We start from the raw sequence: 46258 nt of genomic DNA on the forward strand, positions 1-46258 counted from the left end.
CGTGTTTAAAAGCTTACCAAATCGCTTTGCAAGCTCTGGTAATTCTTTTTCACTTAATGGGGTTTCTAGCTTATGCAAATAATTAATACTGTGCGGAGTTACACCTAATAAATGCTGTGCGTTATCTATCTCAACAACCATTAAGCGCTCACGAGAGCCCAGTGGTAAGCTTCGCACTACTTTAAACTCATCACTATTTGCTAAATTAGGGTTAAGCTTTTTAACAAAAAATGCCAGTACTATAATCAGCACTAGCACCATTATTAACGACAACACCATAGAGAGAATATCTCCGGTAGGTGTTACCGCATCTGCTTTTGTAAAAACCGAATTAGTTAAAGCTACTAGCGTGTTCATCGTAGCTTTTTGATCCGCTCTACTTGGCTAATAACATCAGTTAAGCGAATACCAAACTTATCGTTTACTACAACGACTTCACCATGCGCAATGAGCGTACCATTAACTAATACATCTAACGGCTCACCAGCAACACGGTCAAGCTCTACAACAGAGCCTTGGTTTAGCTGAAGTAAATTACGAATATTAATTTTAGAGCGCCCGACTTCCATAGAAATAGTGACAGGTATATCTAATATAGTATCGAGTTTGCGTTTTTCTTCGCCACTCATTTCGTGTTTAGAATCACTTAATTCATCAAGTTCGGCTACTTGCGCTTCGCCACCTTCATCAGTACCCTCAGCCTCAGCTAGTGCTGCTGCCCATTCGTCCATTGTATCTTGATCATCGCTCATACTTTTAACCTTTTAAATCAATTACCAGTCTAAGTCTACACCGTCAGAAAGGTGTAAATCATCTTCTAGTTCTGCTAATTCTGCATCTGAGTCAATTTTCTTGCCGCCTTTGGTAAATACATGCAGCTCAGATTTAACTGAATCAGGTCGTTTAATTTTTTCACTAATTTGTAGCGCAACATTATCGCGAGAGCGGCCCATTTTGGCCCTAAAGGTAGGAAGCTCTTCAACAAATACCGTAATATGCTCCGGCATTTCTACCGGTATAATGTCACCCGCTTTAAGCTCCATAATTTGCTTAAGAGAAAGATCGACTTCAAGAAGCTGAGTCGACATATCAACTTCAACATCCATAATCTCATCGCGAAGCGCTTTACTCCAACGTAGGTCGGTGTCTTCAGTATCTGATTGCACACCGGCGTCAAGTAATTCTCTAATAGGCTCAAGCATTGAATAAGGAAGTGCAATATGAAAGTCGCCACCGCCGCCATCAAGCTCAATATGAAAAGAGCTAATAACCACAACTTCTGTTGGGCTTACAATATTGGCCATTGCAGGGTTTACCTCTGAGTCGAGGTATTCAAACGACACGTCCATAACCGGTGCCCAAGCTTCTTTATAATCTTCAAAAATTATTTTAAGCAGCATTTGCACTATTCTGCGCTCGGTTGGAGTAAATTCTCGACCTTCTATTTTTGCATGATAACGTCCATCACCACCAAAAAAGTTATCTACCAAAATAAACACAAGTCGTGCTTCCATGGTAATAAGGCCTGTGCCTTTTAATGGTCTAAAACGCACCATGTTTAAGCTAGTTGGAACAAATAGAGTATGGATATATTCGCCAAACTTAATCATTTGAACGCCGTTAATCGACACCTCAGCGGTGCGGCGCATCATGTTAAATAGGCTAATTCGCATGTGACGAGCAAAACGCTCATTAACAATTTCCAGTGTCGGCATGCGACCACGCACGATCCGATCTTGCGAAGAAAAGTCGTACTGAAGCGTACTTCCTCCGCCGTCTTCACCTTCGTGTATATCTTCCTCTTCAACGTCATCAACACCATGTAATAGCGCATCAATTTCGTCTTGGGATAATAAATCGCTCACACTAACCCCTTATTGCATCACAAAGCCGGTAAATAATACCCGCTCAATTACTTTACTGCCTTCAACATCATTTAAAGCTGTTTGTACTTTTTCAAGCGCTGAAAAACGAAGTGTTTCTTTGCCTGCACTAGTGCTTAGCTCATCTGCAGTTGTAGTAGAAAACACGCTTAACAAGGTACCTTCAATAAGTGGAATATGCTTTTTGGCTGTCTCTTCGTTTACTTCACCACGGACCAATAACTGCACTTTAATTTGAACAATTCTATCGCGGCTTGAACCTGGTACGTTAAATACAAAAGGTCTCGGCATGGCAACGTACAAAGCACTCCCCATTTGAGCTGACGAACCAGAAGCCTCTGGAGCCTCTTCAGACATAGCCGTTTCTTCATCGAGTGTTTCAACAGGCGCATCAGAACCCGACATAAAAAAGTAACCACCAACGCCACCCGCAATCAATAAAACAGCCACTATTATGATTATTAGCTTCTTTTTACTTTTACCGGTTTCTTCTATTTCTAAACTTGCTTCTTCAGCCATTATGATTCCTTTATTTGTAAAGGTACTTGCTTGTTTTAGTTATTATAATAGCAGTACTTAGGCATAGTAATCTATTGATGATGAACTTTGTTGTCGAGAACTTTGTGAAGCACTGTTTGCTTGCTCTTCATTTTCACCATTTACCGATTCGTTATTAGCTAAACCCGCTTGAGTATCGCCATCACTTTGCTCTGGGTTTTCACTGCCCGATTGCCCATAAGAAATTGTACTTTCGCCAAGCTCTAATCCCTGCTGAGCTAACATCTCACGTAGGCGTGGCATTGACTGCTCAAGCGCTTCTTTGGCTTGTTGGTTTTGCACTACAAAGTTAATTTGAGCTTGTTCTGCATCACTTCTAATCCGTATTTGCATACTGCCCATTTCAGATGGATCTAGGCGTATTTCAGCCTCTTTATTATTAATGCTGAGCATAGAGCTTACTCGCTCTTGCAAAAGTTTAGCCGCATCACTTTTTACAATGTTTATTGCCTGCATGACCTCTGGGTCAATACTTACTTGCTTTACTTGTGCCGCGCTTTGTAATTGTTGGCTTTGCAAAAGCTGTGTATCTGCAAGCCCTTGCTCATAGTTAAGCCCTTCATATAAGCCGGTACTATTAGCTTGCACGGTATTAAACGCAGCTGTAAGTTGAGTAAATATTTGTGCTACACGGGGTGAGCTTTGCTCCGCTGTTGTACTTTTAAGCCCTTCTTTGGAAAGTGGCTCCAATTGCTTAGCTAAATCATCATCGTTTGACACTGTAATTTTACTTATTTCGGCATCCGCTTTATTCACAGATTTTGAGCTGGCTTGAGCAACTGTATTTACCGTATTTGGGGTTTCACCGGCAACAATTGTGCTTGGCTTGGTTTTAGCACTATCAACTAACTTTATTTCAATTGACGCTTCAAGTTCACTAACCGTTTGCTTAAGGGCTTTTAACTGCTCGCCTTGGGGTTGCTCCGTTTTAATGTATGCGTTTAATTTTGTTAACAATGTTTGTTTTTCGCTTGTATTAAGCGTATTTATTTCTGAGCTTATACTTTGCTTTACGGTTGTATTTTGAGTTTGTTCATTATCTGTAATAAATTGCGCAAGCATCTGTTTTAAACTTGAAGTATTACTTACATTACCCGTATCAGAACTTGTAATTGCTTGAGCTTGCGTATTAAGTTGCAAGCGCTGCTCAGGGGTTAAACTAGCAATCACTTTATCAGCAGTAGTTGATCCCATCTCTTTAGTTAAAAAGTTAGTTAACGCTGTACTTTGTCCATTCTCAGAAGCTAATTTAGTTGATTGGTTTACCGCTGATTCTGATGTTGTTGCTTTTGTTGAATCTACTGGCATTTGCGACTGTGAAACAGAAACTGAATTTGTTACTAGTGAAGGAGACGCTATATTTTTATCGCTTTGAGCCACAGCCTTATCTTGCACTATTTGCTTCTCAGCAGCCATCGGTGTTAATTCAGGCTTATTTATAATTGGGCCTACGCTATCCTCAGGCTTTTTATTATCTAAAAACTGTCCTTCTATAGCTTGCGCTACAGAACTTTTTAAATGCTTATTATCATTGAGTAACAAAGAGTTTTCGTTATCATTTTTTGAGTCAGTTGATTGAGCCGTTTTAGTATCGGTATTAGCAGAAATTGTATTTTGTATTGAAGATGACTCATCACCTTCTTTAGCAACCAGTAAAGCTGCTTTAACGTCTTCACTAAGCACTTTAGCGCCTGTATTAGCAGAAAACTGTGAAGGATTTTTTAACTCGGTATTGCTTAACGTATCAGCAGGTTTGGTAACGGATGTACTCATACTTTGTGCAGAGCTAATCTGCGCAAGCATGCTATCTCCAGATACAAATACTGTATCAGTGTCTTCCTCACCCAACTCTATGTTTTGCTCTTCATTTTGAGCTTCACTTTCTTGTGGCTGTTTGTGTTTAGGAACGGCAATAGAGTTTTCAGCGTCAGTCGGAGTTTTAGCATTGCCTTTTTTTTCAGGCTCAATAGAATTGTTAGCGTTATGGAGTTGGCTTAAAAATTCAGCACCTGAGTCTTTGTCACTTTTTGCCAAGTTACTGTCTTTAAAAGCTAATAAAGCGTCTTGTTCAGTAGTAGCCAAAAAAGAAATATCATTCATCGCCATAAATCACCTAATACTATTACGGCAATACACCACCGCATATTGCCAAAAGTTAAATACCACTAAGTAATAAAGCAATTAACGTGCCTAACTTATAAAACTTTACGACGTTGAAAAAATTGGTTAGCTGAAAACTCATCTAACATCTTTTGCTCATTTTTTGCTATTAAAGCACTGGCTTTAAGCTTTTGCTTTTCGATTAATTTAGCCACTGCTTTTGCCTTAATTTGTTGCTTTAACCACAGTGCTTTTCGCTGGGTAACAACTTGCTTTGCTGTATTTACTGTACTTGCTTGCTGACGAATAGCCTCTTCAATTTTAGCTATAAACGCATGATACTGACCAAATCCGGCACTCGATAAACCCGATTTTCCTTTTAAGTGTAATTGCTGTGAATACTCCAACCTAAAGTTGTTTAGCCCTTGAAGCTTTTGTTGGTTTGCTTGCAAGTTTTGATTTGCTTGTAAGTAATTCATTCGCAAACTTTCTTCTTTGTCATTTTCTAGTTTTAGCAATAAATCGAGTTTATTTTTAGCCATTATGCTTGTCCTAATAACTGCGCAAGGCCCTGTAAGCCATCGTCGTAACTAATTACATCTCGCATGCCTTGTTGTAAAAATGCATTTACTCTTGGCATCATATTTATAGCTTGATCAAGCATTTGGTCGGTCCCTTTTTGGTAGGCGCCAAGAGTGATCATATCTTTGTTTTGCTGATACATTGAATACACTTGCTTTAACACGCGAGCTTGCTGCATATGAGGTTCAGATACAACTTGCGGCATAACACGCGAAATCGACTTTTCGATATCTATTGCGGGGTAATGTCCGCTGTCGGCTAAATCCCGAGAAAGCACAATATGTCCATCTAAAATAGCACGGGCAGCATCGGCAATTGGGTCTTGCATATCATCGCCTTCACTCAGTACAGTAAAAAAGGCGGTAATAGAGCCTTGTCCTTCCCCCCCATTTCCAGCACGCTCAACCAATGCAGGAAGCTTTGCAAATACAGAAGGCGGATAACCCTTCGTTGCAGGTGGCTCACCTACAGCAAGCGCTATTTCGCGTTGCGCCATGGCATAACGCGTTACCGAATCAAGTAACAACAATACGTTTAACCCTTGATCCCTAAAGTATTCAGCAATGGTAACCGCACTTTCACAGCCTTTTAAGCGCATAAGGGGTGAAGCATCAGCAGGGGCTGCAACAACAACTGAGCGTTTACGTCCTTCAACACCTAGTATTTCTTCAATAAATTCTTTTACTTCTCGGCCACGTTCACCTACTAAACCAACAACAATTACATCGGCTTCGCTGCCTCGGGTCATCATTCCTAATAGTACCGACTTACCAACACCTGAGCCTGCAAACAAGCCCATACGCTGTCCTTGCCCTACTGTAATTACGGAGTTAATAGCACGCACACCTACATCCATAGGTTTACTGATTGGTCTTCTTGAGAGGGGGTTTATTGTGTTTTGAGCAAACTTTAAGTGATGTTCGGCATTTATTTTACCCAGCCCATCAAGAGGACGGCCTAAACCATCAACTACGCGACCAAGTAAACTCATTCCCACCGGTAAACCAGTGTCGTTTACTTGAGGAATGACCCTTGCGCCAGGTAACACGCCCGAAATATGATCATTTGGCATTAAATAAAGTGTTTGATCATTAAAACCAACAATTTCAGCATCAACAAAGCCGTGCATTGTTTCAATTTTGCATTGGCTACCAACAGGTGCACGCAAGCCTTTAGCTTCTAAAGTAAGGCCTACCACTCGCGTTAAAATACCGGCCACAGCCGGCGCTGGGGTTTTAATATGTTGTTGGTATTGAAATAAGCGTTCGCTTAAAGGTACACGTTGCTGTGACATAACACGCCAAAAATGAAATTAGATACCACTGTTATGCAAAAAACTATCCAACGTTTCTTTGACACGCGTTTTTAGGGTCATGTCGAGTGACGATTGTGCTGTTTTTACCTCACAGCCACCGCGTTCAAGTGTTGGCTCTGCAACTAGCTGCCAATTATTATCAGCAATAGTTTGCTCGCCGTAGCTCTCTTTTATAAGAGCTAGGTCGTCTGGGTGTAAATGTATGCGTACTTTTTCTTGCTCAGCATTAAGTGAATCAATGCTTTGCTTTAAGGTATGTAAAATAACATCGGGCGATGTTTTTACTTCTTGATAAATAACAGCTTCGGCTAACATACTCGCTAACTGTACTAATTGTTTTTCTGCTTGTTCATCTACTTTATTGAGTGGTGTTGTTAAGCTCTCTAAAATACTTTTTAAACTCGTTAATTGCTCTTCAACTAGCGGTTTAACTTCTTCATGGCCTTGTGTTTTGCCAAGCTCAACGCCTTCTTTGTAGCCAGCTTCTTTGCCTTCACCCACACCTTTTTCAAAGCCATCTATGTAACCTTGCTCATGACCTTGTTTAAGTCCTTCCTCATAAGCGTCTTGTCTAATACGCTCAAGCTCAACCATAGTTAATGAAGGTAGTTCTGGTTCTTGGGGTTCATCAGCGGGCATTTCCTCTTCAAGCTCTTTTTTATAAAGCTCACTAAGCGGTGTGCCATAAGCAGTAGAGCGGTTGCCAAAACTACTTTCATCGGGGGCTACATCAGGAATAGCCCAGTTTTTTAATAATTCATCGGCTTCATCAGCGCGAAGTGTACGGCCTTTGAGTTTGCTCATGGTTTACAAGAACTCCTCACCACCACCGCCACCAAGCTGAATTTCACCTGAGTCAGATAACCTGCGCGCAGTTGATAAAATCTCTTTTTGTGCAGCTTCTACTTCACTTATACGCACAGGTGCCATTGCCTCTAAATCATCAGCAAGCATTTCGGCTGCACGCTTAGACATATTGCCAAGTATTTTATCTTTCAGTGCATCATCTGTGCCCTTAATGGCTTTCATTAATACATCTTGCTGAACTTCACGTAATATTGCTTGAATACCGCGGTCTTCAACGTCCATTAAGTTTTCGAACACAAACATAAGATCTTGAATTTGTTGCGACATTTCTTCGTCATGCTCACGAATAGAGTCCATTAACTGCCCTTCTACGTTTGTATCTAGGTAGTTCATAATATCTGCCGCAGCCTTCAAGCCACCCATTTTAGCTGCTTGCGCACCTGCTTGGCCGGCAAATTGTTTTTCCATAATTTCGTTAAGCTCTTGTAGAGCAGCAGGCTGTACTTCTTCAAGGTTGGCAATACGCATAGTTAAATCAAGACGCACTTTTTCAGGAAATTGCGCAATAATTTCAGCGGACTGCTCAGGCTCTAAGTACGACAGTACAATAGTTTGAATTTGCGGATGCTCATTACGAATAATGTTAGCTACCTGTTTAGAGTCCATCCATTTTAATGAATCTAAACCTTTAGCCCCTGAGCCCATAACAATTTGGTCAATAAGACTCGCGGCTTTATCTTCACCAAGAGCGGCTGTAAGCGCTTTTTTAATAAAGTCTTCAGACTGAAAACCTATAGTACTAAAGCTTTGAATTTGTTCAATAAACAAATTATGTACGGCACTTATTTTAGCCTGCGATAAATCATCTAACGCAGCCATGGCCATACCCACTTTTTGCACTTGCTTTGGCTCTAAGTGTTTAAGTATTTGCGCGGCATCTTCTTCTGATAAACTCAAAAGTAATATGGCGGCTTTATCTACACCGTCTAGCTTATCAACATCAAACGCTGGCGGGAGTTGTTTTTGTTCTTGATCAGTCATCTTCTGTTAACCACGCTTTCACTACTTGTGATGATAGTTCTGGTTCGTTAGCGACAAGGGCACGAATTGCTTTAAGTAAGTCTTCATCGCCATGTAAATCTGGTAACTGCAGTGTACCATCACTTGAGAAACCAACCGAAGCAGAATCAAAGTCTTTATTTAGCATATCTAGCGTACTGTCGCCAATATCTACACCAGAACTTAATGCATCTTCGTCGTACTCTTCTAGGGTATCGTCTGGGTAAATTAAGCGTTTAAGCATAGGTTTAACTACAGCCATTATTAATACAATAATAACTAAGGCACCAAGTACAAGGCGGGCTATTTTCATAAACCAGTCTTGCTCCCAAAGCGGTACTTCAATATCTAAATCTGTTGCTTCTCTTACAAACGGTACGGTGACTACTTCAAGCGCATCACCTCGTTGCATATCAAAGCCAACACCGCCTTGTAGTAAACGACGAATATTTGATAATGCCTCAACCGAGCGAGGAGCCATTGTTGTCTCGCCGTTTTCACCTACTTTAGGTAAATAATCAACAGCAACTGACACACTAATTCTACGTATTACACCGGTTTGTTGGCGTTTGTGCGAAATAGTTGTATCGAGTTCGTAGTTACGCGTTGCCTCTTTATGGCTACGTGTTGGAGAAGTGGCAGTACCTGCTCCGCCTTGCCCTGCGACCTCAGGAATATTTGAATTAACCGGAGGCTGATTAGTCAGCGCACCAGGAATACCCACAGCTAAACCACCTATGTTACTTTCTTCAAATGTGGTTTCGCTACGTACAGCGGGTAAGTCGGGGTTATAACGTTTTTGAGTTTCTTCTACAGCGCTAAAGTCCATACTTAAATCAACTTGAGCGGTGTAATTACCTAAACCGACAACCGGAATAAGTATGCTATCTATTTTTTCTAAGTATTCTTGTTCGCGCTTACGCTCAAGGTCGTACTCTTTACGAGAACGCGCTGCTAATGAACTTTGAGAGCCTGAATTTAATAAGCGGCCATTTTGATCGGTTACAGTTACACGAGCAGGCTCTAAGCCTTGAACGGCTGAGGCTATCATATCTACAACTGAGTCAATTTCTTCACCATCGAGCATTCTGCCGCGTTTTAGAGTAAGTACCACTGTGGCTGATGGCTTTTTTTCTCTACGTGCAAAAACGTTTTCTTTTGGTATAGCTAGTAATACTTTAGCGCGAGTTACATTGTTAAGCTCTTCAATAGTGCGGGCAAGTTGTTGCTCTCGGCCATGCTTTAAACGTTCACGCTCTAAGCGTTGGCTTACACCAAAGCCCATATCTTGCATAATAATATCGCTACCCGATGTAGGCCCTTGCTCTAGCCCTTCGCGTGCCATTAGTAGTTTAATATTTTGGTATTCGCTTTCATCAACGGATACGACATTTCCGTCTAGTTGGTATTCAATTTTTTGTGCATCTAAAAAATCAAGCGTTTGAATAAGCTCTTCTGTAGGCATTTTACCTAACGGACGCATATCTGGCTGGCGAGCCCATATAATCACAAAAATAGCGATAGCTAAACAAATCGCTAATGCAATAACAAGCGTAACTTGGCGTAATACATCAACACCATTTAACGCACTTAAATAGCCCGATTTTTGCTCTTGTTGACTATCGCCATCGCTTTGCTCGAGTGTGCCACCAGCAAGTGCAAGGTCTGTAGATTGATTAGATTGCGCCACAATAATTCTCCACTACCTAGTTAAACAGGCATGTTCATGATTTCTTTGTAAGCTTCTACAAGTTTATTACGAACCTGTACTGTTGCTTCAAATGCTACTGATGATTTTTGCGAAGCAATCATTGCATCGGCAAGCGATACACTGCGATCGCCCATTTCAACTGCTTTTACTTTTTGGCCTGTGTCTTGTTGTAGCTCATGCACTGTATTTAATGCATTACTTAACATATCGCCAAACTGTGCGCTTGAAGGTGATTGAACCTGAGTAGGCAGCTTATTTGCTTGATTACTGCGGCCAGCTTCTAAGGCCATTGATTGCATTTCTTGAAATACAGCGCTGTTTTGAATTTTCATAATTTTTCTCTGACGGTGCAGTTAACTCTTAAAGGTAATAAAGCACAAAGTATGCCAAATAAATAAACCTTTAAATACATATGGTTAACACTTTATTTGGTGAGTCAGAGTTTTGACAACCCTAAATTCGCAGTACGAATTTAGGGTTTATAGGAAGCTATGCAGGAAGTGAAATACCTAAGTCGCGCATTTGCGCTAATTTATAACGTAAAGTACGCGGACTAATACCGAGTGTTTCGGCTACATCTTTTCGCTTACCTTGGCAACGCGCTAACGTTTCTAAAATTATTCGATGCTCTTTATCTTTTAGTTCGTCTTTGTAGCTGCCGGTATCTGGTGTTGGCAAATCTTGTTGAGGAATTACATCAGCACTTTGCTGATCGTAATAAGCAGTACTGAGTGACTTTTTCTCTACCAATTCACTTTTTTCAGGCTGTGGAATAACAAAGTTGCTCGGTGCTAAATTTTCAATAAAAATTGCATGCTCATTTATTGTATCGCCACTTCGCAGTATAAGTGCACGTTGGATCACGTTATCAAGTTCGCGCACATTGCCAGGCCACGCATGCGCAAGTAACTTTTGCTCGGCCACGCTATCTAAATACGCCATTGGCTCTTTGCTTTTAGCTATGTGGCGCTCTATTAAGTGTTTAGCTAGCACAATTATATCACCAGGGCGCTCGCACAAAGGTCGCCACATAAGCGGAAATACATTTAGTCTGTAATATAAATCTTCTCGGAATTGATTATCAGCCACTGCTTCTTTTAAATCGCGGTTACTTGTTGCAAGTACACGTACATTTAACTGAATTGTTTTACGGCCACCTAAACGCTCTACTTCGCGCTCTTGTAAAACGCGTAATAATTTAGCCTGTAGGCCTAAATCCATTTCGGTTATTTCATCAAGTAAAATAGTGCCGCCTTGTGCTTGTTCAAATTTACCAGGACACGCTTGAATAGCCCCTGTAAAGGCGCCTTTTTCATAGCCAAACAAGGTTGCTTCAAGCATATTTTCAGGTATTGCTGCACAATTAATTGCTACAAAAGGCTCATTGCAGCGGCTTGATTTATCATGAATATAGCGTGCTAATACTTCTTTACCTGAGCCACTAGGGCCAAGCACCATAACACTTGCATCAGAGCGCGCAACTTTACTTGCCAGCTCTAGGAGCTGAATACTCGTTGGATCGGCAACAATGGGGCCATCGGTGTCTTTAGGTTTTTCAGGTAAGTAACGGCTCACCATGTTTAATAGTACTTCAGGGGCAAATGGTTTTGCCATGTAATCAATAGCCCCTAAGCGCATTGCCTCTACTGCATCATCAATTGTTGCATAAGCGGTCATCATCAATACGGGTAAATCAGGGTGATTTAATTTAATACTACGCAGTAAATCAAGGCCACTCATTGCGCCCATTTGAACGTCGCTTACCACTAACGAAAATGGCTCTTTTTTAAGTAATAGCATTGCCTGCTCTGCACTATTTGCAGCAACACATTCAATACCCGACATTTCAAGCGTATCAATTAAGGCTTCGCGTAAGCCCGCATCATCCTCGACAACTAAAATAGTGTTACTCATGATGATTCCTCTAATTTAGATGTTGTTTTAATGGGAAGTAACAAACTAAAGCAGGCTCCCCCGTGTTCATTATTAGCCACGTCAACACGACCTTGATGCGCATTAGCCACCGAACTTACAACCGCAAGCCCTAAACCTGTACCTTGGCTTTTTGTAGTAAAAAATGGCTCAAATATCTTATCGCCTTGGCTTAAATCAACGCCTGGGCCATTATCACTAACACTAATTCGTACCATATTTGGGTCGTGTGAATCTGTTTGCGCCGTTATTTTTACCGCTGCGCCATTACCAATAACTTGAATACTGTTATGCACTAAATTTTGAATCGCGCTCGCAAGTGCAGTTTTATTACCCACAATTTGTATATCGGGCTCAGGTAGGCTTACATCTAGCTCACTGTTATTTAGGGCTACCATAGCGTCAGCGCCCGTTTTAACCTCTGTTAATAACTGCTGCATAGAAACTTGCTCAACAACCTGCTGATCACCACTTTTTGCAAATAGCAGCATGTCGTTAACTTGGGTTTCTAAGTCTTTTAATCGCGACATTAATTTAGTTTGAAAGTTATCACGAGAGGCTTCTGGTAAGCGTTTTGAGCCTAAATTAGCAGCGTATAACATAGCCGCAGAAAGTGGCGTACGGACCTGATGCGCCAATGAAGCAACCATTTTACCCAGCGCACTTAAACGCTGCATATGAGCAACCCTTTTCTGCAATCGGCGGGTTTCTGTTAAATCGGTCATTAATATAAGCTGGCCAGGCTCTGGAGCGAGTGCGGTTATATCAAGCTTTATTAAACGACCATCTTTAAGCGACACTTCGTGCCCATCATCTTGATGCGGGCGAAAAGAGCGCTGAATCACATTAAACCACTTCTCACCCTCTAGTGGCTCACCAAGCATATCTATCGCTATTTGATTCGCTTTCGCTATCATACCTTTGCCATCTAGTACCACCACACCTGCGGGCATAGTGTCTACTAAATGCGAAAGCCAGCTTGCTTGCTTACGCAGATCGCTTAACTCACCAATGTACTCCTCTTGAAGTAAACATGGGTTATACTGATTTGCAGAAATAAACTGTGGTTTTAACACGCTTGCAAGAGCCATAATCAAATCTCGAATTGATGTAGATACAGGGCTAAATGCACAATTTATACCAAATTTTATTTATATATTTTTCATTAAGTTAGACACTAATTTAAGCGACATAAAAATGACGCACACTAAAAGGGATCATAATGAGTGAGCAAAAAAAGTGCCGTTGTCCGTGGCTCGACACCACTAAACCAGACTACGTTATTTATCACGATGAAGAATGGGGCGTGCCACTTTATGATGATACAAAACTATTTGAATTTATTACGCTAGAGTCGGCGCAAGCGGGTTTAAGTTGGTACACCATTTTAAAAAAGCGTGAAGGCTACAAAAAAGCATTTGCTAATTTTGATGTGCACAAAGTAGCTAAATTTACAGCTGATGACATTGAGCGACTCATGCTTGATGAAGGTATTGTGCGTAACCGCTTAAAAATTGCAGCAACTGTAAATAACGCTAAACGATTTATAGAAATTCAAAAAGAGTTTGGTAGCTTTAGTCATTACCAATGGCAGTTTGTAGGCAATAAGCCAATTATTAGTAATTTAAATAACATTGATGACTACCCTGCAATTTCAGAGGTATCTACCGCGTTTGCAAAAGATTTAAAAAAGCGTGGTTTTAAGTTTTTAGGCCCTACAACGGTATACGCACATATGCAGGCATGCGGTATGGTTAACGACCATAGTAATGATTGTTTTAGAAAAGAAGAAATTATTAAGGCTTTTGGTGAATAAGTGTCTTATAACCATAAAAGTGATCTGTTCACAAAGAGGGTAAGAGACGCTTCGCTTTAGAGAAGTAACGTGTAAGTTAACTATGGTTTCTCATTTGCCTTCGTTTTTAAGATGCGTGTTTAAGTAATTAAAAGCTGCGCTTTTCAAGCGAGCAAGCTCGGCGTCTACCGCCAAGGTTCAAGTTTGCGTTTATCTTGTAAACGCAAACTTGCATGCGTAATGGGCAAAACCCGTAAAGTGATAGCTTACAATGAGTATAAAAAGTATTTTGTCTTTTAGGAATGATTAGTCTCGCGACAAGTTATACTTTTTCATTTTTTCGACGAGCGTTGTACGCCTTACACCTAATATTTCCGCGGCGCGTGCCACAACATAATCAAAGCGTTCAAGTGCTTGGGTAATTAAGCTAATTTCAAGCTCTGCTAAATAGTCTTTAAGCTCAATACCATCATCAGGTAGTAATCCACTGCCTTGTTGATTAAATTCAGCTTCGGGTTCAGAGTCATAATCACTAAAACCAGTGCTAAAAATATCGTTAAAGGCATCTTTTTCTAAAAGCTCTTCTGGGTACTCTGGCTCGTAGGCATCAACTTCTATGTAACGATATTTATTTGGTAAATCAGGTACATCCACCACCTTTTCAGGAAACATAATAACCATACGCTCAACTAAATTAGCAAGCTCACGAATATTGCCTGGCCACGCATGTTCTTTTAAGCTCTCAACCGCGCGTTCTGTAAATTTAGCGGTGGTGCCACTTTGCTCATTAACACGGCGCATTAACTCTTTTAATAGCAGTGGAATGTCATCAGCGCGCTCACTCAGGGAAGGGTTTTCAATAGGAAATACATTCAAGCGATAATATAAATCTTCTCTAAAACTCCCCTCTTCTATCATGTTTTCGAGGTTACGATGAGTAGCGGCAATAACCCGCACATCAGCCTGTATGGCTTTTGTGCCACCCACTCTCTCGTAGCTGCGCTCTTGCAACACCCTTAGTAACTTAACTTGCATTTGCAGAGGCATATCACCTATTTCATCTAAAAACAGTGTACCACCTTGAGCAAGTTCAAAACGTCCTTTACGCGCCGATATAGCCCCTGTAAACGCCCCTTTTTCGTGCCCAAACAACTCACTTTCAAGCAACTCCCCAGGTATTGCACCACAGTTAACCGGCACAAATGGCCCTGTATTACGCTTAGACAATAAGTGCACGTTGCGCGCAACAACCTCTTTACCTGTGCCCGACTCACCTAAAATAAGCACGTTTGCATCGGTTTTAGCCACTTGCTCAATTAAAAAGCGTACGTCTTTAACTGCATCAGTTTCACCTACTAAACCATCAAATGCTTTATGAGGTTTATGGCCTTTATGGTCCGTTGGTAACATACGCTGATATTGCTGGCAATCGTGCAGCAATTGCGTGGTTACTTCGTGATTGAAAGGCTCACAAATTAAGCCTACAACATTTGCAATGCTTAGTAGTGGCTTAAGTGTTTCACCAATTAATAAAAAAGGGAGTGTTGGGTAGCGTTTAATTAAGCTTTCGTGATCTAAGCTTTGCAATGCACCTAAGATTACTATGCATTCTTGCTGCTGATACTTACTGCATATTTGCTCAAAGCTAGACTCATCTAGCAATTGTACAGCCTCACCTATAAAGGTAAGTGATGCGTTTAATCCTATTGAGCGATTGTTATTATTATCTAAAATCAAGATCATAGTTAGCGAGCCGTACTTTCACTAATTCATTTAATTAGTTAAATTGTAAGCCAGTTCAGCGTGGATGCAAGCGATAGCGGCAGTTTTTTGACATAAACGCCAAAAAACAGACGGACTAGCAAAATCAATCATACTTAAGAATTAATCATTAAGTATCAATTTATAAAAACCTTATATAAAAGCTAACTAAAAATTTTAAAGTACAAATTACCCAATATACAAAATATATAAGCTATTATTTACTTAAGTTGAAAGTAACAATGCCGATAACTATACAAATGTAAAATGCTTGGCATTAATATTGCTTTTGTTTTGATATAAGTTTTACATAATTTTAGTAGTTAAATTTTAGGATTTTCCCATGGCACATGTCTCACTGAAAAAATACAGCCAAGTTCGTGCAAGTAACATTGCAGAAATGGCGCCGTATGAACAAATAAACCTTATTTTTAGTAATATTATTGGTCGCTTAGCTGCTACTAAGGGTTTTATTGAACGCAAAGAAATAGAAAAAAAAGGCGAAAACCTCTCAGCATGCATTTTATTATTAGGTGCACTGCAAGATGCGCTTAACTTAGAAGTAGAACAAGATCCTAGTATTTCTGATAATTTATTGGCGCTATACGCCTACTGCCAGCGCAAATTAACGCAAGCTAATATAAATAATGATATTGAAGCAGTTGTTGAAGTTTCAAGCATCATTAAAGAAATAAAAGAAGGTTGGGATAGTATTCCAGCAGATCAACGCAATCCTGCGGTATAATGCTATGGGTCAAAGCCTTTCAGCTAAAGCAGAGCAAATTGGTGAGTTGCTTAATAATATTGAATCATTAGTACAAAGCAATAAAGCTGAAGAAGCTAAACCAATTATGGATACTTTAAATATTGAGCTTAAAAGCTGGTGCGAAAGTGATACTCCGCCAAATGCTCAAGAATTAGAGGCTATACAAGCTGCTATAAACACGATTAACAAGCAAGCAATGGCTAAAAAAAATGAATCATCAAAAGCTATCATTAAGCAAAAAAAATCGGGGAAAGCAATTTCAGCATACAAGTCGATTTAATTACTTACATATTAATTAACGTAAATAGCAGGCATAAAAAAACCGTTTTTAAACGGTTTTTTTGTGCTCATAATAAGTATTAAGAGTTAAGAGTTATTACTCACTACACCTGGCATATTTTCAAGCTGAGCTTGCACATAGCTACTAGTTGAGTTTAGGCTCGCTACCAGTAAATCCATAGCATTATATTGAGCGTATAATCGAGAAGAAAGCGACTCCATTTTACTTGTTAAGCTTTCACGCTGATCATCAATATCATCTAGTTGATTTGTTTTACTATCAATACGATTCTGAATAATACCGTCGGTGTCGGTATAAAAACTCATAAGTTCGTCAAATGATTGGGCAAAACCATCTTCATCAGTGCCTACAAAAAACTGTTGTACTAAATTTACATTAGCGTCTATTTGCTCATCGAGTGTTTCAGTATTTAGCGTTAAAACACCATAACGATCTGTTTCAACGCCCAGCTGAGAAAGTGACAATGAGTTACCATTTCCTAAATCCACAGAGTCGGTAATCTGCTCTCTTAATTTAGACATTACACCACGCAATAACGAATCGCCGGCCATTACACCAGCGCCATCTTCACTTGAAGCACCGAGGGTATTACTAAGCTCAAGTAGTTCGTTATAGCTGGAAATAAAGTTATTTAAGCCTGATTGAATATTATTGTTATTTTCGGTTACTGATATATCACTTAAATCATCATCAGTGTCATGTGCTTTTTTAGCGGTGATTGTTATACCATCTATAACATCAGTAAACGTATTTGAGGAACTACTAACTGTGAGTGAGCCATCAATGGTAATGGATGCATCGGTTGCAGCAATAATTTCAGATGCATTTTGCACACCTGCAGAGTCAAAAGCTAAACGAGATAGCCCGTTGGTATCGGTGTTATTGCCGTCAGTATCCGTTACTTCTACTTTAATCTCGTTCTCTAAGCCACTCTCTTTAGCTGAAAGAACTAGATGCTGGCCTGTATCATCCGTTATTATTGTTGCGTTTATACTATCGTTATCGCTGCTGTCGTTAATTGCATCTCTAATTTCACTCAAAGTAGCAGTGTCTGATACTTCAATATCAAAGCTGTTGTCGCCCGAGCTAAGAGTCATTGTACCTTCACCCACAGCAGCGTCAGCATCAAAGGCTTCAGAAAGTATTTTATGCTCCGTAGCAAGGTTATTAACCTCTACAGAATAACCACCTGGCTGTGCGTCTTCATCAGCGCTAATAGAGATGAAATCATCATTGCCTGACGTACTGCGTTTTTGGTAATTATCTGAATCACCTAACGCTTCCATTGCTGTTTGCACTTGCTGTAGTGCAGACTTTAAAGCCCCTACAGCAGAAATATCAGTAGTTAAAGTGCTCTCTTGAGTATTTAGGCGAGCCTCAGCAGGAGCCTGCTCAGCGTTAACTAATGCATCAACTATGTCTGATACAGCTAAGCCAGAGCCTAAGCCATTAAACGAAATAGACATACTTCACCTCTTTATACTCAAAAAATTTAACTAATAATATATCAACGATACGTCGACTAAACGGTTTGGTCTATTAAAATACCCGCAGATTCAGAAAGCTTTGACACTAAACTTAATACCTCTTCCGAAGGGTATTGCTTAATTACATCACCACTGGTTTTATCTAGTATTTTAATTACATCACGCCCTGAATCTTCGTCAACTTGAAATTGTAGACTGCGATTCATTTCACCCATAAAGTCTTGCAATTGTTGCGCCACTTTTTCAAGCTGTTCACGCTCAAGCTGTTGGTTTGGCGAACTATTAGTCTCAGTTCCTTGTTGTGCGTATTGGTTGCTTAACTGATTTTGTGGGCCTTGTTCATCCGTTTTATTTACGTCATCAACAGCTCGCTGAGTCAATACTGAGCCAGCCTGCCCTATTTGTTTATCTTCACCAGTTAAAGATGTTGATGCTATAGTAACTTCTGCGTTTGAAGTAATGGTGTTCATAACGCCTCCTAATATTGCCGAAATTGTATACTTATTAGACTAACAATAGCTTAATTTATACCCTTAAACCACAAAAGGAGGTAGCTAAAGCCACCTCCTTGTTTTTTAAAACTAATACTGACTTTTTGTACTAGCTAGCTACCCATTAAGCTATAACGTTTTACTTATTAACCTAATAAGCTAAGTGCTGTTTGTGGTAACTGATTCGCTTGCGATAAGATTGACGTACCCGCTTGTTGCAAGATTTGGTTTTTCGTCATCTCTGCAGTTTCAGTTGCAAAGTCAGTATCTTGAATACGGCTACGTGAAGCAGATACGTTTTCAGAGATGTTAGACAAATTGCTAATAGTATGGTCAAAACGATTTTGAACCGCACCTAAGCTTGCACGTTGTGAATCGATATTTGCAATAGCATTATCAATAATTGCTAACGCATCTTGTGAGTCTTTTTGGCTTGTAATATTAATATCTGCAACATCATTTAATTTACTGGTTACAGGGTCTGTTCCTGCCGCTAAAGAAGCATCACTTGCGTCTACACTAAATGTCTCTGAAGAGTTCAACTGAACAGCACCCGATACCCTGGTTGCACCAGCTGCGTCATTTATTGTTACCGCTGTACCAGCAGCGCCATCATAACCTTCAGGTGTAACGTCAAGTGCAACTGTTGGTGTAGCATTGCTGTCGGTTAAATCTGCAAATGTAATATCTGCGCCGTTATTGTTTGATACAGAAAGAGCACCATTTTCAATTGTTGCAGTAACACCGGTATCATCAGTAGCACTGTTAATAGCCTCAGCTAGTGCTTGCTCATCACCAGCTTTAGTGCCAGTACCAACAAATGATAGCTTTTCGCCATTAAGCTCAAAACTAACTACATCATCTGCACCCGCTAGACCTGAAAGAGACAAACCAGCTTCTGTTCGTGCTTGAGCCGTAACACCTGTAGAGCTCGTAACACTATTAATTGCAGCCGCAGCATCTTCAGCGCTCGCACCAGCTTCAATAGTTACCTGAGCGTCATTACGTCCAGAAATGTCATATGTACCACCAGCAACAGCACTATCAGCTAAAGCGGCTGTTGCAGCTGCAGCTTGACCAAAGCCATCAGCCGCTGCAGATTGTAAGTTTACTTGATTAGAACCAATTTTTTCTGCTGCTACACTCGACAGGGAAACATTAATTGTTTCGTTAGAGTTAGCACCAATTTGGAATGACTTAGAACCAAAGCTACCGTCTAAAAGTTGTTGACCACCAAATGATGTTGTATCAGCGATACGAGTAAGTTCTGTTTGTAATGCAGAGACTTCCTTTTGAAGTGACTCACGGTCTTCAGTTGAGTTTGAGCCGTTAGCAGATTGTAGTGCTAGCTCACGCATGCGTTGTAAAATGCTTGTTGATTCACTCATAGCACCTTCAGCTGTTTGTGCCATTGAGATACCGTCGTTAGCGTTACGTTGTGCTACTGCTAAACCATTTACTTGTGAAGTTAAACGGTTTGAAATTTGTAGGCCTGCCGCATCATCTTTTGCGCTGTTGATACGCATGCCTGATGATAAACGCTCCATTGACGTTGCAAGGTCAGAACCTGAAGTAGATAGGTTACGCTGAGCGTTTAATGAAGATACATTTGTATTTACTGAAATCATAATAAAACTCCTGATTACTTTCGTAATGTGACTGTTTAGATTTAACCAAGAGCTGTCACAATTGTATGTTCAAGCTCTGTACTGGTTAAGTTAACGGCAGGAGAAAATTTATCTTTAGCGTTATTTTGATTTATTTTTAAAGTTATTCACAAAACAAATCTAAGTGAATAATTTTAAAGGAAATAATAAAAATCACCCCATGAAAAAATAAAAAATTACCCCATAAAAAATTTTTCATTCACGTACAGCGTGCTATTTATAGTCAAAGACTAAAAAGCACACCTTAAAAGGTGTGCTTTATATTAGCAGTTTAAGAATACTGTTCGTTACTAACCACCTAATAAGCTAATAGCTGCTTGTGGAACCTGGTTCGCTTGCGAGAGGATTGACGTACCCGCCTGCTGCAGTATTTGGTTTTTAGTCATTTCAGCAGTTTCCGTAGCAAAATCTGTATCTTGAATACGACTACGTGATGCCGATACATTTTCTTCAATGTTGGCAAGGTTGTTAATTGTAAAGCTAAATCGGTTTTGAACTGCACCTAAGCCAGCTCTTTGCGCATCAATATTGGCGATTGCATTATCAATAACAGATAACGCATCTTGGGACCCTTTTTGAGTGGTCACATCAATGTCAGCTGCATCTTCAAGCTTACTGGTAGTCTCGTTAATAGTAGCAGCTAATGATGTATTATTTGCAGTAGCAGTAAACACTTCTGCAGAATTAAGCTGGATACTCCCCATTACTCGTGTTGAATCTGTAGCAGTACCACTTGTAAGTGTTACTGCGGTATCTGGGTTACCATCATAAGATGCTGCGGTAACATCTAAAGTAGCAGCAATCGCTGCACCTGTAGCATCAGTAGTTTCAAAATCTTCGATTACTACGTCTTCGCCTTGGTTATTAGAGATAGTTAGTACGCCATTTTCTATTACAGCTGTAACTCCGTGCTCATCAGTACGCGCATTTATAGCTTCAGCCATTGCTTGTTCGTCACTATCAGCATTAGCAGTTGCAACAAATGATACTTTTTCGCCATTTAGTTCAAAGCTTACGATTTCATCAGCAACGGTAGCTGCACCACCTATATTAAGTACAGCCTCTGTTCTAGCTTGGGCTGTTACCCCTGTTGTACCGGACATTTGATTTATTTTAGCTGCCGCACCTTTTGCACTTGTTCCTGCTTCGATATTTACAGCTGAGTCTTCTCGACCTGAAATAGTATACACCCCAGTAGCAACTGAGTTAGCGGGTGCTGTTGCTCCAGCAGCTGCGGCGGTACCAAAGCCTGTGTTAGCGATACCTTGTAGGTTTAATTGGTTTGAGCCAATTTTTTCAGCTGCAACACTTGATAATGATACATTAATAGTTTCGTTAGCGTTAGCACCGACTTGGAACGCCTTACTACCGTAACTGCCATCAAGTAATTGCTGACCACCAAATGAGGTTGTATCTGCAATACGTGTTAACTCAACCTGAAGTGCTGATACTTCTTTTTGCAGCGCTTCGCGGTCTTCTGCTGAGTTTGAACCATTCGCTGATTGCAGAGCAAGTTCACGCATACGCTGAAGTATGTTAGTTGACTCACTCATTGCACCTTCAGCGGTTTGCGCCATTGAGATACCATCATTGGCATTACGCTGAGCAACTGATAAACCATTAATTTGTGAGGTTAAGCGGTTTGAAATTTGCAGGCCTGCCGCATCATCTTTAGCGCTATTAATACGCATACCTGATGATAAACGCTCCATTGAGGTTGCTAAACCTTCGCCAGATTTAGTTAAGTTACGTTGTGCGTTTAGTGACGACACATTAGTATTTACTGTTAATGCCATTTTACCATCTCCTAGGTTTAAACAGAGTGTGGTTCAACACGTTTTAACAGGAACCACTATTCGATAATTTCTTACTATTAGAAAAGCATTTACTGTGCCAACTTTTAAATTAATATAACCAATTGTTTTTAAAGTGTTTTCAATAAAAACATCAAACGTTAATAATAAGTTATCTATTTAGCGGGAGTGACGACAATTTATTGCCGCTATTTTCAGGGAGGTTTTGCCGCTTTGTATTAACTAAAGCGGCAAGGTATTTCTGCTTATAATCAGTTTATAAGTAATCAAACAAAGAAAGATTAGTTAAACGGCCAAACGTCGCTTGTGATGCTTGCAGTGCGGTTTCTTGTTTAGTGAGTTCACTAATAGCTTCTGCCATATCTACTTCTACTAAGTCAGATAGATTACTTTTATTTTGTATATCTTGTGCAAGGTTAGAGTCGCTAACTCTTTCAAGTGCATTCATACGCCCACCTAAACTTGCTTGCGTAAATACAACTTGCTCGCTGGCGTTTTGTAATTGAACTAAACCATCGGCTAATACTTGCTGAAAGTCATCACCCTCAAGTGTGCCGTCATTTAAACCTGTAATAAGCGATTGCAAGGTATTAAGTACATTTTCTTTGCCTGGCTTTTCAAGGCTGAAATCAAGCTGACCAGGTGCTGTGCCTTCAAATTCAATTTTCATACCGGCAAAATCGATCGGTTCATCAGTAACTTCATCCGTTACTGTTGGTGTTAGTGGAGCACCATCTCTATATATTTCGTAAGTTTGGGGATCATCAGCCGTAGCACCGGGGCTTACAAGTACACTATATGTATTTGCAGTCGCTGAGGCTGTTGGGTCTGCGTTGTAATTTGCTTGATGGAAGTTATCAAACTCAGTTTGGCCATCAACATAAACACTTGCCGCTGTAATAGAACCCGAAACTGTCGCTGTATTTGACGCAACATTCAAGCGTGCATCAGTTTTCTCGAACGTATCAAAACCGTTATCGCTAGATTTAATACTTACGCCTTCAGCAATGGTAATTACATGCTGGCCTTGATCTCCGTTATAAGTATATTCACCCGCAGTAGAATCAAATTGGTAAGGTTGAGTACTGTCTTGGTAGCCTGAAAAAATAAACTTACCGTCTTCTGAGCGAGTATTCATTAAATTGACGAGTGTTTTCTGTATTTCACTCAATTCGGCGGCAATAGACTCTAAATCATCTTGTGTATAAGCACCATTACCTGCTTGAATAGTCAGCTCTTGTGCTTGTTGAATATTAGTATTTATACTTTGTAAGATGGTCTCTTCAGTTTCTAGGCGACCATTTAATTGGTCAATATTTTTAGAATGCTGCTCGTTTGTTTGTATTTTATTTGAATACAGCATCCCTTGCGAAATAGCAGCAGGCGCTTCTGAGGTCGTTAAATACTTCTCCCCTGTCGTTACTTGCTCTTGTGCATTAGCAACACTTTGCTGGTTGTCGAGTATTTTATTTATATTATTTTGGTACATTAAGTTATTTGATAAACGCATAATTACCTCGCCGCACTTAATAAGGTGTCAAAAATTTCTTGAGCTGCAGCCAATACTTGTGCTGATGCTGAATATGATTGCTGAAAACGCAGTAAATTAGCGGCCTCTTCATCTAGGTTTACACCCGAGAGCGACTCATACCACGCTTCTGATTGCTGAGCTAGCGCATCAAATGCACTTGCACTGGTAATTGCTTGACCGGTTACTACGCCAATATCACTCACTAAGCCTGAATAGGCCTGATTAAATGTGTCGTGATTGTCGGCAGTGGCTGTAGTTACTACATTTTTACGAACTAATTCGCCATTTTGTAAATCAGCTAGTTTTAAACCATTACGGTTATCATCAAAGCCGCCTTCATTAAATTCAAGAGTAAACGTATCTCCAGTGGCTGGCGTGCCTTCAATGTCAAAGTCAAAGCCATAGCTGTCAAAAGGTGCGCCTGCTTGGGCGAGCATACCTTCAGCCGGAGGCGTAATAGTAAATGTTGAAGTACCACTTGCATCTGTAATTTGGTATTCGTTTGCAGTGCCTGTTTTAACTAAGGTTATTTCACCGTTTGTTAAGCCTGGCGCCGAAGTAAAACCACCTGAGGTAACACTTGTTACCTCTCCTGCTGAAATAGTTGCTGTACTTGTATTGTCGATACTATTTGCTGTACGAATTGGTGAAGCAAGCGCTAGGTCTTCACCGCGACTGGTAGCAAGTGTAATACTGGTAGCGGCTTCTGAGTTTAATTTAATTTGAAACTGATCGCCTTCAACACCACTTCCTGTAACATTAATTTGTAAACCAAATGACTCTCCAGTTGTAATGTCGTCTGAGTTAATAACACCTGACGCTGGTATTGTCGCTAAAGAAGCGCTGCCAACTGGTTCACCTTTATTGTCGATGGGTTGAATACTTACTTCATCCGCATTGGCGGTGTAGGTAATAATAAAGTCACTAGCCGGTAATTCACTGCCTTTGCCGGGTTCTACTGTGGCTGTCATATTAGTAACACCACCGCTATTATCTTTATACGCATAAGCGCCGACGGTAGGTATATTAAATATATCACCGCCTAACTCGCCGTTAGCATCCATACCCAATTTATTTTGTTCGTTAAACGCATCAGCAATTGCCAATCCCATTTGGCCTATTTGGTTTTGTGCTGGTACTAAGATGTCATCTCTAAATGCGAGTAAGCCGCCAATTTTGCCTTTTAATTTACTTGAATCTATTTCTAGCGGCACAGCTTTGCCGCCATTTACGTCAAGTGTGAGTTCTTTAAAATTAGGATCCGGGTCGCCCGACAGTGAAAACAAGTTAAAAGTACCGTTCTCCATAACTAAAGACTCGCCAGAGCCCATAAATACAAGCTTTTCGCCATTTGGGCCATCAAGAGTTTCTATATCAACTAATTCTGATAGCTCACGAATTGCTAAATCTCGTTGATTGTAAATAGAGCTTGCATCTGATGCGTTATTTGTTCCGTTTACTACCGCTATTTCTTGGTTTAGCGTATTAATATTTTGAATTAATGAATTTGCCTCATCAGAAAAAATCTCGAGTTGTTCGTTCACTATGCTTTGTTGCTCAAGCACAATGCCTGAAAGCCTATCCATTTGATCAACTAAGCTTTGCGCATCGGTCATTACCAATGAGCGAGCAACAGATGAAGAAGGCTGGTTTAATGCCTCTTGCACGTTGTTAAATAGTGAGTTTATACCCGTTGATAAGTTATTCGACTCTTCAGAAAAAATAGTATCTACTCGATTTGCCTCTGTAACAAACTGATCAAAAAATGATTTATTAGAGGTGTCGCGGTTTAATTGTGATTGGGCAAACTCGTTTAGTAATCGATATGTTTCACCACGTCCGACTTGGTTATCAACCATAGTTGTAAACTCGGTGCGCTCACGAACATAGCCTTCGGTGTTTACATTGGTGATATTTTTACTGGTCGTTTGCAACAGCTCAGAGCTTGCTCTAACACCTGCACTGGCAATATTTAATAAACTAAACGACATATTACTTCACTCCTTGGGCAAACGCGCTTGTTGCAATATTTTTAAGCTCACTGCTATTTAGCACTTTTTTTATTTTACTCGCGTAATTAGGATCGGTTGCGTAGCCTGCTTTTTGTAGTGAATCTAAAAATTCATTTGGCTTTGCGGTATTTTGTAGTGCTTCTTCGTAACGTGGGTTTTGCGTTAAAAAATCAACAAAGTCGTTTACGCTATCTTTAATAGAATCGTAGGCTCTAAAGCTTGCTTGTTTTTTAACAGCTGTACCTTGCTCAAACTCAAGTGTTACTTTACTTGCTTTGTCGCCTTCCCAGCTTTTATCTGACTTAATATTAAATAAGTTATTTGAACTGCCACCATCACTTTTACTAATGATGTGCTTACCCCAACCCGTTTCAAGGGCGGCCTGAGCCACCATTACAGCTGGGTTTAAGCCAATTTTTTGTGCTGCAGTTTTAGCGTGTTCCCACACTGAGCTTACAAACTGCTCTGCTGTTTCAAAATTAGTGCTACTCGCTTTAGGCTCATTAATATTGGCTTGAGTACTATCAATAGCAGCTGCTTGTTGCTCGTTTTCCTCATGCGCAAGTGTTGACCCAGCACGCTTGTCACTAAAAAAGTCATTTGTTGTTCTTAGCACTGAACCGGGCATAAAGTTATCTGCTTCTGGCGAAAGCTGCTGCACTATTAAATCAGCTAAACCTAGAGAGCCGTTTGATGAAAGCTCAGAGGAAAGTTGCTGATCGTGCATTTCTTCAAAAAACTTTACACCACTTGAATTAAAAGGACTGTCTTCGTCTTCGAAAGCTTCATTTGCTTTGCGCATTCCTTTTAGCAGCATTTGCGTAAAAATAGCTTCAAATTGTGCAGCCGCTTTTTTAAGCGCAGCTTTTGAGGCATCAGTTGATGCATCACCGCTGTTTAAAGCGTCTTGACGTAATGTATTTAAATTACTTAAATCAAAAAAGTTTTGCTTATCGAGGTGATTTGTTTCCATCAGCTTTTTGACACAAAAATGAATAATGCTTTAACAAATGCAAAAATTGAGCCAAAGAAGGGGAAACAATAAAAAGCTTAAGACCCTTTTGTACACTTAAGCTTTATTTGGAAGGAGTAACAACCTGCAACTAATTAAATAACAACAAGCTGACCGTTAATGGCCCCCGCTTCTTTTAGGGCTTCTAAAATAGCCATTAAATCGCCAGGCGCTGCACCTACTTCGTTTATTGCACGCACTAAATCGTCAAGACTAACGCCCGGGTTAAAAACAAACGCACGAGAGTCATCTTGGCTTACATCAATAATGCTTTGCTGCGTGACAACAGTATCGCCGTTTGCTAGCGGATTTGGTTGAGAGACATTTTGTTGCTCTGCAATTGTTACAGTTAAGCCACCATGCGTAATTGCCGCTGGCTGAAGCTTTACGTTTTTACCAATAACAATGGTACCTGTTCGCGAATTAACAATAATTTTTGCTGCTGTATCAGCGGGTTTAAACTCAAGGTTTTCAAGCGTAGATAAGTAAGACACACGCTGCGAAGCATCCCGCGGCGCTAAAACTCTTATAGAAGCAGCATCAAGTGCTTGTGCGCTATTAGGGCCCACTAAATCGTTAATCGTTTTTTCTAAGCGTTTAGCAGTTGTGAAGTCTGGGCGATTTAAATTAAAAGTAATGTAATCACCTTGCATAAACGGGCTTTCTACGGCGCGCTCTACAGTAGCACCATTTGGCACTCTGCCAACTGTAGGTGTATTAATTACAACTTTACTGCCATCAAGCCCTTGGGCGCCTAAACCACCGACAATTAAGCTACCTTGTGCAATTGCGTACACATTGCCATCTACCCCTTTTAAGAAGGTTTGCAGCAACGTACCACCACGTAAACTACCTGCACTACCAATAGACGATACAGTGATGTCAATTGTTTGCCCTGGTTTTCTAAAAGCGGGTAACTCAGCATGAACAGCTACTGCAGCTACATTTTTAATTTTAGGACTTTGCGTAGAAGGAAGCGTAATACCAAAACTATTTAGCATGCCTCTGAAGCTTTGTTGCGTATATGAGTTTTGCTCTCCAGTGCCAGGTAGGCCAACAACTAAACCATAACCAACTAATTGGTTAGACCTTACGCCTTCGACCATAGACACGTCTTTAATGCGCTCGGCGCTCGCAGTAAACTGCAAGCTTAGTAAAACGACTAAACATAAAGCTTTTAGGCTCTTCATGTTGCTACCCTCTAAAATGGAAACAGCGAACTGCTAAAGAAGCGTGTAAGCCAACCTGGACTTTGCGATTCTTGTGTTTGACCTTTACCCGAGTACTGAATACGAGCATTTGCAATGCGATTAGACTCTACTGTGTTATCGGCACTTACATCTTGCGGGCGAACTAAGCCTTCGAGCCTAATAAATTCTTCACCGGTATTTAAGGTTAGCCATTTTTCGCCACGAATAACTAAATTACCATTTGGTAAAACACGCATAACATTTACCGAAATATCGCCTACTAAACTGTTAGATTGGTTTGATTTAGAATCACCCGTAAACGATGAATCGCTGCCAATACCAAACTGAATACTGTCACCACCAATATTTACAGGTAAACCACCTAAGCCTATTACGGGATCGAGACTTGCGTCAGTTTCTTTATCTGTTTCTGTTTTAGCGGCTTTAGTCGCTTGGGTAGACTCTTCAAGTTTAACCGTAATTATATCGCCAGTGCGCAGTGCTTTTTTGTCTGAATATAAATCGTTAGAAGTATGAGTATTAAATAAAGACCCAGTTGCTACCAGGGGCTCTACGACAGGCTCTGGGTACATAGGTGCATAGTACGGATCGTCTTGTACTACTTCACTATTTTGCGTAGACATACAGCCACTTAAAAATAAAGCACCTGCTGAAATAAATAAAATTTTACGCATAAAAGTCCCCTTACTCTTTAAAGCTGTTGATTAATGTAACTCATCATTTCGTCAACGGCCGAGATAACCTTCGAGTTCATCTCGTAAATACGCTGCGTTTCAATTAGATTAACCAGCTCTTCAGTTACATTTACGTTTGATGTTTCAAGCGAACCTTGAATAATACTTCCAAGCCCTTCAACTCCTGGGTTACCTTGCACCGGTGCACCACTTACAGCAGTTTCGGTATAAAGATTTTGTCCAATTGGCTCAAGACCTGATGGATTAATAAAGTCACTAATTGTTAACTGCCCAATAACCACATTATCGGCTTGACCTGCAACACGTACCGATACTTCACCATCTTGTGAAACGGTTATTGATTGTGCGTCATCTGGTACATTCATCTCTGGCTGAATTACGTAGCCAGCTCCAGAGGTTACAATTCGTCCATCGCCATCTGTTGTAAATTGGCCATTGCGTGAGTAGGCAATATTGCCATCTGGCTGAAGTACTTCAAAAAAACCTTCGCCAGAAATCATCCAATCTAAAGAGTTCTCGGTAGTTAGCATATTACCTTGAGTAAACTCTTTTTGGTTGGCAACCACCTTAGCACCCGCACCTAACATTAAACCTGACGGCATTTCGGTATCTTGCGATGAACGACCACCCGGTTGATTAATATTTTGATAGAGTAAGTCTTCAAATATAGCGCGGCTTTTTTTGTAACCTACAGTGCTGGCATTCGCTAAGTTATTTGAAATAACCGATATATCGGTTTGTTGAGCGTCTAGCCCTGTTTTACTGATCCACAATGCTGGATTCATAATTATGCCCTCATTTTAAAGTTAAACTATGCGCATGAGCTGATCTTGACGTTCATCAATTTCTTCAGCTGTTTTCATTAGTTTTACTTGTAATTCAAATTGACGCTGGTGACTTATCATGTCGACCATTTCGTGAACAGGGTTCACATTAGACATTTCAAGCGAACCACTTAATACTTTTACATTTGCAGAGGTATCAACAGCTTGCCCTGCTACAGGCCTAAATAAACCATCGTTACCTTTTTCAAGTTGCGAGCTGTTAGCTTCTACAACTCTTAGCGTGTCAACTTCTTCTAAGAAGTTAGCCGGTGCACCCTGTGGGCGTACTTGAATGGCACCATCTTCACTAAAACCAATTTTTTCGACCGGTACAGGTAAAATAACAGGGCCACCCTCGCCAATTACTTGACGACCATGACTTGTTACTAACATGCCTTGCGCTGTGATATTAAGCGTACCTACTTTTGTGTAAGCTTCGTTGCCCGATGCATCTTGTACTGCAAGCCAAGCGTTATCGCTCATCGCAATATCTAAATCGCGTCCGGTTTGTATTATGCCACCCGATACCATGTTTGAGCCTGGGCGCTCTTGCATTGAAAATACACGTGTCGGCAAACCTTCGCCAAACGCTTGCATAGAGCGCGCCTGAGCAAAGTCAGCTTTAAAGCCAGTTGTATTTGCATTCGCCAAATTATTGGCTTTAAGCGCAAGCCCCTGCAGGCTTTGCTTAGCGCCAGAGGCGGCAATGTAGACCATTTTGTCCATAGTATCGACTCACATAAAAATCTCTGAATTGATAAATGCAAAATAGATGCCAGATTAAAATTGACGCAATAAACAGGAAGGTTTTATACAGGAGATCATAAAAAAGGCTGCAAAAATGCAGCCTATTTGAATTAAATTTAACTTATCGAATCTGCAAAATACTTTGCTGAATGGTTGAGTTAACTTCAAGCGCACGTGAGTTAGCCTGGTAGTTTCGTTGGGCTGTAATCAAATCTACAAGCTCGTTAGTCAAGTTTGTATTTGATTGCTCAAGTGCAGAGGAATTAATGCTACCAAAAGTACCTGATCCTGCTTCACCTGCAACAGGCTCTCCAGAGTCAATACTTTGCTTCCAACTTGTATCGCCTACTTGCGATAAACCTTGTGAATTAGGGAAGCGAACCATAGCAACTTGACCTAGGTAAGTTGAATCGCCATTACTGTATGAAGCAACAAGTTTACCATCGGTGCCAATATCAATACCCGCTAAACGACCTACTGTTGAGCCATCTTGATCAAGTGCTTTTACTTCAAAACCACTCGAGTACTGAGTAGGAATACGACCAGCGGTGTTATTTTCATCACGCCAGTTCAGCTCAATACCTGTGCTAGGAAATGTTGCACCGTTATCAAGCATCGTCGATAGCCCAGTGCCTGCACCTGCTGGTAGGTTTATTTCGTCAAACGTTGTTAAGTTCGTGTTTGCCACGCCACCGGTTGTAGCAGGTAAACCGCTTGAGTCGAAACCTAGTGTAGTGATAGGTGTATATGGCGTGGTAGTTTGTTCTGCGCCCGATGTACCATCAACAACTTTACCATCAAGAGTGGCATATACTTCCCAGCTGTTGTCTGTCCCACCTGAAGCGGCATCTTCTTCTTTAACAAAAAAGTATTGTAAAATATGTGGCTCACCTAATGAATCATATACAGTTGTTGATGTAGACGAGTTGTACGTACCATTTGATGTAGGGTCAAAATCTATACCCGTTGGATCTGCAGTTGCATCTAAGTTAAACGATAAAAATACGTTTTCTGTCGCTCGGGGTGAACCCGACGAATCTGGAATTTGTATTGGGTTAGTTGTACTTAAGCTTACCGATGTTGTATCGCCTGTTGACGAATCAACTGGAAAGGCTTGTAAATAATTACCTTTAGCATCTACCATAAAATTATCTTGGTTAAGCTTAAATGCGCCCGCACGTGTGTATGTTAAATCTTGCGATGAAATATCATCAGTCATCGCAAAATAACCTTCACCCGTAATCGCTAAATCTAATGAGTTATTAGTAAATTGCAACGATCCCTGATGAAACTGTTGTGCAACCATAGTGGTTTGTACACCATCACCATTTTTAGTTTTGCCTGCGCTAAATACTGATGATGCATATACATCAGCAAACTCAGCACGTGATTCTTTAAAGCCTGTTGTGTTAACGTTTGCAATATTATTTGCTGTTACGTCTAAATCTTTTTGTGCGGCAGCAAGGCCGGTTAATGCAATATTGAAGCTCATAATTCACCTCTAACCTTTAAATATGTGGCCTGCTGGCAGGCAAAAAATACTAAATTTATTATGCGATTTCTGCAACATCTGTCAGTCTAACCGCGCCTTCTTTAGTGTTAATAATAATGCCGCTTGAGCCATTTATATTAACGCTTTCAATGTTCTTAAATGTCGCTATTGGTAAGCTTGAAAATTCACCGTCGGTACTTCCTTCAGCTGATACAGTGTATTCACCTTCAGGTAAGCGCTCACCGTCTTCGTTTGTACCATCCCAAGTAAAACGAACCGCTCCAGCAGGCTGAGAGCCCATATCAATTGTTTTCACTAATTGACCTGACGCATCAGTTACCTTAATTTTTAAATTATCAACCGCGGCTTCTGCAACTGCAGACCCTTTAGCATCACCTGTTTCGTTCAAATCTAAAGTGTTAGACTCTAATAGCGCCTGCTTACCTACAAGTGTTGAAGCTTGCAAAGCAGAGTTAGAGGTCATTGATGAAGCTAAAGATTCAAAGTTTGTGTTTAAATCAGTAATGCCTTGCGCCATCGTAAAATTAGTCATTTGTGCAATCATTTGATCATTATCCGCAGGGTTACTGGGATCTTGATACGATAATTGCTGAGTTAACAAAGAGAAAAAGTCTTCTTGCGTTAACGCGTCACTTTCCTCATCAGCTGTTGCTACTTGTTTGTCTTGCCAAGTAATAGAGTCTAAATAGGATGAACTGGTACTAATATCGTTACTCATAACCTACCCTCGGTTATCGCTGCCCAAGTAACAGCGTTTTGCTTAACATTTGCTTAGCTGCATCTGCAACTTGCACGTTTGTTTGATAAGAGCGAGAGGCTGAGATCATATTTGCCATCTCCTCAACAACATTAACGTTGGGTTTATAGATATAGCCGTTTTCATCCGCGCTCGGGTGATTTGGGTTATATTCAATCTGTAATGGCTTGTCACTTTCAACAATTCCCAAAACTTTAACACCAACAGCGGAGCCCTGAGGATTACTAGCCGATGCTGACGCTTTAGTCAGTTCTGCTGCAAATACAGGCTGGCGCGCTCGGTAAGTTTGGTCTTGAGATGAACTAATCGTATTAGCATTAGAGATATTACTTGCGGTAGTATTTAAGCGAACATTTTGTGCGCTCATACCACTAGCTGAAATATCAAATACATTATATAAACTCATAATTTTTATCCTTGACTACCGAGGGCTTTGTTCAGACCTTTAAATCTGCCGCTTAAAAATTGCAAGCTGGCCTGATACTCCATCGCATTCTGTGTATACAAGTTTCGTTCCACCTGTATATCAACCGAGTTACCATCACCTGTATCTGTTTGATTTGGCATACGAAATAATTCAGAACCACCTACACTTCTAGTACCACCGGCAATGTGATTTGCATCTGTTGTAACCATTGAATTGCCGCTTTGTTGGGTTGACCTTGCCGCTTTTAATGCTGAGGCAAAATCGATATCTTTTGCTTTATAGCCAGGCGTATCAGCGTTCGCTATATTAGTGGCAAGTAACTCTGCTCGCTGTGAACGGATCAACATGGCTTGCGGATGCACACCCAAAGCTTTATCAAAACTGATAGCCATAACCTTTCTCCAAAAAATTGACTTACCTATGGTTAAAGCAAAAAATAAGCCATTAATCTTAGAAGTTGTGTGATTTTTATAGAGCTATGTTTTTAAATGAAAAACGACGCAAATAGCGTCGTTAAAAAGGAAGGAATTAACTTAATTATTTCTTTTGGTATATGATACCAGGGTTGCAACGTACCATATCAAATTCATTACTTAAGCCCGTCATCGACTCCGAAGCACCTAAAAATAGATACCCTTTAGGATTTAAAGCTTGAGCAAATTGACTAATAATTTTTGCTTTTACTTCTGGTGCAAAATAAATAAGTACATTTCGACAAAAAATAATATCAAACTTACCCATAAGTGCATAAGAATCAAGTAGGTTTAAGTGCCTAAAGTTAACTTGTTTTTTTACCGAATCGTTAACTTGAGCCATACCATTGCCACTATCTTTGAAGAACTTTTTGCGACGCTCTGCAGACAACCCTCTTGCTAACGCAAGTGAATCGTACTCTGCATTTTTACACATATCGAGCATGGTATTAGATATATCAGTACCGGTAATTTGCGCTCCCATGCGCAGTACTCCAGGCTGCTTTGCCTGAAACTCCGCAACAGACATAGCAATAGAGTATGGCTCTTGCCCTGATGAGCTTGCCGCAGACCAAATTTTTAATGGCCTCCTTAACTCCTTAAATTCAGGGAATAATCTATTTTGTAAAAGCTCAAATGGGTATTGATCTCTAAACCATAACGTTTCGTTTGTGGTCATTGCATCAACAACTGCGGCTCTTAATTGCCGCTCATGTGGCCCAAGTGTTTTACTGACTAGTTGCGATAAAGATTCCACATTAAATCGAGCCATTAATGGAGCAAGTCGGCTTTTAACTAAATACTGCTTGTTTTCACCTAAAACAATGCCACATTGCTGCTCTAAAAACGAACGGAACTGATCGTATTCACTTTGCTGCAAATCTTTATTATTCAAATTAATAACACCTATAATTATTCGTCACTATGAACCCATTTTTTAACCGCTGTAGCTAATTCATCAGGGTTAAATTTAGCAATAAAATCATCTGCGCCTACTTTTTCGATCATTGCTTGGTTAAATACACCACTTAAAGATGTGTGTAAAATAACGTGCAATGGCGCTAATTTTGGATCTGCTTTTATTTCTGCAGTTAATGTATAGCCGTCCATTTCAGGCATTTCAACATCTGATATTAATAAACCTACTCTTTCTGTAATATCGTTTTTACAATCAAGCTCGGCTATTTCTTTAAGTCTGATTAGTGCTTCTTTACCATTTTTAGCAAGCTCAGTTTGTACACCTAGTGGTTCAAGAGCACGCTTTACTTGATTACGAGCAACGGCAGAGTCATCAGCAATAAATACGATACGCTCGCCTAAATCTTTTTGGATATCACCACCGGCAGCTACTTCAGCGCTCACTTCTGTATTTACTGGGCAAATTTCGTTAAGAATTTTTTCTACATCAAGAATTTCTACTAATTCATTTTCGATTTCGGTCACAGCGGTTAAATATGAATATCGCCCAGCTCCTGATGGAGGCGGCATTATTTTTTCCCAATTCATATTTACTATTCGCTCTACACCACCCACTAAAAACCCTTGAACAGAGCGGTTATACTCCGCAATGATAATAAAACTGTCTTTAATATTTTCTATTGGACGCCCACCTACAGCCATCGATAAATCTATAACTGAAATAGTTTGGCCACGAATATGCGCTACACCACGAATGTACGCATTTGATTTAGGCATACTAGTAAGAGGCGGACATTGTAATACCTCTCTTACTTTAAATACGTTAATACCAAAACGCTGACGCCCTCTGAGCTTAAATAAAAGTAATTCTAGGCGGTTCTGCCCAACCAACTGTGTGCGTTGGTTTACTGAGTCTAAAATGCCTGCCATTCAAATCTCCTAAAGAAAACAAATAATGCGGAACGATAATTGCTTTCTAATTATAAAGCTACATAACATCGCGGGAGCGTCTAAGTTTTGACGCAAAATATTTATACCCTGTTTGAAACCATAAGCATAGTCGAAACATTATGAGTTTGTTAAAAAAAGTCAGAAGATACAGTGTTTTTTATTTTGTTGCCAGCCTCTGCTTAGCAACACCTTTGCATGCAAAAGTGTTTAGCAAAGATTTATTACAAGAGATGGCCGTTAGTTACGTAGCTAAGCAAATAAACACAAATGATAGTGATAAAACTCAATTAAGTGCCCTACCACTTGATAGCCGCATACCTGATCGCATCTGTAAATCACCTCTTGAGCTAACGTCTGCTAGTGAGCCTCCTTTTAATAGGCAGGTCACTATTCAGGCTAAGTGCCAAGATGAGCAAGCGTGGGCGCAATACGTACATGTAAGAGTTGTCGAAATGGCCCCAGTAGTAGTTGCGAATGCAAACCTAGCTCGTGGTGAAGTAATTACTAAGTCACATTTAAGTATACAAATGAAGCCTTCGCACTTTGTGAGAGTCCAATACTTAGATAACCCTGATATGTTGATTGGTAGCAGAAGCAAACGAAACATTAGAAGTGGTATGCCAGTACTACTTAATCAAATTTGCATGGTATGTAAGGGAGATTCTGTTAATATTTACGCAAACCTCAGAGGCCTTAGAATTAAAACCACGGGCATAGCCCTTGAAGATGGCACTTTAGGCGAACAGGTTCAGATTAAAAACAAAAAATCAGGTAAAATTTTAAATGCTCGAGTAGATGGTGTAGAGTCTGTTCAAGTAAACATTTAATTTAGATTTATACTAAAGTATCCTACGTATATGCCGATAACTAGGCATCAGTTGGGTAATATACAGGTTTATTATTATGGTCAGTCAAGTTAATGGTAGTAATCAACAAACAAATGCGCTTACAAACGCAAAGCAACAACAAGTTGATTTAAAAAAAGATAATGCAAATACACAAGCTGCACAGTCGCAATCTCCAAAAGCTGCGAGTGATTCTGTAAGCTTGACGCCACAAGCACAACAATTAAAAACATTGCAAGATAAAGCGCAACAGTCGCCTGGTTTTGACAGTGAAAAAGTAGCTGAACTAAAAAAAGCAATTACCGAAGGTAAATACCAAATTGATGCTGAAAAGCTAACAAAAAACTTAGCAGATTTTGAGTTTAACGTTTATGGCTAATCATAACGGTTTAATTTGCGTAAAATTAAATGAGCAAGTAGATTGCTTAGACTCATTACATGCGCTGTTAAACGAAGAGCTTACAGTTATAGCGTCTCGAAGAGGTGAAGGTTTAAAAGAGCTTGCCCAACAAAAAATGCCTTTTTTAACCAAGCTAACTAAGCTCGATAAAGAGTTAAACAAACTTTTTGTCGCTAATGATGAGAATTCTACTGAGGTGAATGAGCTTGTTGACCAAGTTAAGTCACAATTAGCACAATGCCAAAAGCAAAATAAAGTTAATTCACATGCAGCCCGCCAAGCTCATTTAAGTGTTAAACAACTTAAAGAGATTTTAATTGGCGCACCAACCAGCATGACTTACGATCAAGGCGGTAGCGTAGTGAATACTGATAACAAGTTAGTCCGTAACTTAAAAGCCTAACCATACTTTATTTATAGCCATATTTTGTTAAAAAGCCCTTATTGAATATTTTCAATAAGGGCTTTTTAAGTATAGATAGCTTATTAAGCTACGCTTTGAATAATAAACCAATCTGAAGTTGCTACCTTCCGTACTTACAATCACTTTGAACCTGTAATACCAACTCCAATAAATAGCTGATCTATTTTACTTGTTAAAACAACCCATTTCTTTGTTGTAAATTTCGTAAAAGGGAACAACCATTTACATCAATTTACGCCTAGAACTGAATTGTTTTTTTGGCGTAAAATTTAGAACACATACTTAATATAGTTGGTATAAATAAATCGCTTTACCAAACATTAGATTAAGTACATTTTATAGCCCATCCCAATACTAAACTGAGATGGGCAATTTATTTAAATGTCTGTTTGGTTACTTCCATTTTCGATTAAGTACTTAATCATCTCCTCTGACTGATTTTGTACATCAACTGCTGGCGTTGCTTCATCAATACTTCCTCCGCTTTGCGCTGGGCTATAAGCAATCGCAGAGCCTTCTTCATCAAGTAAGTTGTTTAAGGCGACTAACTGCTCTGTTTCAGAGTCAATTATTACATCGTTTATGCTTAACGGCTCTGTTTCACTAACCTCTACCACCTGCTCTGCCGCGCTTGCCATTGTTCCAACATTTGCTAAGTTAATGGTTTCAGTATTTAACACTCCATCACCTTGCGTATCACCCAATGCTGACTCTTCGCTAAATGACGCAGGCATAGTGTCGCCAGCACCTGAGCTAGATTGTGAGGTATGCATATTTCCGGACTGTTCTATCACATTATCCGTATTTTTGATTAAGTAGTTTCCTGCTTCATCAACAGTAACAAAATAGTATTGCTCCCCTCCACCAATGTTTAGGTTGGCTAAGTTTAATACTCCTCCCCAATCTCCATTGCTATCTGAAGTAAAGCTACTTGAAAGTTCTAATACATCTAAATCTAGACCGAGTAAGTCAACGCCCAATAACGAAGAGCCAATAATGTATACTTCAGTATCTGGCTCTGTTGTCCCTTCAACTGATGGGAATAAAAGACCTAATACTCCTGAACTAAAATCAGTAACCTCAAAGCCTATTGGCGTGGTATCTATAATCAATCCAGAGAGGCTACCGCTTGAGGCTGTATTTCCTGATGCATCAGTTGCTACCGCTGTTACAGTATAAGCACCATCCGCTAAATCTGTATCCGGTGAGGCACTCCATGCACCTGTTCCGCTAGCAGTTACCTGTTTAGTGACTGTTGTTGCGCCGCTAAAGGTGACTAATATAGTTTCACCAGCGCCCGCAGTCCCCGTAACAAGAGGTGTTTGCTCTGCAGTTAGTTCTAACCCCGAGTCAATTGTAATACCTGAGTCAACTGCGCTATTGGTTGACTGTGTACCTGTATTACCTGCGCTATCAGCAATGCTTACATCTACGCTGTAATTACCCTCAGGAAGTACTTCTGTAGAGGTCACACTCCAAGTTCCATCAGGTCCAACTGTTGTTTGAACATTGTGAGTAGCACCCGCTGAATCAGTAAACATAACGATTACAAGCGCGCCTGCAAAGCTTCCCGTAACTGACCCTGTAACAGTAGGCGTAGTATCTTGCCCTACCAATATTGGATCTATGACGACAGTTGGCGCTGTGTAGTCTGTGCTTGACACCATAGTATCGCTAGAAGAGTTACCCGCAGTATCACTTATTGATGCTGTAGCACTAAAGCTACCTTCACTCAGTGCGGTTGTCGCTGTTACTGTCCATGAACCATTGCCTGCAACTTGGGCAGTAATAGTTTGTGAATCGTTATTAGCATCTGTAATAACCACGCTCAGCGTTGTACCTGCTGGAGCATCACTTGTACCAGTAATAGTTGGTAGTGGATTATTAGTAACGGATAACTGGTCAACTTCAATTGTTGGCGGGGTTAAATCAACAATACCACCTAGGCTTGTAGAACTGGTAAGTCCTAAGTTTTCGACTGTAGCATCTACTGTAAAGGCGCCTTCAGCTAATGGAGCGCTAGGTGTTAACGTCCACACTCCCGCAATAGCCTGTGTGTTGTAAGTAGTTGCTGTACCACTACTATCGGTTATTACAACTTCTACATCACCATTTAACACATCGGTAGTACCGCTAATGGTAGGGGTTGTATCGCTTGTATCTATTATTGGGTTGATTAATAGGCCCGGTAAAGTAGTGCTAACGGTGCCCGTTTGTGTCACTGTTGCTATATTTCCTGCATCATCAATACTAATAGCCTCAACGGTTAAATCACCTTCAGCTAGAGCCGGAGTAACAATAAGCCATGTTCCATCCCCTAATACCGTTGTGGTAACTTCATAAAGCGTACTTGTAGAGTCGGTAATATTAACCGTAATTAAGCTACCAGCCTCTTCGTCACTGGTGCCTGTAATAGTTGGCGTTAGCGTATTAAGTACACCAAAGGCGTCTATTTCTAACGATGGCGGTATGGTATCAATCGTCACTTGCTCAGTAACAGACTGGCCTACGTTGCCTGCAGCATCAGTAATGCCTGCGAATACACTATATATACCATCAGGTAAGCTAGTTGTTAATAACGACCACGTGCCATCGCTACCTACAAGCGCATCGAATACTGTTTCATTGCCGTTACTATCAACCACTGTTACGTCAATATCTGTACCAGGTGCTTCTTCAGATGTACCCGAAATTGTTAGAATATCAGTATTACTAATGCTCAATGGTAAAATGTCTACCACAGGCACTAGCGTATCAACAACAAACTCAAGCGTTTGTGTTACTACGTTGCCCGACTCATCTGTAATACTCACATTAGCAACGTGTTGCCCTTCAGATAATGCATCTAGTTGTAGTGTGAACAACCCTAGAGCATCGACAGTAGTCGTTAGTACAGTCCCGCCATCTAATTGTATTTCTACTACACCATTAATTAAATCACTGGTACCTTGAATTATTGGCGATGAATCTGATGTTGACCCAATAACATCTAAGACCAATGTTGGCGATATGGTATCTACAACATCTGTGATTAATTGGGTTGCAGTAATACCAACCTCACTAAGCACATTAACAGTTACACTAAATGCACCTTCAGCAAGAGACTGCGGCACCTGTACAGCCCATGATTGATCGGCTTGTACTATTGCAACGAGTTCTTGCACTACGTTATCGCTATCAATCACTTCAACTAATACTTCAGTACCAGGTGCTTGGTCTGTTGACCCACTAATTATTGGTAAGTCGCCCTCGCCAGTTACAAAGTCAACCACCGCATTTAGTAATGGGGTTGAGGCATCTACATCAGCCGTAGTTATAGTAGTTGTATTACCAGCATCGTCAGTTGCAGAAGCTTCAACAACCGATAAGCCTACTACGTTCACTGCTAAACCCACTAACTCCCAATCACCATTTGCATCTGTGGTTACATCGTATGTTAAATCAAGTAAATCACCCGCAAGCTCTAGAGTAACCGTAACGGTTTTACCTTCGCCCAAATCGGATGTACCAGATAAAGAAATCAACTGACCTAATAAGAACGAAGGCACAATTGTTAGTTCTGGTCCTACTGTATCAACCTCGCCACCCGTTTTACTGTCGGTAGAAGTATTGCCTGCATCATCGCTAATAGTTGCACTTACACTGTAAACACCGTCAGCCAAAATATTATCAGCAGCCGCTTGCCAGTCTCCATTAGCATCGGTTTGAACGGTCATTTGATGAGAAGCTCCTGCAGAATCAGTAAAGGTAACAATAACATTGGCGTTGGCCTCGTTTGATGTACCCGAGATCAAAGGCGTGCTGTCTTGTGTTAGTACCAGTGAGCTTTGATTAATACTAATCTCTGGTGCGATAGTATCTATAGTCGCGCTTACAAGTGCATCACCAGTATTTCCTGCATTATCGGTAATAAACACCTCAACAGAATAATCTCCTTGTGAAAGGCTATTACTGGCCTCTACTGTCCATGTACCACCGGCTTGCACGGTTGTGTTTACAAAGTGCTCGTTACCTTGTGCATCAATAAATACAACAACAACGCTATCACCTACTGTTGCTCCAGTAACAGTACCTGAAACACTTGGTGTTAAATCGGTACTTCCAACAATATCGTTAATAGTCACTATTGGTGCTGTTATATCAAGCGTACCTGTTGCACTCGTACTTACAGGGTTGCCTGCGGTATCTGTTGTTGATGCATTTACACTAAATCCCCCTTCACTAAGCGCATTAGGTGCAGCAACTGACCAAGTGCCATTGGCTCCCACTGTGGCATTAACTGTTTGCTCAGCCCCTAAGCTATCAGTAATTAAAATTACAACTATTGCGCCTTGCGGTGCCGTTGTTGTGCCCGAAATAGTAGGGGTTGTATCGTTGGCTGTAATAAGCGTATTGATGCTTAGTGCTGGTGCTGTTAAATCGATAACACCACTACTCGTAGCGTTACTTGTTAAGCCATCTTCAGTAACACTTGCAGTAACATTAAACTCTCCCTCAGGAAGTATATCTGTCGCATTTACACTCCAAGCACCGCTTAGCACATTAGTAGTAACTGTGTGTGAAACATTATTAATATCCGTTATAACTACTGTAATTTCAGTGCCATCAGCCGCACTGCTTGTACCCGAAAGTGTTGGGGTTTGATCGTTCGTATCAACAATGGTGTTTATATTAATAGTAGGCGCATTAGTATTAAGCGTTGCAGTAGCTTCTGCTGAGGAAGTGTTTCCTGCCGTATCAGTAATACTTGCTGAAACTGTCACTTGTCCATCAGTTAATGGGGTCGTTACATCAAGGCTCCATCCTCCGTTGGCAGCAACAGTTGTTGTATATGTATCAACGCTATCACCATCAGTAATTGTCACGTTGATTGTAGTACCTTCAACCTCATTAGATGTACCTGAAATAGTAGGCGTACTGTTGTTAATTGTACCTAAGGCATCAATAGTAATATTAGGCGCTTGGGTATCAACAAAACTTGACGCAGAATCAGAGCCTGTATTGCCAGCATCATCAGTAATACTTACTACAACATCGTAATTACCATCAGGTAAACTCGGCGCCGTAGCTTGCCAGTTTCCACTTGCATCAACCGTTGCTAATAGCGTGTGGGTATCACCATTACTATCTGTAATAACGATATCTACATTTGTGCCAGTAGGCTCTGTTGATGTGCCGCTTATAATTGGGGTATCTGTATTAAATACTGTGATATCAGCAAGTACTACAACTGGGACTTGCGTATCAATAGTTAAATCTATTGTTGTGTTAGTGATGTTATTAGCTTCATCGGCAACATTTATTTGCGCTGTATAGCTCCCATCAGTAAGTGCTGTAGGTACTTCTACTTGCCAGTTACCCTCTGCACCAACTACTGCAAAGAACGTTTGTCCATCAATACTAATAATTACATCAGCACCAATTGCATCACTGGTGCCTGAAATAATTGGCGTCGTATCTGCTGTAGTATCAATAGGATTAACACTAAGGGTTGGTGCAATACTGTCTATTTCACCTTGTGCTTGCTCAGTGGTTAAATTACCAACATCGTCTCTTACCTCAGCAGTTACAGTGTACTGACCTTGCGAAAGCTCGGTTGGTACTTCAACAGACCAACCTCCATTTGCCTGAACAATAGCCGTAAATTCTTGACTCTGCCCTGCACTATCAACAACGGTGAGTTTTATCTCTGTACCCTCGTCCATATCAGTGACACCAGAAATTACAGGCGTAGCATCATTCGATAAGGCATCAACAGTCACAGTGAGTGCAGGTGCTTCGTTATCAAAATCAAGCGAGTTAACAGTAACAACGTTACCAGCTGCATCACTTGCACTCGCTGTAACATAGGCAAGGTTAAGTAGAGGTACTGTAATATTCGCAAGCCCCCATGTGCCATCAGCATTTGTTGTAGCTGTGTAAGTCGCGCCTACCAAGCCGTTAACTAAATACTCAGTGATGGTAATTACAGATCCTTCAGGTAAATCAGAATCCCCTGAAAGAGAAACCAAATTCCCCAGCAAGAACGAAGGAATGATCTCTAAGGTAGGAGGCGTTACATCCACTTCGCCACTGTCTGTGCCCGTGCCGGTATTGCCTGCTGCATCGGTTATGCTGGCGCTAACACTGTACTTCCCTTCTGCTAAGTCTGTCGCTGGTGTGGCACTCCAGTTACCATTAATATCCGTTTGTACGTCAATGGTTTGAACTGCATTCGCAGCGTCAGTAAACGTCACCGTGATGGTGCTGTTAGGTGCATCACTGGTGCCCGTCACTGTGGGTGTGCTGTCGTTAGTGAGTGCAGGCGCATCCACGCTCACACTTGGCGCGGTGGTATCGATGTTACCGCTGCCAGTAATATCGTTGCTGTTGCCCGCTGCATCGCTAATAGTCGCGTCGATGCTGTAAGGCCCTTCAGCCAATGCTGTCGGTACTTCCACTGAGAAGTTACCATCAGCATCCACTGTGGTGGTGAACGTTTGCTCGGCCCCTAAATCATCTGTAACAGTAAAGGTGATCACGGTGCCCTCAGGGGCATCACTGGTACCGCTTAACGTTGGGGTGACGTCGTTACTTGAACCTGGGCTGGTTAACTCAAGTGTCGGTGCAATGGTATCTATTTCACCAGTGCCTGTAGCTGTGGTGTTGTTACCTGCCACATCTTCAACACTCGCGCTAATAGTGTATGCACCTTCTGCAAGTGCTACCGGTACAGGAATTGACCACGTACCATTAGCAAGGACGGTGGCACTCATGGTTTGCGCTACACCGTTGCTGTCGGTGACAACAATAGTGACTTCACTTCCCTGCGGTGCATCGCTTGTGCCTGCAATCGTTGGCGTGGTGTCGTTGCCCACACCATTGTCGGTAATAACAAGGCTTGGGCCAGTAAGGTCTATCTGACCTGTCTCGGTGGCGCTGCCTATATTTCCTAGGCCGTCGTCTACTTCGGCGGTGACCGTGTATTCGCCTTGCGCTAAATCAGCTGGGGCATCAACGCTCCATACGCCACCGGTGACGGTCGTATCAACAGTCGTAATATTCCCTGCACTGTCTTCAAACGTTAAGCTAATGATGGTGCCATCGGCTGCATCGCTTGTCCCATTAATGGTTGGCGTGGTGTCGTTGGTATCCACCAAGGCATTAATGCTAATGCTTGGCGCAGTGGTGTTCAGTGTCGCGGTTTCACTTAATGTGGTGGTGTTACCGGCGTTATCGCTCACGCTTGCTTCAATGGTCAGCTCACCATCGCTTAAGGCATTCGGCACATCCGCTGACCAGCTGCCATCAGCTTGTACCGTGGCAGTGAAGGTTTCGGTTGTGGTGCCATCGCTCACGCTGATGTTTATCACTGTGCCCGCTGGCGCATTGGTGCTTCCGCTGATTGTCGGGGTGCTGTCGTTGGTCGCGCCCACAGTATCAAGCACAAGTGTTGGCGCGAGGCTATCAATGGTGCCCGCTTGCACGGCGCCTCCGGTATTGCCTGCCGCATCGGTAATGCTGGCTTGCACACTGTAACTGCCTTCTGGTAATTCAGGGCTGGTTGCTTGCCAGTTGCCGTTGGCATCGACCGTGGCGGTAATGGGTGTTTCATCGCCGTTACTGTCGGTGATGACAATGTTTACAACCGTGCCTTCAGGCTCTGTTGAGGTACCGCTGATAACTGGCGTACTGTCATTGCCAAGGCCCAGTGCATCCACGCTCACAATCGGGGTGATGGTATCTACATTACCGCTGCTGTTTGCGGTGGTGTCATTGCCTGCGGCGTCGGTAATACTCGCGGTGACAGTAAAGTCACCTTGTGCGAGCGCACTGGGGATCTCAATGTCCCAGTGGCCATCACTGCCAACATTGGTGGTAATGGTTTGTACAGCGCCATCGCTGTCGGTGACGGTGAGTGTGACCGTGCCGCCAATTTCGTTACTGGTGCCTTGCAAGGTCGGTGTTAAGTCGTTTACATCACCTACATTTTGTATCGTAAGCGTTGGCGCTTGCGTGTCGATAGTCGTGGTTTCACTCACGGTGGTTTCGTTGCCTACGCTATCGCGTACGCTCACTTCAATCGTGCTTTCCCCTTCGCTGAGTGGTGTACTTGGTGTCGCACTCCAATCGCCGTTTGCATCCACAAGGGCGGTGATGGTTTGTGGATTGCCATCGCTGTAGGTCACCACTATCGTCACTTGCGCGCCTTCGCCTGCATCGCTCGTGCCGCTAATAACAGGGGTATTGCTATCGCTTTGTGCATCAACCTCAACAGTCAGCGTGGGTGGTGTGTTATCAAAGTCATCTGAGCTTATTGTGCGTGTATTACCCGCTGCATCAGTGGCTGTGGCGATCACGGAGCCCACATCCAGTAATGAAATATCTAAGCCAATAAGAGACCAATTACCATCGGCATCAGTTGTGGTGGTGTAGGTAGCACCAATGCCACCGCCAACCAGTTGCTCGGTAATGGTGATTTCACTGCCTGCTGGCAAGTCGGAGGTACCACTTAAGGTAACCAATAAACCAAGCTCAAAGGTCGGCGTAAAGGCAAGCGCCGGTGGCGTTACATCCACTTCGCCTGTATCACTGCCTGTGCCGGTGTTGCCCGCTGCATCGGTAATGCTGGCGCTAACACTGTAGTTGCCTTCTGCTAAGTCTGTCGCTGGAGTGGCACTCCAGTTACCGTTAATATCGGTTTGTACATCAATGGTTTGAACTGCGTTGGCCGCATCCGTAAAGGTAATAGTGATGGTGCTGTTTGGTGCATCACTGGTGCCTGTAACCGTTGGTGTGCTGTCGTTAGTGAGTATTGGCGCATCCACACTCACACTTGGCGCGGTGGTATCAATATTACCGCTGCCAGTAATATCGTTGCTGTTACCCGCTGCATCGCTAATAGTCGCGTCGATGCTGTAAGGGCCTTCTGCCAATGCGTTTGGCACTTCGACTGAGAAGTTGCCGCTGGCATCCACGGTCGTCGTAAAGGTTTGCTCGGCCCCTAAATCATCTGTAACAGTAAAGGTGATCACTGTGCCCTCAGGGGCATCACTGGTGCCGCTTAAGGTTGGGGTGATGTCGTTACTTGAACCTGGGCTGGTTAACTCAAGCGTTGGGGCAATGGTATCTACTTCCCCTGCGCCTGACGCAGTCGCGGCGTTACCCGCGGCATCGCTTACGCTTGCACTTACTGTATAACTGCCTTCAGCAAGTACTTGTGAGGCGGCCACACTCCAGGTGCCATTAGCCCCAAGCGTAGTTGTAACCGTATGAGTGACGTTATTGCTATCGGTGATTTCAACCGTCACGGTACTACCTTGCGGTGCGTTCGCGGTACCAGTGATCGTTGGAGTGGTATCGTTTGTTACGCTCAGTGTATCAACTTCAATCGCTGGCATAGTGGTGTCAATAATACCGGTTTCGCTCGCGCTACCTATATTTCCTAGGCCGTCATCTACCTCGGCGGTTACCGTGTATTCACCTTCAGCTAAATCAGCTGGGGCATCA

Annotated in this window: 38 protein-coding genes (1 of these 38 running past the window's edge); 6 read left to right on the forward strand and 32 right to left on the reverse strand. The window is 41.4% G+C overall.

Annotation, left to right across the window (positions count from 1 at the left end):
• From fliO to CWC11_RS02825, 13 genes are all read right to left on the reverse strand, one after another.
• Positions 1-357: the 5' portion of a flagellar biosynthetic protein FliO gene (fliO, locus tag CWC11_RS02765; protein ID WP_058548548.1), read on the reverse strand. Its footprint begins 27 nt before the window's first position; only the first 357 of its 384 coding nucleotides appear in the window; its start codon is at positions 355-357; its stop codon lies beyond the left edge, outside the window.
• Positions 354-752 (reverse strand): flagellar motor switch protein FliN, encoded by a 399-nt coding sequence (fliN, locus tag CWC11_RS02770; RefSeq protein ID WP_058548549.1) that lies wholly within the window; start codon positions 750-752, stop codon positions 354-356. The genes fliO and fliN overlap by 4 nt, the downstream gene beginning before the upstream one ends.
• Positions 753-773: 21 nt before the next feature.
• Positions 774-1865: a flagellar motor switch protein FliM gene (gene fliM / locus CWC11_RS02775; protein ID WP_058548550.1), complete on the reverse strand. Its 1092-nt coding sequence runs from the start codon at positions 1863-1865 to the stop codon at positions 774-776.
• A gap of 9 nt (positions 1866-1874) precedes the next feature.
• Positions 1875-2402: a flagellar basal body-associated protein FliL gene (gene fliL / locus CWC11_RS02780; protein ID WP_138681463.1), complete on the reverse strand. Its 528-nt coding sequence runs from the start codon at positions 2400-2402 to the stop codon at positions 1875-1877.
• Between the two features lie 57 nt (positions 2403-2459).
• Positions 2460-4547, reverse strand: coding sequence for a flagellar hook-length control protein FliK (locus CWC11_RS02785; RefSeq protein WP_138681464.1), 2088 nt, complete (start codon positions 4545-4547; stop codon positions 2460-2462).
• 89 nt (positions 4548-4636) lie between these two features.
• The gene (gene fliJ, locus CWC11_RS02790) at positions 4637-5083 is read right to left on the reverse strand and encodes a flagellar export protein FliJ (RefSeq protein ID WP_138681465.1); all 447 of its coding nucleotides are present in this window, start codon (positions 5081-5083) and stop codon (positions 4637-4639) included.
• Complete coding sequence (fliI, locus tag CWC11_RS02795) at positions 5083-6417, reverse strand: flagellar protein export ATPase FliI (RefSeq protein WP_138681466.1); 1335 nt, start codon at positions 6415-6417, stop codon at positions 5083-5085. The genes fliJ and fliI overlap by 1 nt, the downstream gene beginning before the upstream one ends.
• A gap of 18 nt (positions 6418-6435) precedes the next feature.
• A complete protein-coding gene (gene fliH, locus CWC11_RS02800; protein WP_104643112.1) occupies positions 6436-7242 on the reverse strand; it encodes a flagellar assembly protein FliH in 807 nt (268 codons plus the stop codon).
• Positions 7243-7245: 3 nt separating this feature from the next.
• The gene (gene fliG, locus CWC11_RS02805; protein WP_058548556.1) at positions 7246-8286 is read right to left on the reverse strand and encodes a flagellar motor switch protein FliG; all 1041 of its coding nucleotides are present in this window, start codon (positions 8284-8286) and stop codon (positions 7246-7248) included.
• A complete protein-coding gene (fliF, locus tag CWC11_RS02810) occupies positions 8279-9994 on the reverse strand; it encodes a flagellar basal-body MS-ring/collar protein FliF (protein WP_058548557.1) in 1716 nt (571 codons plus the stop codon). The genes fliG and fliF overlap by 8 nt, the downstream gene beginning before the upstream one ends.
• A gap of 20 nt (positions 9995-10014) precedes the next feature.
• Positions 10015-10347, reverse strand: coding sequence for a flagellar hook-basal body complex protein FliE (gene fliE / locus CWC11_RS02815; RefSeq protein ID WP_058548558.1), 333 nt, complete (start codon positions 10345-10347; stop codon positions 10015-10017).
• A gap of 157 nt (positions 10348-10504) precedes the next feature.
• Positions 10505-11929, reverse strand: a complete 1425-nt coding sequence (locus tag CWC11_RS02820; RefSeq protein ID WP_138681467.1) for a sigma-54-dependent transcriptional regulator — start codon at positions 11927-11929, stop codon at positions 10505-10507.
• Positions 11926-13038, reverse strand: a complete 1113-nt coding sequence (locus tag CWC11_RS02825; protein ID WP_104643114.1) for a sensor histidine kinase — start codon at positions 13036-13038, stop codon at positions 11926-11928. Before CWC11_RS02825 ends, CWC11_RS02820 begins: the two co-directional genes overlap by 4 nt.
• A gap of 131 nt (positions 13039-13169) precedes the next feature.
• Between CWC11_RS02825 and CWC11_RS02830 the strand changes: the two genes are divergently transcribed.
• Positions 13170-13763, forward strand: a complete 594-nt coding sequence (locus CWC11_RS02830) for a DNA-3-methyladenine glycosylase I (protein WP_138681468.1) — start codon at positions 13170-13172, stop codon at positions 13761-13763.
• A 285-nt stretch (positions 13764-14048) separates the two neighbouring features.
• Here CWC11_RS02830 and CWC11_RS02835 read toward each other — a convergent pair whose 3' ends face one another.
• Positions 14049-15485 (reverse strand): sigma-54 dependent transcriptional regulator, encoded by a 1437-nt coding sequence (locus CWC11_RS02835; RefSeq protein ID WP_138681469.1) that lies wholly within the window; start codon positions 15483-15485, stop codon positions 14049-14051.
• Positions 15486-15846: 361 nt separating this feature from the next.
• On the opposite strand from CWC11_RS02835, the gene fliS reads away from it, so the two are divergent.
• Entirely contained in the window at positions 15847-16248 is a 402-nt protein-coding gene (gene fliS / locus CWC11_RS02840) for a flagellar export chaperone FliS (protein ID WP_138681470.1), read from the forward strand.
• Between the two features lie 4 nt (positions 16249-16252).
• Positions 16253-16549 carry a hypothetical protein gene (locus tag CWC11_RS02845; protein WP_138681471.1) on the forward strand — a complete coding sequence of 99 codons (297 nt, stop codon included), beginning with the start codon at positions 16253-16255 and terminating at the stop codon, positions 16547-16549.
• 86 nt (positions 16550-16635) lie between these two features.
• Here CWC11_RS02845 and fliD read toward each other — a convergent pair whose 3' ends face one another.
• From fliD to CWC11_RS02930, 17 genes are all read right to left on the reverse strand, one after another.
• Positions 16636-18036 (reverse strand): flagellar filament capping protein FliD, encoded by a 1401-nt coding sequence (gene fliD / locus CWC11_RS02850; RefSeq protein ID WP_138681472.1) that lies wholly within the window; start codon positions 18034-18036, stop codon positions 16636-16638.
• 56 nt (positions 18037-18092) lie between these two features.
• Positions 18093-18527: a flagellar protein FlaG gene (locus CWC11_RS02855; protein WP_138681473.1), complete on the reverse strand. Its 435-nt coding sequence runs from the start codon at positions 18525-18527 to the stop codon at positions 18093-18095.
• Between the two features lie 167 nt (positions 18528-18694).
• Positions 18695-20179, reverse strand: coding sequence for a flagellin (locus CWC11_RS02860; protein WP_138681474.1), 1485 nt, complete (start codon positions 20177-20179; stop codon positions 18695-18697).
• Positions 20180-20505: 326 nt separating this feature from the next.
• Positions 20506-22011: a flagellin gene (locus CWC11_RS02865; protein WP_138681475.1), complete on the reverse strand. Its 1506-nt coding sequence runs from the start codon at positions 22009-22011 to the stop codon at positions 20506-20508.
• 274 nt (positions 22012-22285) lie between these two features.
• Positions 22286-23539, reverse strand: a complete 1254-nt coding sequence (gene flgL, locus CWC11_RS02870; RefSeq protein WP_138681476.1) for a flagellar hook-associated protein FlgL — start codon at positions 23537-23539, stop codon at positions 22286-22288.
• 2 nt (positions 23540-23541) lie between these two features.
• Positions 23542-25551 (reverse strand): flagellar hook-associated protein FlgK, encoded by a 2010-nt coding sequence (gene flgK / locus CWC11_RS02875; protein ID WP_138681477.1) that lies wholly within the window; start codon positions 25549-25551, stop codon positions 23542-23544.
• 1 nt (position 25552) lies between these two features.
• The gene (gene flgJ, locus CWC11_RS02880; protein WP_138681478.1) at positions 25553-26545 is read right to left on the reverse strand and encodes a flagellar assembly peptidoglycan hydrolase FlgJ; all 993 of its coding nucleotides are present in this window, start codon (positions 26543-26545) and stop codon (positions 25553-25555) included.
• Between the two features lie 134 nt (positions 26546-26679).
• Positions 26680-27774, reverse strand: coding sequence for a flagellar basal body P-ring protein FlgI (locus CWC11_RS02885; protein ID WP_138681479.1), 1095 nt, complete (start codon positions 27772-27774; stop codon positions 26680-26682).
• An 11-nt stretch (positions 27775-27785) separates the two neighbouring features.
• Positions 27786-28469, reverse strand: coding sequence for a flagellar basal body L-ring protein FlgH (gene flgH / locus CWC11_RS02890; RefSeq protein ID WP_104643125.1), 684 nt, complete (start codon positions 28467-28469; stop codon positions 27786-27788).
• Between the two features lie 17 nt (positions 28470-28486).
• Positions 28487-29275: a flagellar basal-body rod protein FlgG gene (gene flgG, locus CWC11_RS02895; protein ID WP_002959420.1), complete on the reverse strand. Its 789-nt coding sequence runs from the start codon at positions 29273-29275 to the stop codon at positions 28487-28489.
• A gap of 21 nt (positions 29276-29296) precedes the next feature.
• Positions 29297-30040, reverse strand: a complete 744-nt coding sequence (flgF, locus tag CWC11_RS02900; RefSeq protein WP_104643126.1) for a flagellar basal-body rod protein FlgF — start codon at positions 30038-30040, stop codon at positions 29297-29299.
• 142 nt (positions 30041-30182) lie between these two features.
• Complete coding sequence (gene flgE, locus CWC11_RS02905) at positions 30183-31553, reverse strand: flagellar hook protein FlgE (RefSeq protein ID WP_138681480.1); 1371 nt, start codon at positions 31551-31553, stop codon at positions 30183-30185.
• Between the two features lie 58 nt (positions 31554-31611).
• Positions 31612-32292 (reverse strand): flagellar hook assembly protein FlgD, encoded by a 681-nt coding sequence (locus CWC11_RS02910; RefSeq protein WP_138681481.1) that lies wholly within the window; start codon positions 32290-32292, stop codon positions 31612-31614.
• Positions 32293-32305: 13 nt separating this feature from the next.
• The gene (gene flgC / locus CWC11_RS02915; protein ID WP_058548577.1) at positions 32306-32737 is read right to left on the reverse strand and encodes a flagellar basal body rod protein FlgC; all 432 of its coding nucleotides are present in this window, start codon (positions 32735-32737) and stop codon (positions 32306-32308) included.
• A gap of 5 nt (positions 32738-32742) precedes the next feature.
• Positions 32743-33150 (reverse strand): flagellar basal body rod protein FlgB, encoded by a 408-nt coding sequence (flgB, locus tag CWC11_RS02920; RefSeq protein ID WP_058548578.1) that lies wholly within the window; start codon positions 33148-33150, stop codon positions 32743-32745.
• A 145-nt stretch (positions 33151-33295) separates the two neighbouring features.
• Positions 33296-34126 carry a CheR family methyltransferase gene (locus CWC11_RS02925; protein WP_138681482.1) on the reverse strand — a complete coding sequence of 277 codons (831 nt, stop codon included), beginning with the start codon at positions 34124-34126 and terminating at the stop codon, positions 33296-33298.
• Between the two features lie 17 nt (positions 34127-34143).
• A complete protein-coding gene (locus tag CWC11_RS02930; RefSeq protein ID WP_058548580.1) occupies positions 34144-35079 on the reverse strand; it encodes a chemotaxis protein in 936 nt (311 codons plus the stop codon).
• A gap of 140 nt (positions 35080-35219) precedes the next feature.
• Here CWC11_RS02930 and flgA point away from each other — a divergent pair, with 140 nt between their 5' ends.
• The 3 genes from flgA (at position 35220) to flgN (ending at position 36748) form a co-directional block, all read left to right on the forward strand.
• Positions 35220-35927 carry a flagellar basal body P-ring formation chaperone FlgA gene (gene flgA / locus CWC11_RS02935; protein WP_138681483.1) on the forward strand — a complete coding sequence of 236 codons (708 nt, stop codon included), beginning with the start codon at positions 35220-35222 and terminating at the stop codon, positions 35925-35927.
• 76 nt (positions 35928-36003) lie between these two features.
• On the forward strand, positions 36004-36324 hold the full coding sequence (gene flgM, locus CWC11_RS02940; protein WP_058548582.1) for a flagellar biosynthesis anti-sigma factor FlgM: 321 nt from the start codon (positions 36004-36006) through the stop codon (positions 36322-36324).
• A complete protein-coding gene (flgN, locus tag CWC11_RS02945) occupies positions 36317-36748 on the forward strand; it encodes a flagellar protein FlgN (RefSeq protein ID WP_138681484.1) in 432 nt (143 codons plus the stop codon). The genes flgM and flgN overlap by 8 nt, the downstream gene beginning before the upstream one ends.
• 398 nt (positions 36749-37146) lie before the next feature.
• Here the strand turns inward: flgN and CWC11_RS02950 are convergent, their stop codons facing one another.
• On the reverse strand, positions 37147-46149 hold the full coding sequence (locus CWC11_RS02950; RefSeq protein WP_212748079.1) for an Ig-like domain-containing protein: 9003 nt from the start codon (positions 46147-46149) through the stop codon (positions 37147-37149).
• Between the last annotated feature and the right edge of the window lie 109 nt (positions 46150-46258).

It is taken from the genome of Pseudoalteromonas sp. S3178, assembly GCF_005886985.1.
Classification (GTDB): Bacteria; Pseudomonadota; Gammaproteobacteria; order Enterobacterales; family Alteromonadaceae; genus Pseudoalteromonas; species Pseudoalteromonas carrageenovora.

Bases quoted from the DNA above. Each gene is read 5' to 3' on its own strand.
- fliN (WP_058548549.1), bottom strand. From the start codon at position 752: ATGAGCGATGATCAAGATACAATGGACGAATGGGCAGCAGCACTAGCT.
- fliL (WP_138681463.1), bottom strand. From the start codon at position 2,402: ATGGCTGAAGAAGCAAGTTTAGAAATAGAAGAAACCGGTAAAAGTAAA.
- CWC11_RS02785 (WP_138681464.1), bottom strand. From the start codon at position 4,547: ATGGCGATGAATGATATTTCTTTTTTGGCTACTACTGAACAAGACGCT.
- fliJ (WP_138681465.1), bottom strand. From the start codon at position 5,083: ATGGCTAAAAATAAACTCGATTTATTGCTAAAACTAGAAAATGACAAA.
- fliI (WP_138681466.1), bottom strand. From the start codon at position 6,417: ATGTCACAGCAACGTGTACCTTTAAGCGAACGCTTATTTCAATACCAA.
- fliH (WP_104643112.1), bottom strand. From the start codon at position 7,242: ATGAGCAAACTCAAAGGCCGTACACTTCGCGCTGATGAAGCCGATGAA.
- fliG (WP_058548556.1), bottom strand. From the start codon at position 8,286: ATGACTGATCAAGAACAAAAACAACTCCCGCCAGCGTTTGATGTTGAT.
- fliE (WP_058548558.1), bottom strand. From the start codon at position 10,347: ATGAAAATTCAAAACAGCGCTGTATTTCAAGAAATGCAATCAATGGCC.
- CWC11_RS02820 (WP_138681467.1), bottom strand. From the start codon at position 11,929: ATGAGTAACACTATTTTAGTTGTCGAGGATGATGCGGGCTTACGCGAA.
- CWC11_RS02825 (WP_104643114.1), bottom strand. From the start codon at position 13,038: ATGGCTCTTGCAAGCGTGTTAAAACCACAGTTTATTTCTGCAAATCAG.
- CWC11_RS02830 (WP_138681468.1), top strand. From the start codon at position 13,170: ATGAGTGAGCAAAAAAAGTGCCGTTGTCCGTGGCTCGACACCACTAAA.
- CWC11_RS02835 (WP_138681469.1), bottom strand. From the start codon at position 15,485: ATGATCTTGATTTTAGATAATAATAACAATCGCTCAATAGGATTAAAC.
- fliS (WP_138681470.1), top strand. From the start codon at position 15,847: ATGGCACATGTCTCACTGAAAAAATACAGCCAAGTTCGTGCAAGTAAC.
- CWC11_RS02845 (WP_138681471.1), top strand. From the start codon at position 16,253: ATGGGTCAAAGCCTTTCAGCTAAAGCAGAGCAAATTGGTGAGTTGCTT.
- fliD (WP_138681472.1), bottom strand. From the start codon at position 18,036: ATGTCTATTTCGTTTAATGGCTTAGGCTCTGGCTTAGCTGTATCAGAC.
- CWC11_RS02855 (WP_138681473.1), bottom strand. From the start codon at position 18,527: ATGAACACCATTACTTCAAACGCAGAAGTTACTATAGCATCAACATCT.
- CWC11_RS02865 (WP_138681475.1), bottom strand. From the start codon at position 22,011: ATGGCATTAACAGTAAATACTAATGTGTCGTCACTAAACGCACAACGT.
- flgL (WP_138681476.1), bottom strand. From the start codon at position 23,539: ATGCGTTTATCAAATAACTTAATGTACCAAAATAATATAAATAAAATA.
- flgK (WP_138681477.1), bottom strand. From the start codon at position 25,551: ATGTCGTTTAGTTTATTAAATATTGCCAGTGCAGGTGTTAGAGCAAGC.
- flgJ (WP_138681478.1), bottom strand. From the start codon at position 26,545: ATGGAAACAAATCACCTCGATAAGCAAAACTTTTTTGATTTAAGTAAT.
- CWC11_RS02885 (WP_138681479.1), bottom strand. From the start codon at position 27,774: ATGAAGAGCCTAAAAGCTTTATGTTTAGTCGTTTTACTAAGCTTGCAG.
- flgH (WP_104643125.1), bottom strand. From the start codon at position 28,469: ATGCGTAAAATTTTATTTATTTCAGCAGGTGCTTTATTTTTAAGTGGC.
- flgG (WP_002959420.1), bottom strand. From the start codon at position 29,275: ATGAATCCAGCATTGTGGATCAGTAAAACAGGGCTAGACGCTCAACAA.
- flgF (WP_104643126.1), bottom strand. From the start codon at position 30,040: ATGGACAAAATGGTCTACATTGCCGCCTCTGGCGCTAAGCAAAGCCTG.
- flgE (WP_138681480.1), bottom strand. From the start codon at position 31,553: ATGAGCTTCAATATTGCATTAACCGGCCTTGCTGCCGCACAAAAAGAT.
- CWC11_RS02910 (WP_138681481.1), bottom strand. From the start codon at position 32,292: ATGAGTAACGATATTAGTACCAGTTCATCCTATTTAGACTCTATTACT.
- flgC (WP_058548577.1), bottom strand. From the start codon at position 32,737: ATGAGTTTATATAATGTATTTGATATTTCAGCTAGTGGTATGAGCGCA.
- flgB (WP_058548578.1), bottom strand. From the start codon at position 33,150: ATGGCTATCAGTTTTGATAAAGCTTTGGGTGTGCATCCGCAAGCCATG.
- CWC11_RS02930 (WP_058548580.1), bottom strand. From the start codon at position 35,079: ATGGCAGGCATTTTAGACTCAGTAAACCAACGCACACAGTTGGTTGGG.
- flgA (WP_138681483.1), top strand. From the start codon at position 35,220: ATGAGTTTGTTAAAAAAAGTCAGAAGATACAGTGTTTTTTATTTTGTT.
- flgM (WP_058548582.1), top strand. From the start codon at position 36,004: ATGGTCAGTCAAGTTAATGGTAGTAATCAACAAACAAATGCGCTTACA.
- flgN (WP_138681484.1), top strand. From the start codon at position 36,317: ATGGCTAATCATAACGGTTTAATTTGCGTAAAATTAAATGAGCAAGTA.
- CWC11_RS02950 (WP_212748079.1), bottom strand. From the start codon at position 46,149: ATGCCAGCGATTGAAGTTGATACACTGAGCGTAACAAACGATACCACT.